Raw genomic sequence first — 41,512 nt, 5'->3', positions numbered from 1 at the left:
ATCATTGCTGATGGGTCGCTCACTCAAAAAACTGACAGGCCACTACTTTCGTAGCGCCTATTTCATTATTTCTTGTGAACATTTGATATATTTTAAGTATTACAGCAATCCGAAGATCGCTGCTGCACCTACATCAAATGCCCACACTTATCGACTGTTAATTGTTAAAGAACTGTATTCGGTACTGCTTTCGCGCTATCGACAAAGCGTTGTGTTTGTCAGCTGCGAAGAAGGAAGAGTATGAAGCGTTTCGGCCATTTCGTCAACCTTCTTTTTTACTACCCAGCCCCGGAAGGCTGTCCCTTTTGTGCCGCAAACCAGTGCGTCTCATCGGGGAGGCGAATCATATCAAAGACCGTCGAAGTTTGGCAAGCGCTTTTCCAGGAAAGCGTGCATGCCTTCTTTTTGTGCAGGCGTACCGAAGGCGGCCTGGAACAAGCGGCGCTCGTAGGCGACACCATCGGTCAAGGTCGTTTCAAACGCGCGGTTGACGCAATCCTTGATCATCATGGCCACCGAGGTCGGCATGGCGGCGATAGTCTTGGCGGCAGTCAGGGTTTCTTCCAGCAACTTATCGGCCGGCACGACGCGCGATACCAGGCCGATACGTTCCGCCTCGGCGGCATCGATGGTGCGCGCCGTCAACAGCAGATCCATGGCCTTGGCCTTGCCGATGGCGCGCGGCAAGCGCTGCGTGCCGCCCGCACCCGGCGTGACGCCGACCTTGATTTCCGGCTGGCCAAATTTGGCGCTGTCGGCGGCGATCAGGAAATCGCACATCATGGCCAGTTCGCAACCGCCACCGAGCGCATAGCCGGCCACCGCACCCACCACAGGTTTGCGCACGCGCAAGATATGTTCCCAGTTGCGGCTGATGTAGCCCTGGGTAAAGGTGTCCGGGTAGGTGTAATCGGCCATGGCGGCGATGTCGGCGCCGGCGGCAAACGCTTTTTCGCTGCCCGTGAGCACGATGCAGCCGATATTGTCATCCGCATCGAATTTCAGCAAGGCGTTGCCCAGCTCATTCATCATGTTGTCGTTCAAGGCATTCAAGGCCTTCGGGCGATTCAGGCGGATGACCGCCACTTTGTCCTGGATATCGATGATCAAGTCTTCGTATTGCATATAGTCTCCTCTGGATGAACACGGTGACAACGATTGTAGCGGCTAACGGCAGCGGCGCGGCAGGTGCGCTGCTATTATTGTGAGCCTGATCATTTTCATATCGAGCAAGATATTTTCTCCTCCCTCTTCCAGTACTGCGCCCATTACCTGCGCGGCGACGGCAGCGCCGCCAGCGTCGATTTCCGCCGCCTGTGGTTCAGCAACAGCCTCAATTGCTTCGGCGCCCAGATCACCTCACTGGCCCTGCCCCTGTGCGCGGTGCTGTTACTGCATGCGACGCCGGAACAGATGGGCGTGCTGGTTGCCTTGCAGGCGCTGCCGTTCGCCCTGTTCGGTTTGCCCGTCGGCGTGCTGCTGGACCGGCGCAGCAAGCACCCGATCATGCTGTTCAGCGAAAGCATGTCCGGCCTGGCCCTGGCCAGCGTGGCAGTGGCTTACTGGTGCGGCGTGCTGTCGATGCCGTGGTTATATATAGTAGGGTTCATCATCGGCACGGGCTTCGTCGTGGGCGGCGGTGCCGAGCAGGTGTTTCTGACTTTCCTCGTGGGCCGCGATGGCTTGATCGATGCGCAGTCGAAATTTGCCGCCACCGAATCGGCTTCGCGCCTGATCGGTCCCGGCCTGGCCGGCGTGCTGGTGCAGGTCTTGTCCGCGCCCGTCGCCATCCTGTGCACGGCGTGCGGTTATCTGATTTCCGTCTTCAATTTGCGTGCCATGAGCGTGCGCGACCCACGCCCGGCGCCATCCGACAAGCACGCCTTGCGCGACATCGCCGACGGCTTACTGTTCGTGTGGCGCGAGCCGCTGCTGCGCGCGCTGGCCTGGGGCGCCGGCATCTGGCACTTCCTGTTTTACGCCAGCATGGCCTTGACGGTGCTGTTCGCCACGCGCGATCTGGGCATGAGCCCTGGCGTGCTGGGCATGACGCAGATGCTGGGCGGCGCCGGCGTCTTGCTCAGCGCCTTCATCGTCAAGCCATTGACGAAGCGCTACGGCGCCGGCCGCACCATCCTGATCGGCCTGGCATCCACCTCCGTGTGCTTTGCCCTGACGCCAACGATTCCGGCAGCACTGTTCGGCAGCGCGGCCGCCAGCGCCGTGGCGTATGCCATATTGATGTTCTTTTTCGATTGCGGCGTGATGCTGTTCTTTATTCCCTACCTGGGCCTGCGCCAGAAGGTGACGCCCGACCCCATGCTGGGCCGCATGACGTCGACCATGCGCTTTCTGACGGTGGCGACGGCGCCGCTGGGCGCGCTGGCCGCCGGCTGGATCGCGGAACACTTTGGCGTGCGCAATGGCCTGGCCTGTATCGCGGCCGGCAGCATCCTGTTGACGGTGGCCATGGTGTGGGGCACGCCGCTGCGTAGCGTGCGCACCTGAAGCGATGAACGGGCATACACTGCCAAAAGATTGCCTTGGCGACACTATTCGCGCCAAAGCCTGCGAGGTTTGATTTATATCAAGGTTTTAATTGATGTAAATCCATAAGCTGTCTTACATCACTTGAGGAGCACGCCATGTTTAACACCATCTTATTTCCCACCGACGGCTCGCCGTTGTCCGACAAAGCCGCCGAGACCGCCCTCGCCTTCGCCCAACTGAACAAGGCCAAGCTGGTCGCCATCAGCGTGGTGCAGCCCTTCCCGTTCTCGCCGATGGCCGACGGCGGCATCGTGCTCGACGCCAGCCTGTATGAACAGCAGATGCAGGAAGCGTCACAACGCGCCATCGACAAGATCGGCGCAGCGGCAAGCGCTGCCGGCGTGTCTTTCGAAGGCGTGGTGGCCGTGTCGCCGAGCCCGCACGATGAAATCGTCAATGCGGCGCAAACCTACCATTGCGACATCATCCTGATGGCCTCGCATGGCCGCAAGGGCTTGAACAAGCTGTTCGTGGGCAGCGAAACGCAAAAAGTGCTGGCCCACACCCATTTACCCGTCATGGTCCTGCGCTAACCTTGCGCTAGCGCAATCCCCGCCCGGCGCCGCGAGAAACTCAGCGCGCCGGCGCCTGCTTCGGCAACAACACCCACACGGCGCCGCTCTGTTTCATGCGGCCCGCATTCTCGGCCGCTTCCGCGCCAAAGCCAAAGAAATAATCGACCCGGATCGGCCCGCGAATGGCGCCGCCCGTATCCTGCGCCATCACCAGGCGCTGCATGGGAATCTCGCTATTGGCTTGCGTGGTGGACAAGAACACGGGCGCGCCCAGCGGCAGGAAACGCGAATCGATGGCTACCGAGCGCTGCGGCGTCAGCGGCACGCCCAGCGCGCCCTTCGGCCCCACTTTCGGATCGGGCAAGCGCTCTTCCTTGAAGAAGACATAGCTCGGGTTGGCGTTGAACAATTCATCCTTGCGCGTGGGATGGCCCGCGATCCACGCCTTGATGCCTTGCGCGGACGCCTGGCTCAGGGTCAGCTCGCCCTTGTCGACCAGGTAGCGGCCGATCGATTTGTATGGATGGCCGTTTTGATCCGCATACGCCACGCGCACGGTTTCCTGCGTATCGGTCAGCTGTACGCGCCCGGAACCCTGCACTTGCAGGAAGAACGCCTCGACTTCGTCATCCACCCACAGCAATTCCTTGCCCGCGACGGACGTGGCGCGCTCGATGTCGGCGCGGGTTGCGTACGGTATCACCTTCTTGCCGACCAGCTTGCCCCGCAAGCGCATGTTTTTCAGTTCCGGATACACGCCGGACAAGTCCACCGAGACCAGATCGTCAGGCACCTTGTACAGCGGTGTCTGATATGGACCGCCGCGCTTGCGCGCGCCGTGCAGCAATGGCTCGTAATAACCGGTCACCAGTCCAGTATTGGCGCCATCGGCGGTGACGACTTGATTTGGCACAAAGAAAGTCTCGAAAAACAGGCGGATGGCCTTGTCGCTGTCGGCATTGACCTGGCGCGCAATCGTGCACGATTCCTTCCAGTCCGGACGTTTCACCAGCACGCCGCACGAAGCCATGAAGGCGGGCCAGGCGGCGCGCATGTCGTCGCGGGCCCAGCCTGGCAAGGCGGCAAACTTGGCGGGCACGAAGGTGGGCGCCGCCACATCCGTGGCATCCTTGGCATCGGCCGGCTTGGCAGGCACAGGCTTGACGACGGTCGGCGCAATGGCGGGCGCCTTGCCGCTGGAAGCCGCGGGCGGCGCGACGGGCGGCGTGGTGCAGGCGGACAAGACAAGCGCGACGGCGCCGATTGAAACAGGTAGACTACCGCGTGTAAACAGACGGCTGATAAATGGGCTGCGGGTAAATAACATAGGGATGCGTATGTGGATCTTGATGATAGAGGCGCTGGTGGCGTTCTTCTTGCTGGCATTTATAGTCTGGTGGACCATGTATTCGGGCAAAAAGCCCACACCGCCGGCGCGCAAGCAGCTCAGTGAAGAACAGGACGCCACCGAAAAACTGAAATAAGGGGGCAAGCCCCCCGGCGTTTCCTTAATGCAGGGTACGCGGCACCGACAGCACGAACTCGGGAATCGGCGCTTCGAACTGATGGCCGTCTTCGGCCACGCAGAAGTATTCGCCGTGCATCGAGCCTTGCGGCGTGCCCAGCATGGTGCCGCTCGTGTATTCGAATTGCTCGCCCGGCTGCAACAGCGGCTGGTGGCCGACGGCGCCCAGGCCGCGCACCTCTTCCACCTTGTTGTTCGCATCCGTGATGACCCAGTGGCGCGAAATCAGTTGCGCGCCAGCCGTGCCCGTGTTGACGACGCGGATCGTGTAGCTGAACACGTGCCGCCCCTGGTCCGGTGCCGATTGATCGGGCAGATATTGCGTTTTGACCGTTACCGTAAATTCATAAGTCGCCATCGTCATTCCTCTTCAGACATTGCCAGTCATATTGTGTGTCGCGCGCGACGCATTGGCCATCGCGCGATGCGTATTCTGTATTTCACCGTACTTCAATGAGGCATGGTAACGGCGTCAGGCGTAAAATAGCGCAAATCGCATTTTCTATCCTTTGGCTACTTCACCATGACAACATTCCGTATCGCTCCCAGCATCCTGTCCGCCGACTTTGCCCGCCTGGGCGAGGAAGTGCGCAACGTCGTTACCGCCGGCGCCGACATCATCCACTTCGACGTGATGGATAACCATTACGTGCCGAACCTGACCATCGGCCCGCTGGTGTGCGAAGCGATTCGCCCGCACGTGCAAGTGCCCATCGATGTGCATCTGATGGTCAAGCCTGTCGATCGCATTATCCCGGATTTCGCCAAGGCTGGCGCGAACATCATCACCTTTCACCCGGAAGCGTCGGATCACGTCGACCGTTCCTTGCAGTTGATCCGCGACAATGGCTGCAAATCGGGCCTGGTTTTCAACCCGGGCACGCCGCTGCACTACCTGGAACACGTGATGGACAAGATCGACATCATCCTGATCATGTCCGTCAACCCGGGCTTCGGCGGCCAGTCCTTCATTCCGCAAGCGCTGAAGAAAATCGCCGAAGCGCGCCGCATGATCGACGAGTCGGGCCGTGACATCATGCTGGAAGTCGATGGCGGCATCAAGATCGACAACATCGCCGCCGCTGCCGCCGCCGGCGCCGACACCTTTGTCGCCGGCTCGGCCATCTTCGGCAAGCCGGACTACAAGGCCGTCATCGACGCCATGCGCGCCGAGCTGGCCAAAACGGTGGGCAACTGATGCAGGCGGGCACGGTGAAAGACCACGTACTGGCTGGCGTGCGCGCCGCCATCATCGACCTCGATGGCACGATGCTCGACACCGTGCCCGATTTTCATGTCGCCATCAATGGCATGCGCGCAGAACTGGACCTGGCGCCCATCAGCGCCGACGCCATCAAGTTGATGGTGGGCAAGGGCTCGGAAAACCTGATCCGCACCGTGCTGGCGCTCGACTTCGATGACGCCGGCGTGGAACAGCGTTTCGAGCAGGCGATGGAGGGCTACCAGCGTCACTACCTGGCCATCAATGGCCAGTTCAGCACCCTGTATCCGGAGGTCGAAGCGGGACTGGCGGCGATGAAGGCGGCGGGCCTGCGCCTGGCCTGCGTCACCAACAAGCCGATCGCCTTCGCCCTGCCCCTGCTGAAACTGAAAAACCTGGACCAGTATTTCGAGATCGTCTATGGCGGCGATTCGCTGCCGCAGAAAAAACCGCACCCCATGCCGCTGCTGCAAGTGTGTGCGGACTTCGACTTGCCGCCATCCAAAGTGGTGGCCATCGGCGACTCCTCGAATGACGCGCAAGCGGCCAGGGCTGCGGCTTGCCCCGTACTGACGGTACCGTACGGCTACAATCACGGACACTCTATACACGATACCGATTCCGATGGTATAGTAAAGACACTGCTCGAAGCAGCCCGTTTTATTGGCATGCAAAACTAACCGGCATACTGACCAAACCCAACACCATATCGTGAACACGTTTCTCATCAAAAAACACAATGTCACCCAAACCGGCTCGATTGAGGCCTGGCTTTGGCGACGCTGGCAATCCTGGCAGGCTTAAGGGCCGAGCCGTTACGATTGCTGCCGGTTGTACACACGTCGTTTGCGCATATTGCGCACGTTGCGTGTCCCGGCAAGTTTTTTGATAACCCACCGCAGGGTTTGTGCACTATGCACACTCATACCCTGACGGCATGGAGAGAAACATGACCGAACTCGAATTCAAATCGCTGGGCCAGCAAGGCTACAACCGCATCCCCCTGATCGCGGAAGCGTTCGCCGACCTGGAAACCCCGCTCACCCTGTACCTGAAACTGGCACAGGCGCAACAAGGTGGCAAGAACACCTTCCTGCTCGAATCCGTCGTCGGCGGCGAACGCTTCGGCCGCTATTCCTTCATCGGCTTGCCCGCCACGACCGTGTTGCGCAGCTATGGCAAACGCACCGAAATCGTCAAGAACGGCAGCGTGATCGAAGAACACGAAGGCAATCCGCTCGACTTCATCGAACAATTCCAGTCGCGCTTCAAGGTGGCCCTGCGCCCCGGCATGCCGCGCTTCTGCGGCGGCCTGGCCGGCTACTTCGGCTACGACACCGTGCGCCACATCGAGAAAAAACTCGCCGGCGGCGCGCCGAAAGATGACTTGAAGCTGCCCGACATCCAGCTGATGGTGACGGAAGAACTGGCCGTCATCGACAACCTGTCCGGCAAGCTCTACCTGATCGTCTACGCCGACACCACGCAGCCAGAATCGTTTTCGAAAGCGCAGCAGCGCCTGAAGGACTTGCGCATGATGCTGCGCCGCGGTGTCGATGCGCCTGTCACCAGCGCTTCCGTACGCACGGAAACCATCCGCGACTTTTCCAAGGAAGATTACCTGAAGGCCGTCGCCAAGGCGCATGAATACGTGATGGCGGGCGACCTGATGCAGGTGCAGATCGGCCAGCGCATCCGCAAACCTTACGTCGATTCGCCGCTGACTCTGTACCGCGCCTTGCGTTCGCTCAACCCGTCGCCGTATATGTACTTCTATAATTTCGGTGACATGCAGATCATCGGCGCCTCGCCGGAAATTCTGGTGCGTAACGAAAAGACGGCGGACGGCGGCAAGAAAGTCACCTTGCGCCCGATCGCCGGCACCCGTCCGCGCGGCGCCACGCCAGAGCGCGACGCCGAATTGTCGGCCGAGCTGCTGGCCGACCCGAAAGAGATCGCCGAGCACGTGATGCTGATCGACTTGGCGCGCAACGACATCGGCCGTATCGCCGAGACGGGCAGCGTGCAAGTCACCGACCGCATGGTCATCGAAAAATACTCGCACGTGCAGCACATCGTTTCGAACGTGGAAGGCAAGCTGAAAGACGGCCTGTCGAACCTGGACGTGCTGCGCGCGACCTTCCCCGCCGGCACCCTGACGGGCGCGCCGAAAGTGCGCGCCATGGAAGTGATCGACGAACTGGAAATCACCAAGCGCGGCATCTATGGCGGCGCCTGCGGCTACCTGTCGTTTGGCGGCGAAATGGATGTGGCGATCGCCATCCGCACGGGCGTGGTCAAGGACGGCATGCTGTACGTGCAGGCCGCTGCCGGCATCGTGGCCGACTCCATCCCCGAAATGGAATGGCAGGAAACGGAAAACAAGGCGCGTGCCGTACTGCGCGCCGCCGAACAAGTGCAAGATGGCCTGGATGGAGGGTTTTAAGATGCTGCTGATGATCGACAACTACGACTCCTTCACCTACAACATCGTGCAGTATTTCGGCGAGTTGGGCGAAGACGTGCGGGTCTACCGCAACGATGAAATCACGATCGCACAGATCGAGGCGCTGAACCCGGACCGCATCTGCATCTCGCCCGGTCCGAAAGCGCCGGCACAGGCGGGCATTTCCGTGGAAGTGCTCAAGCACTTCGCCGGCAAGAAGCCGATACTGGGCGTGTGCCTGGGCCACCAGGCCATCGGCGAAGCGTTTGGCGGCAACGTCATCCGCGCCAAGCAAGTCATGCATGGCAAGACTTCCCTCATCGCGCATACGGGCGTGGGCGTTTTCAAGGACATCCCCAGCCCCTTCACAGTGATCCGCTACCACTCTTTGGCGATCGAACGCGCCTCGCTGCCTTCCTGCCTGGAAGTGACGGCGTGGACGGACGACGGCGAAATCATGGGCGTGCGCCACCGGGAATACGATATCGAGGGCGTGCAGTTCCACCCCGAATCGATCCTCTCGGAGCACGGCCACGCCCTGCTGAAGAACTTTCTCGAGCGCTGATTCTCCGCGCACGCCACGGCGTGCCATCAGTGTCCTCCTGCGCCATCATTGAAGAAGGAAGCATCATGCCGATCACACCACAAGAAGCCCTGCTGCGCTGCATCGAACACCGCGAAATCTTTCACGACGAAATGCTGTACCTGTTCCGCCAGATCATGTCCGGCGAAATGTCGCCCACCATGATCGCCGCCCTCACCATGGGCTTGCGCGTCAAAAAGGAAACCATCGGCGAAATCGCCGCGGCCGCGCAAGTGATGCGCGAGTTTTCCACCAAGGTGCCCATGGCCGACACCACCAACCTGCTCGACATCGTCGGCACGGGCGGTGACGGCGCGCACACGTTCAATATTTCCACCGCCTCGATGTTCGTGGCGGCGGCCGCCGGCGCGCGCGTGGCCAAGCATGGCGGGCGCAGCGTCTCTTCCTCGTCCGGCAGCGCCGACGTGCTGGACTCGCTGGGCGTCAACATCAACCTGCAGCCCGAGCAGATCGCCCAGTCGATCGCGCAAACGGGCATCGGCTTCATGTATGCGCCCAACCACCACGCGGCCATGAAACATGCGGCGCCCGTGCGCAAGGAACTGGGCGTGCGCACCATTTTCAATATCCTGGGCCCCTTGACCAATCCCGCCGGCGCGCCGAACATTTTGATGGGCGTATTCCACGCCGACCTGGTCGGCATCCAGGTGCGCGTGCTGCAGCGCCTGGGCGCGCAGCACGCCATCGTCGTGTATGGCCGCGACAACATGGATGAAGTGTCGCTGGGCGCGGCCACCATGGTCGGCGAACTGGTCAACGGCGAAATCCGCGAATATGAAATCCATCCCGAAGACTTCGGCATGTCGATGATCGCCAGCCGCAACCTGAAGGTGGCCGATTCCGTGGAATCGAAAGCCAAGATGATGGAAGCGCTGCGCGGCGAGCCCGGTGCGGCCGCCGACATCGTGGCCCTGAACGCGGGCACGGCGCTGTACGCGGCCGGCGTGGCCAGTTCGATCGAAGACGGCCTGGCGCGCGCGCGCACGGCCGTCAGTTCGGGCGCGGCCCTGGCGAAACTCGCTCAATTCGTGCAGGTCACGCAACAGCTGGGCACTCCGGCGCAAGCGTAAGCTGCCGCCCTCCTTTATAGAATAGCGACCATCATGTCCGACATACTCGATAAAATCCTGGCCGTGAAAGCCGATGAAGTGGCCAAGGCCAAGGCCCGCCGCAGCCTGGCAAGCCTGCGCGGCGACGTGGAAAGCGACGGCGCCCTGCGCGCCGGCCTGCGCGGCTTCGAAGCGAGCCTGCGCCAGCACATCGCCGCCGGCAAGCCCGGCATCATCGCCGAAGTGAAAAAGGCGTCGCCGTCGAAAGGGGTCATTCGCGCCGACTTCCTCCCTGCCGACATCGCCGCCAGCTATGCCGCGCATGGCGCGGCCTGCCTGTCCGTGCTGACGGATGAACAGTTCTTCCAGGGATCCGTGGCATACCTGCAGCAGGCGCGCGCCGCCTGCGCCATTCCCGTGCTGCGCAAGGATTTCATGGTCGACATGTACCAGATCTATGAAGCGCGCGCCATGGGTGCCGACTGCATCCTCCTGATCGTCGCTGCGCTCGACCATGGCCTGATGGCGGAGATGGAAGCGTGCGCCCACGAACTGGGCATGGGCGTGCTGATCGAAAGCCACGATGGCGACGAACTGACGGCGGCCCTGAAACTCAAGAGCGCATTGATCGGCATCAACAACCGCAACCTGCGCACCTTCGAAACGTCGCTCGACACGACCATCAAGCTGTTACCGCGCATCCCGCAAGACAAATTGATCATCACGGAATCGGGCATCCACGGCACGGCCGACGTGCAACGCATGCGCGATGCGCACATCCACAGCTTCCTCGTGGGCGAAGCGTTCATGCGCGCGCCCGACCCCGGCGTGGAGCTGGAACGCCTGTTCGGTTAAACCATGGTAGGCTGGTAGCATGAGATACGGAATTATCGTCCTTGCCGCCGCCAGCCTGCTGTCGGCCTGCCAGACTGCAGCCCCGCCGGCGGTGAGCACGCCCACGTCCACGCCCCCTCGCACGCCGGCCGCGATACAACTCGCGGCCAGCATCGACGCCTACAAGTCGCTGGTGGCGCAGCAGATCATGGCGGCCAACGCCGCCTACACGTTCAACGGGCGCCTGCCACCCATGCTGCCGGCCATCGTCGTGCTCGACCTGAGCGTGGGCCCTGACGGCGAGCTGAAAAGCGTGCACGTACACCGTTCGCGCGACAGCGAAGCATCGGCCGCGGCGCTGGCCGCCGTGCGGCGCGTGCCCACCCTCTTTCCGCCAGCGGCACACCTGATGCAGCGCCACGCCCGGACCTTCGATTTCTCCGAAACCTTCCTGTTCAACGAGCAGTACCAATTCCAGCTGCGGACCTTGTCCGGTCCACAGTAAACGCGGCGGTATCGAGTTCGATGCGGTCGCGTCCCCGTTCCTTGGCCAGGTACAGGGCCGCATCGGCGCGCGACAACAGCTGTTCCAGCCCTTCCACCACCGACGCCTGGCAAGCGACGCCGATGCTGACCGTACACGGCGGCAGCCCCGCATGACTGGGCTCGCGCAGCAAGGCGCGGATGCGTTCGGCCACGCCCAACGCATTATGCGCCGGCATGTCCGGCATCAGCACGACGAACTCCTCGCCGCCGAAACGCGCCACGCAATCCGATTCGCGCAAGGCGCCCTTGATAACGGTGGCCACGTGCGCCAGCACCCGGTCACCCACCGCGTGACCGTGGCGGTCATTGATCAATTTGAAGTAATCGAGGTCGATGCTGAGCAATGTCAACGGCAAGCGGCGGCGGCGCAGATTGTCTATCTCGCGCGCATAGGCGTCGCCAAAGCCGCGCCGGTTCAGCACCTGGGTCAGAGGATCGTGGGTCGAGCGGCGCTCCAGTATCTGCTGCAGGCGGCGCGTCGCCATCGTCATGAAGCCCACCGTCAGCAGCAGCGCCATGAAATTGGCGACCGCCAGATAGATGCCGGCCGGCGTGCCGGCCACCGTCAGGTTCACGCTGGCGCCGCCATGCAGCAAGGCAGACACGCCGCGCGCCAGCACCACGACGGCTTGCATCAGCATCAGCGCGGCAAAGAAAAAACTCGAGAAATGGCGCTCGCCATGGCGCCACACCAGTTGCACCTGGCGCGCATAAAACAGGAAGACCAGCAGGGAAAAGACCGCCACGCGCGCCGAAAAATCGGGCTGCGCCAGCAACCACCAGCTATTGCCGGCGATGGCCAGGGCAAGTATCAGCAGATAGGCGCGGCGGCTGGGCGCCAGGCCAAAGAATTTCTCCGTGCCCAGCATCGACAGGCCGATGCCGGCCACCAGCGCCGCATTGGCCGCGATCATGGACAATGCCGGCGGCAGCACTTCGCGGGTGCCGAACAGCAGGGACGCGCACACCAGCAACAGCAAGCCGGCCGCCCAATGCCCCAGGCCATGCACCTCGCGCCGGAAACTGCGGTACACCGAGAACATGACGATGCTCATCGCCCCGCACATCAGCGTGGTCATCAGCATAATCGTTCGAGGATCGAGGGTTTGCACGTTGGGCGCGATCTAAAAGAAGCGGTTCGGCAATTTTAGTTTAGTTAAAGAAAAATTAGTTCATTTGCAGTAAATATGATGGCAAGCCGCCAGTTTCACCGGATAAGTTGCATTTGGGAAATTGCTGCTTGAAATAAAAAACCGGCCAGTGACGGCCGGTTTTCTGTCTTACCGCATGAGCATCATGCCGCGCTAGGACGCTTCGGCCCCGTGGCTTTCTTCGGCGCCGGCAGCAGCGCCAGGCTGACGCCGGGCACGCGATCGCCTTGCAGCACGGCCGCGAACGTCATCAGCTCGTCGCGGCGGAAGGCGTGGATGGCCACCTTGGCGCCGACGGCGTAGCGGCCCAGCAAGGTGTCCAGGTTGGCCGGGTTACCCGTCACGCGCAAGCCATCGATGGCCACCAGCACGTCGCCCGCCGACAGGCCGGCCACGTGCGCCGCGCCGCCCTGGTGCACCTGCGCCAGCTTGGCATCGTTGCCGTCGCGGCCCAGGTTGACGTCCAGGCTGGCCTTTTCAGCCTTGCGCGCGTCGCTGTATTTCACGCCGAACGGCGCCAGCAGGCGCGCCAGCGGCACGTCGTCCGTGCCGCGGATGTAGCGCTCGAAGAACGGTTTCAGGCGCGTGCCGGCAATTTCATCGAACAGGGCTTCGACTTCGGCAGGCGTCACGCCGCGGCCTTTGCCTTCTCCCTTGCCCTTGTAGAAATCGCGGCCATAACGCTGCCACAACGCCTGCATCACGTCGTCCAGCGACTTTTCGCCATTCGTCTTCGTGCGCAGTGTCAGATCGAAGGCCAGTGCGATCAGCGAACCCTTGGTGTAGTAGCTGACGATGGCGTTCGGCGCGTTTTCATCCTGGCGGTAGTACTTGCCCCAGGCGTCGAAGCTGGAATCGGCCACGCTTTGCTTCGTGCGGCCGCTGCCGCGCAGCACGCTGTTGACGGTTTTCCCGAGCAGCTTGAAATAGGCCGCTTCATCGATCAGGCCCGCGCGCACCAGCATCAGGTCGTCGTAATAGCTGGTGAATCCCTCGAATAGCCACAGCAGCGGCGAATAGCTTTCCGCCTGCAGGTTGTACGGCGCAAAGGCGGCCGGCTTGATGCGCTTGACGTTCCAGGTATGGAAGTACTCATGGCTGCACAAGCCCAGGAATTTCAGGTAGCCGTCGCCGATTTCCGTGCTGGTCGACGCCGTCGTCGGCAGGTCGGCACGCGCGCAGATCAGCGCCGTCGAGGCGCGGTGTTCCAGGCCGCCGTATCCGTCGCCGACGGCCATGGTCATGAACACATAGCGGTCCATCGGCGCTTTCTTTGTCTTTGGCTCGAAGAAGGCGATCTGCGTTTCGCAGATGGCTTTCAGGTCGCGGCACAAACGGTCCAGGTCCAGGTTCGGCACCTTGCCCGTGACGACGATATCGTGCGGCACGCCATGCGCGGTGAAGGTGGCCAGCGCGAAGTCGCCCATCTCCACCGGGTGGTCGATCAGCTCATCGTAGTTGGCCGCCTGGTAGCTGCCGAAGCCATAGCGCTTCGCTTTCAATTCCGGCAGGGTGGTGGCGACTCTCCACGTCTTGCAGACCGCATCCTTCGGCTGCACGATGTGCACTTCGTGCGCATCGGATTCCTGGCCCAGCACGCGCAGGAACACGCTGGTGCCGTTGAAGAAGCCGTGGTTCTGGTCCAGGTGCGCGGCGCGCACGGACAAGTCCCAGGCGTAGACGTCGTATTCGACCGTCAAGGCGCCGGTGCACGGGGCGGCTTGCCACGAATGCTTGTCCAGCTTGGTCAGCGCCACGGCCTTGCCCTCGGACTCGGCGCGGATGCTGACGATATTGCGCGAAAATTCGCGGATCATGTAGCTGCCCGGAATCCAGGCCGGCAAGGCAAATACCTGGCCGATGGCGGCCGGCGACTTGACGGTCAACGTCACCTTGAACATGTGACCGGCCAGGTCGGCTGCGGCAATGCTGTAGATGATGCCGGCGGCCGGTGTGGTTTTCACTGCGGTTTTTGCCGCGGCTTTGCTTGTGGCTTTGCCGCTTGCCTTGGCTCCCGCCTTGGCGGTGATTTTTTGAATCGGTGCTTTCTTCATGTTTTCCTCGTGTCTGGCATGGATGTTCTACAATCGCCCAGGCGCGCCAGGCGCCGGCGACAAATCGTCAGGTGTATCAATATCGCGCAAGATGCCGCTGTCGTCCACTGCTACTTCGCACACGGCATGGCTGTTGACGATGCTGCGCGCGCCCTGGTCGCCATCGAGTGCCAGCAGCAGCGGCAAGTGAAAGGCGCTGAACGCGACAGGATTGCCGCGCCGTCCCCGGAACACGGGCACGGCGATGCGCGCGCCATCGCCGATGGCGTGCGACAAGGCGGCGATTGTAGCCGCTTCCACACTAGGCATGTCGCCCAGGGCGATCAGCCAGCCCGGCGCGCCGCGTACGTGACCGATGGCGCAGGTGAGCGAGGCGGCCATGCCCGTGTCGGCATCATGGCAGACGCGCACCTCGCAGCCCAGCGCACCGAGCTGGCGCGCGACCTCGGCATCGTCGGGGCGCACCACGGCCAGCACGCGCGGCAAGGCAGCCAGCATGTTCCTCGCCGCCGCCACCACCACCGGCAGACCCGCGTGCGGTCCTTCCGCCAATGGCTGCAATAATTTGTTCTGCACGCCGGAAGGGTCGAACCTGCGTCCCCTTCCGGCTGCCAGCAAGATGCCGACCGTGCTCAAAAAACCGCTACCGTCATGCGGCCGCCAAATCGAATGGCAGCTTGCGCAAGCGCTTGCCCGTCAGCGCGAACAGCGCGTTGGCGAAGGCGGGCGCCAGCGGCGGCACGCCCGGCTCGCCCATGCCCGTCGGCGCATCGCCAGACGGCACCAAGTGCACCTCGATTACCGGCATGTCGGGCATGCGCGGCACGGGGTAGTCGCCGAAGTTCTGCTGCTCCACCACGCCATCCTTGAGCGTGATGGCTGCGCCAGGAATCGTCATGCCCAGCGCCATCAGCGCGGCGCCCTGCACTTGCGCCTCGATCGTCAGGGGATTGACGGCCAGGTTGCAATGCACGCCCGCCCATACCTGGTGCAGCTTGGGCGCGCCTTGCACCACCGACGCCGTCACCACGTAGGCAACCACGGAATTGAACGATTCGTGCATGGCCACGCCCCAGGCCTGCCCCTTCGGCAGCTTCTTCTTGCCGTAACCGGACTTGGCCACGGCCAGGTCCAGGGCGGCGATGTGGCGCGTATGCTTGGCGTCGATCAGCTGCTTGCGGTAGGCGACGGGATCCATCTTCGCCACGTGCGCCGCCTCATCGATCAGGGTTTCCATGACGAAGGCCGTGTGCGTCGAGCCGACGGAGCGCCACCACAGCACGGGCACGTTCGCCTTGGCCGTGTGCACGGACAGTTTCATCGGCAGGGTGTACGGCTCGCCCATGCCTTCGACCATGGTGCCGTCGACGCCATTTTTCACCATGAAGGCTTCGAACGGCGTGCCGGCCATGATGGACTGGCCCACGATGGTATGGTCCCAGGCGAGGATTTTCCCCTTGGCGTCGAGGCCGATCTGCGCGCGGTGCACGTGCGACGGCCGGTAGTAGCCGCCCTTGATGTCATCCTCGCGGCTCCACATCAGCTTTAACGGGCCGCCCTTGCCCGCCGCCCGATACGCCTTGGCGACGTTGACGGCTTCGACCACGTAGTCGGACGAGGGCACGGCGCGCCGGCCAAAGCCGCCGCCGGCCATCATCGTGTGCAGGGTCACCTGCTCCGGCTTCAGGCCGGAGGTCGCCGCGATGGCCGCCTGGTCGCCCGTCTGGAATTGCGAACCCACCCACATCGTGCATTTGTCTGCCTGCAGGTCGACGACGCAATTGAGCGGCTCCATCGGCGCATGCGCCAGGTAGGGAAATTCGTAGACGGCTTCGATCTTTTTCGGCGCCGAGGCCAGCTTGGCCATGTCGGCAGGTTTGGCGACCGTGCCCGGCGTTTTCGCCAGCGCCTTGAAGGCGGCCAGCTGCTTGTCGCTGCTGACCTTTTCCACGGCGCTCGTGTCCCATTCGATCACCAGCGCGTCGCGCCCCTGTTTGGCCGGCCAGTAGCCTTCGGCGATCACGGCCACGCCGCTGCCGCCACGGTCGGTTTTGACTTCCAGCACGTCCAGCACGCCCTTGATGGCTTTCGCCTTGCTGGCGTCGAATTTCGCCACTTTCGCGCCAAACACGGGCGGGCGCGCCACCATGGCCACTTTCGCGCCAGGAGGCTTGAAGTCGATGCCGAACTGCTGCTTGCCCGTGGATTTGGCGGCCGCGTCCAGGCGTTTCACGGGCTTGCCGATGATGGCAAAGTCGCGCGGGTCCTTCAGCTTGACGGTGACGGGCACCGGCTGGCGCATGGCCGCGTCGGCAAGTTCGCCAAACGTGGCCTTTTGTCCGCCGGGGCCATACAGCACGCCCTTGGCGGCGCGCACCTGGTCAGGGCTGACTTTCCATTGCGCGGCGGCGGCGCCCACCAGCATGGCGCGCGCCTTGGCGCCGATTTCGCGGTACTGCGTAAACGAATGGGCGATGCTGCCCGAACCGCCCGTCATCTGCATGCCGTAGGCGGCATCCTTGTACTGCTCGCCGGCAGGCGCCAGTGCGCCGTGCACCAGGCTCCAGTCGGCGTCGAGTTCCTCGGCGATCAGCATGGGCAAGCTCGTTTGCACGCCCTGGCCAAATTCCAGCCGGTTCACCTGCACCGTCACCGTGTTATCGGGGGCGATGTGCAGGAAAGCGTTTGGCGCGTACACGGGCTTGGCGGGTGCGGCATCGGCCGCCTGCGCCAGCTTGCCTGCGCCCGGCAGGAAAAAGCCCAGCATCAAGCCGCCGCCGGCCACTGCGCCGGCCTTCATGAAACCGCGCCGCGACACGCCATCCGCCACGGTAACAGGCGCCGATGCCAGCGCCGCGCCCAGGGTTACCCCGCCATGCTGCAATGCTTCCTGATTCAACCATTCGATACGCATGTCGCTCTCCTCAGGCCAGGGTCTTGGCCGCGTCCTTGATGGCCGCGCGGATCCGTTGATAGGTGCCGCAGCGGCAGATATTGCCGCTCATGGCGCCGTCGATGTCGGCATCGCTGGGCGCCTTGTTGGTGCGCAGCAGCGCCGTGGCACTCATCACCTGGCCGCTTTGACAGTAGCCGCATTGCGGCACGTCGTGCTGCACCCACGCCGCCTGCACGGCTTTGCCCACCTGGTCGTTTTCCATCGCTTCGATGGTGGTGATCTTTTGCGTGCCGACGGAGGAAATCGGCGTGATGCACGAGCGGATGGCCTGGCCGTCGAGGTGCACCGTGCAGGCGCCGCACAGCGCCATGCCGCAGCCGAACTTGGTGCCCGTCATGTTCAGGTTATCGCGCAGCGCCCACAGGATGGGCGTGGAAGGATCGGCATCGACCTGCGTGTCGCGTCCGTTGATATTCAGGGTAATCATCTGCTGCTTCTCCTTTTTTGAATTGTTATGGCGTCTACAAACAACACTTGATGATACGACAGCGGAAAAAAGTGCAAAAAAAAGCGCGCCTTGCGAGGGCGCGCCGTCCAGCCTTCCTGGCGACAGCCCGGATTACTTAATGGTCGAGAATTTCTGTTCCAGCGTTTTCGCATCGACTGCGCCCGGAATGCGGCTGCCGTCGGCAAAGAAGATGGCAGGCGTGCCCGACACGCGCAATTGCTGGCCCAGGGCCAGGATTTTTTCATGCGGATTGGCGCAGGTGGCGGCCACCGTGGCTGGTGCCTTGCCGTTCAACATCCAGTCATCCCATGCTTTGTTGCGGTCCGGCGCGCACCAGACATTGCGCGACTTGACGATGGAGTCCGGCGACAGGATGTTGTACATGAAGGTGTAGACGGTGACGTTGTCGATTTCCTTCAGCGCGTTCTGGCGGAAGCGCTTGCAATAGCCGCAGTTCGGATCTTCGAACACGGCGATCACGCGCTTGCCATTGCCCTTGACGGTCTTCATGGCGGAATCGAGCGGCAAGTCGGAGAATTTGATGCGGTTGACTTCGTCCAGGCGCACCTTGGTCAGGTCTTGCGACGTCTTGGCGTCGAAGACGTGGCCGACGAACAGGTATTGCGCGGCCTTGTCCGTGTAGAGGATGTCGCCGCCCGTGCGCACTTCGTACAGGCCGCCGTACGGCGTTTCCTTGACCGAATCGACCTTGGCGCCTTCGCCCAGGCGCGGCTCGATCAGCTTTTTGATGTTCGCTTCCGTTGGCGTTTCCGCGCCGGCGCACGACATCATCAGGCCCGAGGCCAGTACCAATGCGATTCTGCTCATTTTTATCACTATCACTTCTCCACTTGAAACGCCTGGCGGGACTCGCCTCTGGCCCGGCATCGTTATCTCTTTGACAAAACGATCGCCGCAGACCAGCTGCGGCGACCTTGAATTTTCACACCTGCCATTATCCGGCGATATCTTAAGATTGCCTGATATTTACTGATGTCCCAATGCGTGCGCGATCATTTTCCGCTTCAGGGCCGGTAATTTATCCAGCAAGTTTAATCCCAAATTGCGAACCACGCGCAACGGCTCCAGGTCGGCGCCAAATAATCGCGCCAGGCCATCGGTGGCCAGCTGCATCAACAGCACGTCTTCCTTGCGCGCGCGCGCATAGCGGGCCAGCACGCGCTCGTCGCCGATGCCGCGGTGCGCTTCGCGTTCGGCGATCGTCTTGACCAGCTGCGCCACGTCGGCAAAGCCCAGGTTCATGCCGTGGCCGGCCATCGGGTGGACCACATGGGCGGCGTCGCCCACCAGGGCCACGCGCGGCGCCACCATGGCGTGCGGGCGCATCAGGGTCAATGGGAAGGCGCGCACCAGCTCCGGCTGCAACGGCGTCAGCTTGCCCAGTTTGTCGTGGCAGTAGGCGGCCAGCCGCGCGGCCAGGGCATCGGCCGATTCGGCCATCAAGGTGTCGGCCAGCGCATCGGGCGCCGACCAGACCAGCGAGACGCGGTCGCCCGGCAGCGGCAGCAGCGCGACGATGCCGTCGCTGCCCGTGAACCACTGGTGGGCCGCGCCATGGTGCGGCTTTTCGCAGGCGAAGTTGCTGACCACGCCGCGCTGGCCATAGGAGCGGTAATCGAGGCCGATGTCGCACTGGCCCCGCACCCACGACTGGGCGCCATCCGCGCCCACTACCAATGCGCAAGTGATGGTGTCGCCGCCATCGAGATGCACGATGGCCGAGTCGTTCGTCCATTCCAGGCGGCTGGCGCGGCCCTGCACCACGCTGACGTTCGGCGCAAATTTCAGGGCGGCGTCCAGCGCCTGGCCCAGGTTGCGGTCTTCGATGATCCACGCCAGCGTGCCCACATGGGCGCCATATGCGTCGAAACCGAGTCCGCCCGCCTGCGCGCCGTCGCCGTTGACCAGCATGGCGTCGACCGGCGCCACCCTGTCGGCCTCCAGGGCGCCCCATACCTTCAGCGACGACAGCAGCTGGTGCGCCGTGTGATTGAGCGCATACACGCGCACATCCCAGCTGGCTTCGACCGGCTTGGCGGCCGAAGGGGATGTGGGCGCGGGCGGGCTCACCGGGGATAACAGGGTGACGCTTTGTCCTGCCTGGGCAAACGCCAGCGCCGTGGTTTTCGCGATGGCGCCATTGCCGACGATGCAAACGTCGCTGTGGCTATGCATGAAGCGCCGCATGGTAGGGGGAGTGGGACTGTTCATGGAACCATTATAGCGTTTGCCCCACCCTTTTCAGATAGTCCGGAAGTACAGGACGCGTGTCCCAGATCAAGCGATGCCATGAAAGACGGGCAGCACGTGGTCCGCGATCTCCTGCATCGTCTCGGCCAGCGGGCGGCGGTTCTGCCGCAGCTGCAAGCCGATGTGCCGCACGCCGGCGTCGCGCATGGCCGTCAACTCGGCGATCAGGCCCTCGCGCCCCGTGCGTGCGCCAAAACGGAAGCGCTGCAGCGGCAAGTTCGGGTCCTCGTCCAGGTCCAGGTGGATGAAGCTGACGTAGGGTTTATCTTCCCCGGCGACGGCGCGCCATTGCGCCGAGCGCCGCGCATGGTCGTCCGGCGTGCCCGGATAGGCGAGCCAGCCATCCATTTGCTCGCCTATCCACGCGGGCGACTGCTGCGCCAGCCCCGCCACCAGCAGCGGCAAGGGCGCGGACGGCTTGGGCAGCAGGCGGATGCCGGGCGGCAGATGCGTCTCGCCCCAGTCGCGCAGCATGGCCACCTGTTCGCGGAACGCGGCGCCGCGCTGCTCGAAGTCGCGGCCGAAGACGGGATATTCGACAGGACGGTCGCCGCTGGCCACGCCCAGCAGCAATCGCCCGCCGCTCAACTGGTCGACGCTGGCCGCCGCTTTTAACGTCAATACAGGCTCGCGCAGAGGCAGCACCACGGCGGCCGTGCCCAGCAAGATGTTCTCCGTGATGCCGGCCAGGTAGCCAAGATAGGTAAACACCTCGAAGACCTGGGCCGCGTCGCCGAAGGACGGGTCATACAAAGGCACGTCGCGCAGCCACAGGGCCCTGAAACCGAGGCGGTCGGCCAGCTTTGCCAGCGCCGCATGCAGTTGCAGGTCCGGTTCGCCCGGCACGCGGCCGGACGCCGCATTCGCCTGGCGCCCCGTGGACGACCAGTCATTATCGAGCGGCAGTTCCAGCCCGATGCTGAAACCGCCCTGCCCGAGCTTCGTCATGGCGCCCATATCAATCCCACTGCGGCGCCAGGCCGTCCGGGTTGGCCAGGCGTTCGCCACGCTCCAAGGTCGCCATCTGCGCCATCTCGTCCGGCGACAGGGTGATGCGCTGGAAATGCAGGTTCGCTTCCAGGTTGGCCCGTTTGGTGGACGACGGGATCACGGCAAAGCCCTGCTGCAGCGACCAGCTCAGGGCCACTTGCGCCGGCGTCACGCCATGTTTTACCGCGATGGCCATGATGACGGGATCGACGACCACCTTGCCGTACGCGAGCGGCATATAGGCCGTGATGTGGATGCCCTGGCTGCGCGCAAAGTCGATGACGGTGCGGTTTTGCAGGAAGGGGTGGATTTCGACCTGCTGCGTGGCGATTTCAGACGCGCCCACCGCAGCGATGGCTTGCCGCAGCTGCGCGTTGGTGAAATTCGATACGCCGATGGCTTTCGTCAGTCCCTGCGCCTTGGCGTCCGCCAGCGCCGCCATGTACTCGGCGACGGGAATGGCGTCCTGCGGCGACGGCCAGTGGATCAGGGTCAGGTCCAGCTGCTCCAGCTGCAGCTTGTGCAGGCTGTCCTTCAGGCTGGGAATGAGTTTATCGCGCTGCAGGTTCTCGATCCATATCTTGGTGGTGACGAACAGTTCGTCGCGCGGGACGGGGCTGGCGGCGATCGCCTGGCCCACTTCGGCTTCATTGCCGTAGATTTGCGCCGTGTCGATATGGCGGTAGCCGACGTCCAAGCCCGTGGTGACGGAATCGATGACGACCTGGCCCTGCAGGCGGAAGGTGCCCAGGCCGATTTCAGGGATGGCGGTGCGATTTGTGGTGGCGTTCATGCGGTAATCCTCTCAAGTCAATGTCGATGGCCACACTATGCGCCCATCCTTTATTGAGAAAAATACCGCTGATATCAAATCATATTTGACCCACAGGCAAGTAAGGCCATGCCCATGCAGGAAATCGGGGAAAAGTCGCAGCCGGCTCTTGCATTCCCGTTTTGGTCTGCTATAATTCGCCACCTTGGCCTGGTAGCTCAGTCGGTAGAGCAGAGGATTGAAAATCCTTGTGTCGGTGGTTCGATTCCGCCCCGGGCCACCAAGAATTCGTTTTACATTCAAAAACGCCACCTTCGGGTGGCGTTTTTGTTTATGGACTGTCTATACAACACGCAGGCCGTTTCCGGCCCGCAACCACTCCCCCGGCGCCGTCAGCGCCGGGCAAACATCCCTCTTACCACATCAAATCATCAGGAATCTGGAACGCCGCATACGGATCGTCCTCGTCCACTTCCGTGCTGGCCTGTTTCACGCGCACGACGATGGCGGGGTCGCGTTCGGCGATCTTGTCGGCGATGATGCGCGGCACCAGTTCCACGGCGCCGTTCAAGCAGATGATGACCAGGCGGCCCGCCACCAGGTGGGCTTGCACGGCGGCCGTCACGTAGATGCGCTCGATCTTGTTATTAAATGTAAAGTTGTACGGCACGTCGCCGTTGTTGCCCTTGCTCTGGCGATTCTTTTGCACCATTTGCGCGATCTGCGCCACGATGGCCTTCTGGTTGGCGGCCGCGTCGCGCTGGGCGTTCAGTTCGCGCGCCCGCTCGGCATTCTTGCGCTGGGTCTCGAGCGCGGCCAGGCGCACCTCGTCGACGCTTTGCGTGCCGCTCTTGCGCTCGTCCTTTTTCTGCTTGCTCTTGTCCTGGTTGGCCAGCTTGACCTTCTTCTTGTCGACCAGGCCGGCCTTTAAAAACTGCTCTTGCAACGAGACCATAACTACTCCGTATTGAGGGTGCGCCGGCCAAGGCAGCGGCATCGGCCGGTGGAAAGACGCTAGCATAGCAAAAAACAGGGGCGCTGCCGCCGCAAGATGGCTGCCCGGGCCAACTGGCGGGCGCCTTCTGCCTGCCAGTAACAAAAAGACACACTCGAGTGGAAATTTTGTTGATAAATGTCATATAGTTAGTTACGTTTTGCATATCGGCATTCTCTGCCGATTGCATCGCCCCCTTCCACCGACTGCGTCTACAAGGATTTGCCATGAAACAATTAATCGCCCTCTGCATCGCCGCCGCGTTTGCCAGCACCGCCTTTGCCGCCGCACCGGAAGCGGCGCCCGTCGCCAAGACGGCCCAACAATCGAAGATGACGACCTGCAATGCGGACGCCGCCGGCAAGAAAGGCGATGAACGCAAGACCTTCATGAAGGAATGCCTGAGCGCCAAGCCGGCACCGGCCATGACGCAGCAAAACAAGATGAAAGCGTGCAATGTCGACGCCAAGGACATGAAGGGCGATGCCCGCAAGGCCTTCATGAAGGAATGCCTGAGCGCGCCGAAGAAATAAGCGCCTCGCCTGTTTGCCCCACAACGCCAGCGTCGACGCTGGCGTTTTTTTTACGGCGATGCGTACGCCTGCATGAGGCGGTCAAGGAAACCGAACAGCTGGCCGTTCATGGCGTGCCAGTCGTGGCTGCGCAAGACCGCTGGCGGCTGCACGAAGCGGTGCGGCTCCAGCATGGCCAGTTCGGCTTCCGACGCGGCGATCAGCAATTCGACCACCTCCGGCGTGAACTCCATATGGCACTGGAAGCCGTACACCAGCTTGCCGTATTCGATGATCTGGCGGGGGCAACCTTCGCTACAGGCGATGACCGTCGCGCTGTCGGTCAGGCCCGGCATGTCGCTATGCCAATGTCCGGTTTCCAGCACCTCGCCGAAATGGGCAAACTTGTCGTTCGCCCGCCCTTCCGCCGTCAGCATGACGGGAAACTTGCCGATCTCCTTTTCAGGGCTGTGCGCCTGGCGTGCTCCCAGGGCTGCGCCTATCAGTTGCGCCCCCAGGCAGACGCCGACGACCGCCTTGCCCGCCGCCGCACATGCGGCGATCAGGGCCTGTTCGGCTGCGGCGTCGAAATGCGGGCATTCCTCGCGCGTCGTCGACGGCGACTGCGGCCCGCCCATGACGACCAGCAGGTCGATGTCCGCGATGGACGGTGGCAGCGGCTCATGGGCATGGACGCGGGAATACGTGGCCGCGTAGCCGCGCTCGCGCACCCATGTCTCGTAGGCGCCCGGCGCCTCGAACGCTTCATGCACGATGAAATGGACTTTCATGATGTTCCCTTTCTGTGGCGAGGAATTAAAAAACTATGGCCTTCCCAGCACCTGGGCCAGCACGCCGGCGAACGCCTCCGCGCCCGCTTCATCGATGGTCGACACGGTGATCCGCAATCCCTGCGCCGGCGCCTGCACGCCGAACGCTTCACCACCGCGCACCAGCCAGCCATGCCTGGCCAGCGCCAGCACGGCCGCCTGGCTGCTGCCCGGCAGCGGCAGCCACAGGTTCAAGCCATCGGCAGGACTGGCGCAGACCAGGCCTTGCGCCGCCAGCGCATCGGCCAGGATGCCGCGGCGGCGCGCATAGTCTGCGCGGGCCAGAGCCACCTGCGCCAGCACGTCGGGCGACGACAGGCAGGCGCTCACGGCATCCTGCAAGAGATGGCTGACCCAGTTCGTGCCGGGCGCCAGGCGCAGGCGCAGGCGGCGGGCGGTCTGCCCGTCGCTGGCGACGACGGCCAGGCGCAGGTCGGGGCCGAAGATCTTCGACACCGAACGGACCAGCGCCCAGCGCCGGGCGGCAGGGGGAATCACGTCCCGGTAGCCGGCGATGGACAGCAGCGAAAAATGGTCGTCAACGATGACCAGCACGTTCGGATAGGCGGCCAGCACCGCGCGCAGCTGAGCCGCGCGCGCCGCGCTCAGGCTGCAGCCGGTCGGATTGTGCGCGCGCGGCGTCAAAATGACGGCTTGCGCGCCTTGCGCCAGCGCCCGTTCCAGCGCTCCGGCCTGCATCCCCTCGGCATCGACCGCCACGCCAACGGCGTGCAGCCCCGCGATGCGCAAGGTGTTGATGCTGCTGACGAAGCAGGGGTCTTCCACGGCCACCTTGTCGCCCGCGACCAGGTACGCGCCCAGCAGGCGCTCGACCGCATCGACCGCCCCATTCGTCAGGGTGATGTCGTGCCCTTCCGGGCAATCGTCGGCCAGCCAGCGCCGCGCCAGGGCTTCCAGCGCCGGGTCCAGCGTGGCCTCGCCATACAGGCGCGGGCGGTAGGGCTTGCGCGCCAGGGCCGCGCCGACATCGGGCAGCCAGGCCAGGTTCGGATTGCCGCCGCCCAGGTCGGCCAGCGGCGAGCCGGGCAGCAGGCCTTCCTGCTCGCCGGGATCGCGCTGCGCGCGGATGGCCGTGCCCAGGCGCCCTTGCGTGACCGCGATCCCGGCCGTCACCAGGCGCTTGTACGCCAGCGACACGGTATTGCGGTTGACGCGCAAGGTCGCCGCCAGCTCGCGCACGGTCGGCAGCGCCTGGCCCGGCGGCAGTTCGCCCGCCTGCGTCAGCGCGCGGATGCTGTCGAACAGCTGCGCCGCGGTTTTCCCCGTCATCTTCATGATGGTCTCAGACATGATATATTTTGGCATAGGACAATCATACATCACTGCGGCGACTCCTGCCGCTCATAAGGCTGACACAAGGCTGACACATGAACAATGACACTCCCCTGCCCACTCCCACCATGCACGCGCAGCATGGGCGCTGGCCGCAAGCCGTTTCCGTGGACGACTTCCGCCGCAATCTGGCGGCGGTGCATGCGCGCATGGCGGCCGCATGCCAGCGGGTCGGGCGCGATCCGGCCGGCGTGCGCCTGTTGCCCGTTAGCAAGACCAAGCCCGAGGCGAGCCTGCGCCTGGCCTATGCCGCGGGTTGCCGCCTGCTGGGGGAAAACAAGCCGCAGGAAGCGGGCCGCAAGTGGGAAGCGATGGCGGACCTGGCCGACCTGCAATGGTCGGTGATCGGCCATTTGCAGACCAACAAGGCCAAGCTGGTGGCGCGCTTTGCCAGCGAGTTCCAGGCCCTCGACAGCCTGCGCGTGGCCGAGGCGCTGGAACGGCGCCTGCAGGCGGAAGGGCGCGGGCTCGACGTATTCGTGCAAGTGAACACCTCGGGAGAGGCCAGCAAGTACGGCTTGCCGCCGGACGAAGTGGCCGCCTTCCTGCGCCAGCTGCCCGCCTTCCCGGCGCTGCGGGTGCGCGGATTCATGACGTTGGCCCTGTTGTCGACGGAAGCGGTGCCCGTGCGCCGCTGCTTCGTGCTGCTGCGCGAACTGCGCGACCGGCTGCGCCAGGACGCCCCGCCTGGCATCAGCCTCGACGAGCTGTCGATGGGCATGTCCGGCGATTATGAAATCGCCATCGAAGAAGGCGCCACCGTCGTGCGGGTCGGCCAGGCCATCTTCGGCGCGCGGGACACGCCGGATAGCCACTACTGGCCCACGGCGCAGACGGAGTAGGCGGCCCGACGCGCCCCGCAGGTAGCCGCGCAGTCAACCATGCCGAATGATCAAGATGACATGCATAAAGATAGCGCGTAATATTTTTACCATACTGCTCAGCTCGGCAGCACAGCTCCTGGGGAAAGGACGGCAGCGTGGCCGCGTCAAACGATCTCGCGCACTGGCGCGGACAGATTTTTTCGCGCCTGCTGCAGGTAGTGTTGCTGCTTGGCATCATCACCGCCATTCCCAGCGCCTTGCTGGCGGCGCGCGAAGCTATCTGGTCCATAGTCGCCCTCGACGTGCTGGCCATCGGCTGGGTCGGTCTCATCTGGCATCTGCGCGCCATGCCCTACCGCTGGCGCGTGTGGCAATTCCTCATCGTCGCCTACCTGGTGGGCGTGGGCCTGCTGTTGAAAATCGGCCCCGTCAGCCAGATCTACATGATGCTCATGCCCGTGCTGGCGGCCCTGCTGCTGGGGATGCGGCCAGCCTTGTCGACCCTGGCCCTGACTTCGCTGACCATCTTTTTCCTCGGCTTGCATCCCGACGTCGCCCTGCACGTGCAGGGCGTGCCCGACTCCCCCGTGCTGCGCGCGCTGATCGTGGCCCTGAACTTCCTGTTCATCGCCGCCGTGCTGACCCTGTCCTGCGCCTTCCTGCTGCGCCACCTGGAACGCAGCAGCCAGGCCCTGTCGCAGCTGAACGCCGACCTGCGCTTGACGGCCACGGCGCTGGCCCGCCTGAACGACATGGTGATGCTCGCCGAAGTGACCGATGCCCCCGACGGCGCGGCGCCGGCCACGCGCATCATCTTCGTCAACGACGCCTTCGAGCGCAGCAGCGGCTATGCGCGCGCCGAGGTGCTGGGCCGCAGCCTGCTGTTCCAGCAGGGCCCCGCCACCGATGCGGGCGAACTGGCGCGCGTCGCCGCCGCCATGGCCAACGCCCAGCCGGCCAGGGCGGAATTGCTCAATTACAACAAGGCCGGCAAGGCGTACTGGGTCGAAGCGGAACTGGCGCCGTTCACGGATGCGGACGGCAAGCAGACGCACTGGGTGGCCGTCGAGCGCGAAATCGACGAGCGCAAGAAATCGGAAGCGGACATCCACCGCCTGGCCTTCTACGACGTGCTGACGGGCCTGCCCAACCGGCGCCTGCTGATGGACCGCATCGGCCACCTGCTGGCCGCCGCGCCGCGAGGAAATACCATCAGCGCGCTGATGTTCATCGACCTCGACCACTTCAAGCACATCAACGACGCGCGCGGCCACGCCACCGGCGACGCGCTGCTGCGCCTGGCCGGCGAACGGCTGGCGCAGCTGATGCGCAAGGCCGACACGGTGGCGCGCATCGGCGGCGATGAATTCGTCGTGCTGCTGGCGCACCTGGCCGAAGACCTCGACAGCGCCGCCCGCGCGGCGGCCCAGGTGGCCGAGAAAATCCGCGCCGCCATCGCGCGCGACTTCGATATCGACGGGCAGTCCTATCATTGCAGCGCCAGCATCGGCGTGACCCTGCTGCCGAAAGCGGGCCAGCAGGCGCACGACCTGCTACGCGAAGCGGACATCGCCATGTACCGCGCCAAGGCGGAAGGACGCAACGGCATCGCCTTCTTTGAAGCGGCCATGCAGGCGGGCGTGGAACGCCGCCTGACCCTGGAACGGGCGCTGGCGCGCGCCCTCGATGCCCATGCACTGTGCATGCACGTACAGCCGCAGGTCGACCGCCATGGCCGGGTGACGGGCGCCGAATTGCTGATGCGCTGGCCGCAGGCGGACGGCAGCCATATCGCGCCCGGCATCTTCATTCCCATCGCCGAGGAATCGGGGCTGATCGTCAGGCTCGGGCACTGGGCCTTGCGCGAGGCGTGCCGCGCCGCCGCCATGCTGGCGCGGGCCGGGCAGCCCGTCGCCCTGTCCGTGAATGTCAGTCCGGCCCAGTTTCGCCAGCCCGATTTCGCCGCCCGCGTGCAGGCGGCGCTGGCCGAACACGGCACGCCGGCCGGCGCCCTGATCCTGGAACTGACGGAAGGCCTGCTGATCGACCAGCGCGATGCCTCGCTGGCGCGCATGCGCGAACTGGCGGCCCTCGGCATCCGCTTTTCCATCGACGATTTCGGTACCGGCTATTCCAGCCTCGCCTACCTGACCTCGATGCCGCTGTACGAACTCAAAATCGACAAGCGCTTCATCGACGACACGCCGCACGATGCGCGCGACACGGCCATCGTGCAAGCGATACTGGCCATGGCGCGCCACCTGGGCTTGCGCGTGGTGGCCGAAGGCGTGGAAACGCAGGAGCAGGCCGACTTCCTGGTCACCCACGATTGCGACGGCTTGCAAGGCTACCTGTATGCGCGGCCCATGCCGCTGAACGACTTTCCCGCCTGGCTGGCCCGGTATCAGGCTTAGCTTTCCGACATTTCCTGCACGAAACTCCTCCGCTAGAATACCGGCCTCATAGCCTGTACCTTCACCATCCCCTTTGATTAAAGTGATCCCCGATGCGTCTGGTTCTTCCCCTGCTGCCGCTCCTGCTGCTCTCTCTGCTCCCCGCCGCCCATGCGGCCCCATCCACCGCGCCCACGCCCATCACCCTGGACCAGGCCATGGCCGATCCCGACTGGATCGGCACGCCCGTCGAAGCGGCATGGTGGGGCTGGAATGGCCAGCTCTACTACAAGCAGAAACGCCTCGGCTCGCCCCTGCGCGACACCTATCAATTACCGGGCGCGAACGCCAAATTCAATAGCGGCAAGAAGGTCGACGACGCGCAGCTGGCCAATCTCGACGGCCAGCAGATGGTCGTCAACCGCTCCGGCACGCGCGCCATCCTGCTGCGCAACGGCGACTTGTTCGAGCGCGACCTGAAAAGCGGCGCCTTGACGCAAATTACGCGCGGCGTCTCGGCCATCAGCGACCCGCAATATTCCGCCGACGGCGCCGCCGTGCAATACCGCAGCGGCACCGACTGGTTCAGCTGGAGCCGCGCGGAGCGCCTGAGCGCCCCCGTCGCCCTGCTGCGCGCCGCCAAGGACCCGGACGCCACACCGGAAGCGGACGCCCTGCGCGACCTGCAGCTGCGCCTGATCGTCAACCTGGCGCGCCAGAAGGAAGACCGCGACGCGAGCCGCGAACGCCGCCATGAAGAGCGCCGCCTGGACGCCACGCGCGCACCGGAACCGATCTACCTGGGCGACAAAGTCACCATTTCCGGCAGCGCCCTGTCGCCGGACGGCCGCTGGCTGCTGTTCGTCACGCAAGACAAGGCGGCCGAGAAGGGCAAGCTGGGCAAACTGGCCCGCTACGTGACGGAAACGGGCTACCCGGACGTCGATGACGAGCGCACGCGCGTGGGCCGCAACATGCCGATCGCGCAAAGCCTGAAGCTGGCCGACCTGCGCACGGGCACCGTGCGCGAGATCGGTTTCGACAGCCTGCCCGGCATCGCCAGCGACCCGCTGGCCAGTCTGCGCGCCGAACAGAAGCTGCCGCCCCTGAAAGGCAACCGCGCCGTGCGCATCGACGCCCAGCGCGACGGCATCGCCTGGACCGATGACGGCAGCAAGGTGGCCGTGCGCATCCGCGCCGTCGACAACAAGGATGGCTGGCTCGCCAACGTCGACCTGGCCAACGCCGCCCTCGTGCCCGTGCACCGCATCAGCGACACGGCCTGGGTCAACCGCCGCGCCGACGAATTCGGCTGGCTGCCCGACAACACCACCCTGTGGTATCTGTCCGAGGAAAGCGGCTACGCCCACCTGTACACGAAGACGGGCGCGGCCCCGGCGCGCGCGCTGACCAGCGGCCAGTGGGAAGTGAGCGCCGTCGAATGGAGCCGCGACGGCAAAACCGCGTATTTCATGTGCAACCGGCAGGCGCCAGGCACGTATGAAGTGTGTGCCAGCACGGCCAAGGAGGGCGGCGCGCGCGAAGTGACGAATTTGAAAGGCGTGGAAAACTTCGGCCTGTCGCCCGATAACGGCAAGCTGCTGCTGCGCTATTCCACCAGCTATATGCCAGCCCAGCTGGCGACGATTTCCGTTGCCGGCGGCAAGGCCAATATCCTGACGGATACGCGCAGCGACGCCTTCAAGGCGCGCAGCTGGGTCATGCCGGAACTGGTGCAAGTGCCGTCCACGCATGGCGCGGCGCCGATCTGGGCCAAGCTGTACCGCCCGGCCCAGCTGGAAGCGGGCAAGAAATATCCCATCGTCATGTTCGCGCACGGCGCCGGCTACCTGCAGAACGTGACCGAGCGCTATCCCGTCTACTTCCGCGAACAGATGTTCCACAACCTGCTGGTGGAGCAGGGTTACATCGTGCTCGACGTCGATTACCGCGCCTCGCTCGGCTACGGCAGCGCCTGGCGCACGGCCATCTACCGCCAGATGGGCCATCCGGAACTGGAAGATTTCATCGACGGCGCCAACTGGCTGGCAGCCCGGCACCAGGGCGACATCAAGAACGTGGGCATCTATGGCGGCAGCTATGGCGGCTTCATGAGCCTGATGGCCCTGATGCGTGCGCCGGAAATCTTCAAATCCGGCGCCGCGCTGCGTCCCGTGACGGACTGGACCACCTACAACCACGAGTACACGGCGAATATCCTGAACACGCCGGACGTCGATCCTCAAGCGTATAAAATCTCGTCGCCGATCGAATACGCCGACAAACTGACGGGCAATCTCTTGATCGCCCACGGCATGATCGACGACAACGTGTTCTATCAGGATTCCGTACGCCTGTCGCAGCGCTTGATCGAGCTCAAAAAGGATAACTGGGAAATGGCCAGCTACCCGATGGAGCGCCACGGCTTCGTGCAGCCGGAAGCGTGGTATGACGAGTACCGCCGCATCTATCAGTTGTTCCAGAGAACATTGAAATAAACCCCGATGCCCGCTTGATGCGGGCATTTTTCATGGACTCATTCAGTCAAACGGCACGGGCCGCGGCGTCGTGTCCGACGATGGCGGCAGGATCGGCAGCACGATATGCGGCTGCTTGCCCGTCAGGGTTTTCAGGAAGGCCACCAGCTTGCCATTTTCATCGGGCGTGAAGGTGCGGCCCAGCTGCAAGCGGCCCATCACGTCGACGGCTTGCGTCAGGGTTGCCGCCTCGCCATCGTGGAAGTAGGGATACGTCAGCTCCACGTTGCGCAGGGTCGGCACCTTGAAATTGAAGCGGTCCGCATCCTTGCCCGTCACGGCCGAGCGTCCCTCCGCCGTCATCGCCGTCTTGTACGGCTCGACGACGCCCATCTTCTGGAAGGTGTTGCCGCCCACGGCGGGACCGTTATGACAGGCGATGCAGCCGCTCGATTTGAACAGCTGGTAGCCGGCCAGCTCGTCTTTCGTCAGCGCGCTCTTCTTGCCCGACAGCCATTGGTCGAAGCGGGAACCGGGCGTCACCAGCACTTCTTCAAAGGCGGCGATGGCGCGCGTGACTTGCTCGATGGTCAGCTTATCCTGGCCAAACACTTGCCTGAACTCCGCGCGGTAGGCGGGAATCGAGGCCAGCACGTCGATGGCAAGCTCGTGCGTAAAAGCCATCTCGCCGGGATTGGCGATGGGACCGCCCGCCTGCTCCTGCAAATCCTTGGCGCGGCCATCCCAGAATTGCGCCACGTTCATGCTGGAATTGAGCACGGTAGGCGAATTGATGGGTCCGCGCTGCCAGTTGTGGCCGATCGACGTCTTGATATTGTCCGTGCCGCCCATGCTCAGGTTATGGCAGCTATTGCAGGAAATAAAGCCCGAACGCGACAGGCGTGGATCGAAAAACAGTTTCTTGCCCAGCTCGACCATGGCCGGATTGGCCACCTTGGCGGCGGTGATCGGCTGGATCGGTTCCTTGTCGGCGGCATGCAGCACGTTGCCGAAAGTCAGGCTGGCGATGAAGAGGAAGGGGGATAAGGTGCGGCGCATAGTCTAACTCCTGGAAACATTCCCGAATCGGCGGCGCGCGCCGGCGCGGGAATGCAGCGCACCGGCCCGGTTGCCACCCGTACATCGCTGATTGGATGTTGATTTATATTAACTTTGACTAGTTAATAAGGAAAATGACCGGGATCAAGGTTCTGCCCAAGTGCGAATCGCGCTTGCCATTTACGCAAGCGTGGCACATGATGAGCGCATGCAAACGCCAACCTACTCCGCCCTGCTGCGCGCCGCGTGCGCCAGCTTCCTGCTGCTGGCCGCCAGCGCCTGCGGCAGCGCCCCCACGCAAGATGATGCGCCGCCCGCCCCCGGCAATGCCGGCTTGCTGGCGCAGATCCAGGCGGAAGTGGGCGCCGCCGCTTGCGATTCCACCCAGCAATGCCAGACCATCGCCATCGGCGCCAAGGCTTGCGGCGGCCCCGAGCGTTATCTGGCGTGGTCCAGCAAAAGCAATGACGGCAAAAAACTCAAGGCACTGGCCCAGGCGCAAGCCGAGGCAAGCCGCAAACAGCAGCAGGCGGACGGCATGATGTCGACCTGCTCAATCATCACGGACCCGGGCGCCACTTGCCAGGCAGGGCGCTGCGTGCTGCAAAAGAGCGGCCTGGGCGGCAGCTCGGCCATGTAAAAAAGCCGCTGATTCAGCGACTTATGAGGCTCTATAACAGTTCAGTCAGGACTGCAATTGCAAGGTCTTGACGATCTTGCTTTCCACCTTCTCGCCCGCGCCCGACATGGCATTCTTGCTTTCCTTGCGCAGGAGCAATAAATGGTCGCCGCTGACGCCATACTGGCGCGTCTCGTCCGTCTTTTGCGTAAAGCTGATGACGACAAAGGCGCGCCCGCTCACATCCACGTGGAAATGGCTGGCCAGCGGCGTGCCGTCCGCCGCGATCCACACATCGAGGCCGCCTTCGAACTTCTTCACATACTTGCGGTCTTTCTCAGGCACCTTGTCGAGCGACAAGGTAAAGCTGAGCAGGCGCGCCGGCTTGCCCTTGTAGCTATCCATTTTTTCGCCGCTGAACACGGCTTCCTCGATTTCGCGCGACAGGGCATCCGCCGCCGACACCATGGAGCGCAGCTCCGTCGCCTTCATTTCCCCCAGCGCAAAGCCGATCGGCGCCTTGGCCTTCGGATCCTTCACCTTGGCGCGCTGCTCGGCCTCCACTTTCGCCAGCACCTCCTTACTGTACAGCACTTGCAAGCCCGACGGCCCGCCCTCGACCGCCACCGTGGCCTGGCCGCTATCCTCTTCCGCCGCCTTGCCCTCGCCTTCGCGGCGCCAGGTTTTCGATTCGACCTGCGCCTTGATCGGCATCTGCCCCTGCAAGCGCGCCAGCGCCGCGTTCAACTCGGCCAACCCGTCGGCCCGCGCCGCGCCGCACAACAAACCGAACAAACCCGCCACCGCCAGGCCTTGCACTCCAATACGTCGCTGCATCGCCACATCCCTTTCGGTCATACAAGGATGCCAAAACACCATGTTTTGGCCATCTGTTGCATTTGAACACAGCCAGCTCTGGTCAGGTGGAAAGTCTTTCTGCTATAATTCGCCGCCTTGGCCTGGTAGCTCAGTCGGTAGAGCAGAGGATTGAAAATCCTTGTGTCGGTGGTTCGATTCCGCCCCGGGCCACCAAGAATAAAATAACGCCACCTTCGGGTGGCGTTTTCTTTTGTCCGGCACCGCCGTTCCCCCTCTGGCAAAACCATACGCGTGACTTTTTTCTGTCGCCGCCGAACCCATTGTGCGAGAATGCCCCTCCCCCCTGGATGGTGCGCATGATGATCAGACTCGCCGCAATCACAACTGGAATGACACTGCTGCTGGCAGCTTGCAAGCCCGCGGCCACGGCGCCCGCGCATGACATTCCTGCGGCAATGCGCCAGACCGCGACCACCCTGCTGCAGTCGAAACTGCTGCACGCGACCTCGATAGCCGTCGTTTATCGCGGCCAGGAGTTCATCCTGCATCAAGGCGAGCTGGAGACCGGCAAGGCCAATCCGCCGAACGATACAACGCTGTATGAAATCGGCTCAGTCAGCAAAACCTTTGCCGGCCTGCTGCTGGCGAACGCGGTGCTCGATGGGAAGGCGGCGCTCGACGATCCCATACAAAAATACCTGCCCGCCGCCTACCCGAACCTGCAGTCGCAGGGGCAGCCCGTGCGCTTGCGCCATCTGATCACGCACACCAGCAATATGCCGGGCATGCTGCCATTGCAGGTGAACACCGTATTGCAGGATTTCACGGCACACGCCACGCCGGCAAAGCTCAACGCAGCCTATGCCAACTACGGACAACCCCAATTCTGGCAGGACTTGCATACAGTCAACATCAACGGTCCGCTGGGCAAGGACTACGCCTATTCCAGCGCCGGCACCGAACTCGTTGCGCACGCGCTCGAAACCATCTACGGCATGCCCTATGAAGTGCTGCTCACGCAATTTCTCGCGCGCGAAGCCGGCATGCACGATACCAGGCTGAAAATCGCAGCCCAGGATGCCGGCCGGCTGGCGCCCGGCTACCACAGCGACAATCCCGTCATCACGACACCGATGCCGCAACTGCCCTGGGGGGCCGCCGGCAACCTGAAGTCGACCATGCCGGATATGGCGAAGTACCTGCGCCTGCAATTGGGCAACCATCCCGCCGTCGTTGAATCGCACAAGCCGCTGCTACGCTTTCAGGATGACTTCAGCATTGCCTATTTCTGGAACATCGGCACGAATCGCCAACTGGGCACGCATTACGTCCACCATGGCGGCGTGCCGCGTGCGCAAGGCTACGCCTACATCGTTCCCAAATATCAGCTCGGGGTCTACATCATCACCAACCAGAGCGGCGACGCCACCGCCGGCGCCATGGAAAGCGCGCTGGCGCATATCTTCGACACCGTGGCATCCATGGAAAGCGCGCAGTAGGCCGGGCCTGGTTTGGCAAACCCATGTGCCGCTGCTTCGATTCCGCCCGGGGCCAGCAAGCATTCAGCAAGCCATGACAAAAAAACCAACCTTCAGCCTGGCTTTTTTCATCGGCACTGTCACGCTGCCGGGCTTCGCCCCTATGCGCAGTACCGCACAGTAACATCGGCCGCATCGGCCTACTCTGTTGTCATGACACAGGGAGATATCGCATGCTGACGATCATACTGATGCTGGCCCTGCTGGGCCTGGCTTTACTGTTTGCGCCCGGCCCCGTGCGCCGCGCCTTGCTTGCGCCGCACCTGCTCGCGCTGTTCAAGCGCATCTTGCCGACCATGTCCGAGACGGAACGCGACGCGCTCGAGGCGGGCACTACCTGGTGGGATGCGGACCTGTTTTCCGGCCGGCCCGACTGGCCCAAGCTGCTGGCGTATGGCCGCGCCATGCTCACCGCCGAGGAGCGCCACTTTCTCGAGCACGACGTCGAGCGGCTGTGCGAACTGGTCAACGACTGGGAAACGCAGCAGCAACTCGACTTGCCACCGCAAGCCTGGGACTACATGAAAAGCCAGGGTTTCCTCGGCATGATCATCCCGAAACAATACGGCGGCAAGCAATTCTCCGCCTACATGCATTCGCAAGTGGTGATGAAGCTGTCGAGCCGCTGTTCTGCCCTGGCCGTGACCGTGATGGTGCCCAATTCGCTGGGGCCGGCCGAACTGCTGTTGCACTACGGCACCGAAGAACAGAAGGATTACTACCTGCCGCGCCTGGCCGCCGGCACGGAGATTCCCTGCTTTGCCCTGACCAGCCCGTATGCCGGTTCCGACGCGGCCGCCATTCCCGACCTGGGCGTCGTGTGCATGGGCATGCATGAAGGGCGCGCCACTGTCGGTTTCCGTCTTACGTGGAACAAGCGCTACATCACCCTGGCGCCCGTGGCAACCTTGCTGGGCCTGGCATTCCAGACCAGCGATCCCGACCATTTACTCTCCGACAACGATGCGCCCGGCATCACTTGCGCGCTGATCCCCGCCAGCCACGACGGCGTGGTGATCGGCCGCCGCCACCATCCCTTGAACGCCGCGTTCCAGAACGGTCCCACGTCCGGTCAAGATGTCTTCATCCCCATCGACTGGGTCATCGGCGGCCAGGCGCAAGTGGGGAAAGGATGGCGCATGCTGATGGAGTGCCTGGCCGCCGGCCGCGCTATCTCTCTGCCCTCGTCCAGCGTCGGCATGGGCAAGATGGCCGTGCGCGGCACCGGCGCATATGCGGCCGTGCGGCGCCAGTTCAACATGCCCATCGGCAAGTTCGAAGGGGTGCAGGAAGCGCTGGCCCGCATGGGCGCCAACCTGTACCTGATGGATGCGGCCCGCACCCTGGCCGCGCACGCCGTCGACCTGGGCGAAAAGCCGGCCGTCATTTCCGCCATCGTCAAATACCACGTCACGGAGCGGGGCCGCGCGCTCGTCAACGATGGCATGGACATTCTCGGCGGCAAGGGCATCTGCGTGGGACCGAACAATTTCCTCGCCAGCGCCTACCAGCAAATCCCCATCGCCATCACCGTCGAAGGTGCCAACATCCTCACGCGCAGCCTGATCATCTTTGGCCAGGGCGCCATCCGCGCGCATCCGTATGTGCTCAAGGAAATGGCCGCCGTCAGCGAAAGCGACGGCCGCAAGGCCGTGCGCGATTTCGATGCAGCCTTCTTTGGCCACGTGGGCTTTGTCCTGGGCAACCTGGCACGGGGGCTGTGGTACGGCCTGGGCGGCGCGCGCCTGGCAGCCGTGCCCGACGACGGCGCCGCGGAACTGGCGCCCTATTACCGCGCCCTGACGCGGCTGTCGACAGCGTTCGCCGTCATGACGGATATGTCGATGTTCGTGCTCGGTGGCGAACTCAAGCGCCGGGAACGGCTGTCCGCCCGCCTCGGCGACGTGCTGGCGCAGCTGTACCTGGCGTCGTCCGTGCTGAAGCGCTACGAGGACGATGGCCGTTTCGCCGCCGACCTGCCCTACGTGCACTGGTCGCTGCAAGATGCGCTGGTCAAGGCCCAGCAAGGCTTGACGGGCGTGCTCGATAATTTCCCCGCGCGCGGGCTGGCCGTGCTGCTGCGCACCCTGCTGTTTCCGTTTGGCCTGCCAAACCGTCCGCCATCCGACGAACTGGGCAGTGAAGTGGCGCTGGCCCTGCAAACGCCGGGCGCCGACCGCGAACGGCTGCTGGCCGACGGCCATGTCGCCAGCGACGCCGCCAATCCCGTGGCCTGCGCCGAGCGGGCGCTGGCCTTGCTGCCCGACGTGCTGCACATCGAAAAACGCCTGAAAGACACGCCCGCAGGCGCGGCCCTGCGGCACTTGCCGCAAAGCCTGTCCGCCATGCAACAGTGGCTGGCCGCAGCCAAGGCGGCAGGCGCCGTCAGCTGCCAGGAGCACAATACCTTGCTGGAATATGCGCGCCTGGCCGATGGCGTGATCCAGGTCGACGATTTTCCGGCCGAGGCGGCGCAGCCAGCACACTTGCCGGTACACGAGGCCGATACCGGCAGCCGCGCCGCCTAGGCGAATTTGCGACCTATACTGAATGGAGCGGGCGCAGTGCCCGCTCTTTGCAGAAAGGAGTCGATCATGACGCGCAAATTCATCGATTGCCGGGAGTTTCCAAGCGACACACATTGCTCGGTGGCCATCTCGGCCGACAGCGAGGAAGAACTATTGGGCATTGCTGTGGAACATGCAGTCTCGGTACACCACCACCACGACACGCCGGAACTGCGCCAGCAGCTGCGTCAACTGTTCAAGGACGGCATGCCGCCCGAACATCTGCCCATGACGGGACAGGCCGGCAGCAGCGGGGCCTCGCACGCGCACTAGCCTGCCAGGGCTTGCACCGGTTTCTGCAAGCGCAAGCCCAGCACGAGCGGCACCAGCGCCGCGTACACGACGATCACGGACAGCCAGACGGCGCCGGGCCAGTGCGCCCTGACGCCAAAATAGATACTGGAAAACACCAGCGGACACAGCACGGACGCCAGGCTCACGGCCGAGGCCAGCACGCCCTGGAACTGGCCTTGCCGGTCCTCGGCAACTTGCCGCGTCGCCAGCGACTGCAAGGCCGGCGCGCCGATGCCGCCCAGGGCGAACACGGGCATGATGGCGAAGATCATCCAGCTGCGCGTGGCAAACGCCATGACGAGCAGCGCGACGCAGGCGCAAGCCACGCCCGTCAGGATGGTGGCGCGTTCGCCCAGCAGTTTCACGGCCGGGCCCGGCAAGAAAGCCTGGGCCAGCGCCTGGCACACGCCAAAGGCGCCCAGCGACAGGCCGATCCACAGTCCGTTCCATGCGAACGCATCGTGTCCCCACAAGGCCCAGCACACGCCATACACTTCCCCGGCCGCGCTGAAGGTAAAGAAGATGACGGTGATCGGCAGCAAGCTTTTCTCCGAGAAAACCCAGCGCAAGGGGCGCAAGGGATGCAATGCCGCCAGGTCGATTTTTTCGCGTGTCGGCGTTCGTGATTCGGGCAAGCTCAACCACGCCAGCAACAGATTGCCCGCATTCAAGACGGCTGCCGCCATGAACGGCAGGCGCAGCCCGTAATCGCCCAGCGCGCCGCCCAGCACGGGGCCGATGATGAAGCCTGCGCCGAACATGGCGTTGAGCAAGCCGAAGCGGCGCGCCCGCTGGTTCTCGGCCGAAATATCGGTGAGGTAGGCGGTGGCCACGGAAACGTTGGCACTCGTCAACCCAGCGATGGCGCACCCCAGCAACAGCATCCACAGGCTGGGCGCGAAGGCGAGGAACAGGTAATTGACGGCCGCGCCCGCCAGCGACAGCAGCAGCACGGGACGCCGGCCCAGGCGGTCGCTCAACGCGCCCAGTACCGGCGCAAAGATGAACTGCATCAACGCGTACAGGGCCGTCATGATGCCGATATACGGCGCCACGTTATCGGCATGCGTGACGTCCCGCAGCAGCGCCGGCAGGATGGGGAAGACCAGGCCGATGCCGACGGCGTCCAGCACGACAGTGGCGAAAATGACGGGCAGCGCCGCCACGGGAAGGAATTTCTTCATATACTCAATCTAAATATGTACTCAGTACATAAATAGTATTCCCCATCTTGCCGCACCATCAAGCGTTATCTGTACTCAGTACACTTCGTGTATGATCGGGGCAACATGACGATTCCTGCCGACCTCCGCTCCCGCAAACGCCTTGCCACCAGGCAAGCCATCTCGAATGCCGCCACGCGATTGTTCTTCGTGCACGGCTTCGAGCAAGTGACGGTGGACGAAATCGCGGCTGCCGCCAGCGTGGGACGCATGACGGTGTTCAACCATTTCCCCCGCAAGGAAGACATGTTCTTCGACCGCGAGGAAGAGGGACGCGAACTGCTGCGCGCCGCCCTGCGCCAGCGCGATCCCGCCATCGCTCCCATCGAAACCCTGCGCCTGCTGGCGCACCGCCTGGCGGCCGAGGACAGTCCCTATCTCACGTTTTCCGCCGCCGGCCAGGGCTTCATTGCCACCATCGAGGCCAGCGCTACCTTGAAGGCGCGGGCGCGGGCGATCCGCGACGAGCTGGCGCACGTGGTGGCGCTGGCGCTGACCGACGCCACGGGGCGCGATGCAAGCGATCCCCTCGCCCGCCTGGCGGCCAGCCTGCTGCTGGCCACCTGGAGCACCGCCCTCATCGAAGCGCATCGTGCCTTCGCGCAACATGGCGACGCGCAACTGGCCAAGGCCGGCTTCCTGTCCCTGGTGGACCGGGGACACACGGGTTTGAACGCCGCCATGGCAGGCACGCCCTACGCCTGAAGCGGCAGCCCCGTCGTTCAGGTAGCCCAGCGTCTGTCGCAGCGCAAGCCCTCGCACTTCCTTGTTTCATTTGCCAGCACCTGGGCTTGCGTACCGTCTGGTGCCTTCCTATCATGAAACCACGCGCTGGCAAACGATGCATGCAGGCCGGCACGCGGAGACAGTCCTCCTGCTTCCCGTCACCATACCCATAACCGCATGCAGCCGCTGGGAGGTACACGATGAATACCTTGACGAACGGCCAGCTCAATGAGTTGCAAGCCTCATTGAGAGGGCAACTGTTACAAACGAACGACGCCGGCTACGACAGCGCGCGCGCCGTCTGGAATGCGATGATCGACCGGCATCCGGCCCTCATCGCGCGCTGCGCGGGCACGGCCGACGTGCGCACGGCGCTGGCATATGCGCGCGACCACGGCCTGCCCCTGGCCGTGCGGGGCGGCGGCCACAATATCGCCGGCAGCGCCTTGTGCAACGATGGCCTGGTGATCGACCTGTCCGGCATGCGCTCGGTGCATATCGATCCGCAACAACGCCGCGCCCACGTCGAAGGCGGGGCCACCTTGCACGACTTCGACCACGAGGCGCAGGCGTTCGGCCTGGCCACGCCGCTGGGCATCAATTCCACCACGGGCGTGGCAGGACTGGCCCTGGGCGGCGGCTTTGGCTGGCTCAGCCGCACGCTGGGCCTGGCGGCCGACAACCTGCTGGCGGCCGACGTCGTCACGGCCGACGGCCAATTCCTGCATGCGAGCGCGATGGAGCAGCCCGACCTGTTCTGGGCCTTGCGTGGCGGCGGCGGCAACTTCGGCGTGGTCACGCGCTTCGAGTTCCAGCTGCATCCGGTGGGGCCGCAAGTGACGGCCGGCCTCATCGTGTTTCCCTACGCGCAAGCCAAGGCGGTGCTGACGAAATACCGCGATTTCGTCGACGGCATGCCCGATGCATTGACCGTCTGGGCCGTCTTGCGCAAGGCGCCGCCGCTGCCCTTCCTGCCGCCGGAAGTGCACGGCCAGGACGTGCTGGTCCTGCCCGTTTTTTCACCCGTGCAATCTGCCGCCATGCAGGAAGCGATCGAGCGCATCGGCAGCTTCGGCCAGCCGCTGGGCATGCACCTGGGCAGCATGCCGTACACGGCCTGGCAACAGGCGTTCGATGCGCTGCTCACGCCGGGCGCGCGCAATTACTGGAAGTCGCACAACTTCACGCAGCTCAGCGACGCGGCCATCGATACCGTCATCCGCCATGCCGGCAAGCTGCCGACGCCGCAATGCGAAATCTTCCTCGGCCTGCTGGGCGCGCAGGCGAGCCGGCCGGCGCCGCAGGATACGGCTTATCCGCACCGCGACGCCCTGTACGTGATGAACGTGCA

The 41,512-nt window shown here is 63.8% G+C and carries 39 protein-coding genes and 2 tRNA genes (1 of these 41 running past the window's edge); 23 read left to right on the top strand and 18 right to left on the bottom strand.

The genetic code is table 11. From position 1 onward, the window contains the following. On the top strand, positions 1-244 hold a 244-nt coding region (locus O3301_RS14815; protein ID WP_305056731.1), incomplete at its 5' end, for a hypothetical protein. Between the two features lie 104 nt (positions 245-348). Here the strand turns inward: O3301_RS14815 and O3301_RS14810 are convergent. Next, the gene (locus O3301_RS14810; protein ID WP_305056730.1) at positions 349-1,125 is read right to left on the bottom strand and encodes an enoyl-CoA hydratase; all 777 of its coding nucleotides are present in this window, start codon (positions 1,123-1,125) and stop codon (positions 349-351) included. A 63-nt stretch (positions 1,126-1,188) separates the two neighbouring features. On the opposite strand from O3301_RS14810, the gene O3301_RS14805 reads away from it, so the two are divergent. Both O3301_RS14805 and O3301_RS14800 read left to right on the top strand, forming a co-directional pair. Then, positions 1,189-2,508, top strand: a complete 1,320-nt coding sequence (locus O3301_RS14805) for an MFS transporter (RefSeq protein WP_305056729.1) — start codon at positions 1,189-1,191, stop codon at positions 2,506-2,508. A gap of 137 nt (positions 2,509-2,645) precedes the next feature. After that, positions 2,646-3,083, top strand: a complete 438-nt coding sequence (locus tag O3301_RS14800) for a universal stress protein (RefSeq protein ID WP_099665562.1) — start codon at positions 2,646-2,648, stop codon at positions 3,081-3,083. Positions 3,084-3,123: 40 nt separating this feature from the next. On the opposite strand, the gene O3301_RS14795 is transcribed toward O3301_RS14800, so the two are convergent. Further along, on the bottom strand, positions 3,124-4,308 hold the full coding sequence (locus tag O3301_RS14795; RefSeq protein WP_369812195.1) for a murein transglycosylase A: 1,185 nt from the start codon (positions 4,306-4,308) through the stop codon (positions 3,124-3,126). Between the two features lie 94 nt (positions 4,309-4,402). Between O3301_RS14795 and O3301_RS14790 the strand changes: the two genes are divergently transcribed. After that, positions 4,403-4,549 carry a hypothetical protein gene (locus O3301_RS14790; RefSeq protein ID WP_305050247.1) on the top strand — a complete coding sequence of 49 codons (147 nt, stop codon included), beginning with the start codon at positions 4,403-4,405 and terminating at the stop codon, positions 4,547-4,549. Between the two features lie 24 nt (positions 4,550-4,573). Here O3301_RS14790 and apaG read toward each other — a convergent pair whose 3' ends face one another. Further along, the gene (apaG, locus tag O3301_RS14785; protein WP_034785627.1) at positions 4,574-4,948 is read right to left on the bottom strand and encodes a Co2+/Mg2+ efflux protein ApaG; all 375 of its coding nucleotides are present in this window, start codon (positions 4,946-4,948) and stop codon (positions 4,574-4,576) included. A 165-nt stretch (positions 4,949-5,113) separates the two neighbouring features. On the opposite strand from apaG, the gene rpe reads away from it, so the two are divergent. The 7 genes from rpe (at position 5,114) to O3301_RS14750 (ending at position 11,250) form a co-directional block, all read left to right on the top strand. Beyond that, positions 5,114-5,788 carry a ribulose-phosphate 3-epimerase gene (gene rpe / locus O3301_RS14780; protein WP_077399332.1) on the top strand — a complete coding sequence of 225 codons (675 nt, stop codon included), beginning with the start codon at positions 5,114-5,116 and terminating at the stop codon, positions 5,786-5,788. Beyond that, a complete protein-coding gene (locus O3301_RS14775) occupies positions 5,788-6,492 on the top strand; it encodes a phosphoglycolate phosphatase (protein ID WP_289919228.1) in 705 nt (234 codons plus the stop codon). The genes rpe and O3301_RS14775 overlap by 1 nt, the downstream gene beginning before the upstream one ends. Positions 6,493-6,761: 269 nt before the next feature. Next, positions 6,762-8,258 (top strand): anthranilate synthase component I, encoded by a 1,497-nt coding sequence (gene trpE / locus O3301_RS14770; RefSeq protein WP_289912250.1) that lies wholly within the window; start codon positions 6,762-6,764, stop codon positions 8,256-8,258. Position 8,259: 1 nt separating this feature from the next. Further along, complete coding sequence (locus tag O3301_RS14765) at positions 8,260-8,823, top strand: aminodeoxychorismate/anthranilate synthase component II (RefSeq protein ID WP_305053962.1); 564 nt, start codon at positions 8,260-8,262, stop codon at positions 8,821-8,823. A 65-nt stretch (positions 8,824-8,888) separates the two neighbouring features. Continuing rightward, on the top strand, positions 8,889-9,932 hold the full coding sequence (gene trpD, locus O3301_RS14760; protein WP_289899385.1) for an anthranilate phosphoribosyltransferase: 1,044 nt from the start codon (positions 8,889-8,891) through the stop codon (positions 9,930-9,932). A 33-nt stretch (positions 9,933-9,965) separates the two neighbouring features. Continuing rightward, positions 9,966-10,766 carry an indole-3-glycerol phosphate synthase TrpC gene (trpC, locus tag O3301_RS14755; protein WP_305056728.1) on the top strand — a complete coding sequence of 267 codons (801 nt, stop codon included), beginning with the start codon at positions 9,966-9,968 and terminating at the stop codon, positions 10,764-10,766. A 19-nt stretch (positions 10,767-10,785) separates the two neighbouring features. Next, on the top strand, positions 10,786-11,250 hold the full coding sequence (locus tag O3301_RS14750) for a hypothetical protein (protein ID WP_305056727.1): 465 nt from the start codon (positions 10,786-10,788) through the stop codon (positions 11,248-11,250). Here the strand turns inward: O3301_RS14750 and O3301_RS14745 are convergent. The 9 genes from O3301_RS14745 to dkgB form a co-directional block, all read right to left on the bottom strand. Then, on the bottom strand, positions 11,201-12,370 hold the full coding sequence (locus O3301_RS14745) for a GGDEF domain-containing protein (RefSeq protein ID WP_305056726.1): 1,170 nt from the start codon (positions 12,368-12,370) through the stop codon (positions 11,201-11,203). The two genes, O3301_RS14750 and O3301_RS14745, sit on opposite strands and share 50 nt — an antisense overlap. A 215-nt stretch (positions 12,371-12,585) precedes the next feature. After that, positions 12,586-14,496, bottom strand: coding sequence for a M61 family metallopeptidase (locus O3301_RS14740; RefSeq protein WP_305056725.1), 1,911 nt, complete (start codon positions 14,494-14,496; stop codon positions 12,586-12,588). Positions 14,497-14,523: 27 nt separating this feature from the next. Continuing rightward, the gene (locus O3301_RS14735) at positions 14,524-15,132 is read right to left on the bottom strand and encodes a nucleotidyltransferase family protein (protein ID WP_305053956.1); all 609 of its coding nucleotides are present in this window, start codon (positions 15,130-15,132) and stop codon (positions 14,524-14,526) included. 13 nt (positions 15,133-15,145) lie between these two features. Next, positions 15,146-17,410, bottom strand: a complete 2,265-nt coding sequence (locus tag O3301_RS14730) for a xanthine dehydrogenase family protein molybdopterin-binding subunit (RefSeq protein WP_305056724.1) — start codon at positions 17,408-17,410, stop codon at positions 15,146-15,148. Positions 17,411-17,420: 10 nt separating this feature from the next. Beyond that, complete coding sequence (locus tag O3301_RS14725; RefSeq protein WP_289912256.1) at positions 17,421-17,879, bottom strand: (2Fe-2S)-binding protein; 459 nt, start codon at positions 17,877-17,879, stop codon at positions 17,421-17,423. Between the two features lie 132 nt (positions 17,880-18,011). After that, on the bottom strand, positions 18,012-18,728 hold the full coding sequence (locus O3301_RS14720) for a DsbC family protein (RefSeq protein ID WP_034785648.1): 717 nt from the start codon (positions 18,726-18,728) through the stop codon (positions 18,012-18,014). 159 nt (positions 18,729-18,887) lie between these two features. Beyond that, positions 18,888-20,132 carry an FAD-dependent monooxygenase gene (locus O3301_RS14715; RefSeq protein ID WP_305056723.1) on the bottom strand — a complete coding sequence of 415 codons (1,245 nt, stop codon included), beginning with the start codon at positions 20,130-20,132 and terminating at the stop codon, positions 18,888-18,890. A 66-nt stretch (positions 20,133-20,198) separates the two neighbouring features. Then, positions 20,199-21,128, bottom strand: coding sequence for an LLM class oxidoreductase (locus O3301_RS14710; RefSeq protein WP_305056722.1), 930 nt, complete (start codon positions 21,126-21,128; stop codon positions 20,199-20,201). A 1-nt stretch (position 21,129) separates the two neighbouring features. Continuing rightward, positions 21,130-21,954 carry a 2,5-didehydrogluconate reductase DkgB gene (gene dkgB, locus O3301_RS14705; RefSeq protein WP_305056721.1) on the bottom strand — a complete coding sequence of 275 codons (825 nt, stop codon included), beginning with the start codon at positions 21,952-21,954 and terminating at the stop codon, positions 21,130-21,132. 186 nt (positions 21,955-22,140) lie between these two features. Between dkgB and O3301_RS14700 the strand changes: the two genes are divergently transcribed. Continuing rightward, positions 22,141-22,216, top strand: a tRNA-Phe gene (locus tag O3301_RS14700). A 132-nt stretch (positions 22,217-22,348) separates the two neighbouring features. Here O3301_RS14700 and O3301_RS14695 read toward each other — a convergent pair. Continuing rightward, positions 22,349-22,888 (bottom strand): DUF2058 domain-containing protein, encoded by a 540-nt coding sequence (locus tag O3301_RS14695; RefSeq protein ID WP_077399286.1) that lies wholly within the window; start codon positions 22,886-22,888, stop codon positions 22,349-22,351. A gap of 266 nt (positions 22,889-23,154) precedes the next feature. Here O3301_RS14695 and O3301_RS14690 point away from each other — a divergent pair, with 266 nt between their 5' ends. Continuing rightward, the gene (locus O3301_RS14690) at positions 23,155-23,460 is read left to right on the top strand and encodes a PsiF family protein (RefSeq protein WP_046682222.1); all 306 of its coding nucleotides are present in this window, start codon (positions 23,155-23,157) and stop codon (positions 23,458-23,460) included. Between the two features lie 50 nt (positions 23,461-23,510). Here the strand turns inward: O3301_RS14690 and O3301_RS14685 are convergent, their stop codons facing one another. Together O3301_RS14685 and ptsJ are read right to left on the bottom strand one after the other, a co-directional pair. Beyond that, positions 23,511-24,230, bottom strand: coding sequence for a hypothetical protein (locus O3301_RS14685; RefSeq protein ID WP_289905618.1), 720 nt, complete (start codon positions 24,228-24,230; stop codon positions 23,511-23,513). Positions 24,231-24,263: 33 nt separating this feature from the next. Further along, complete coding sequence (ptsJ, locus tag O3301_RS14680) at positions 24,264-25,565, bottom strand: transcriptional regulator PtsJ (protein WP_305056738.1); 1,302 nt, start codon at positions 25,563-25,565, stop codon at positions 24,264-24,266. Between the two features lie 92 nt (positions 25,566-25,657). Here ptsJ and O3301_RS14675 point away from each other — a divergent pair, with 92 nt between their 5' ends. The 3 genes from O3301_RS14675 (at position 25,658) to O3301_RS14665 (ending at position 31,337) form a co-directional block, all read left to right on the top strand. Beyond that, positions 25,658-26,464, top strand: coding sequence for a YggS family pyridoxal phosphate-dependent enzyme (locus O3301_RS14675; protein ID WP_305056720.1), 807 nt, complete (start codon positions 25,658-25,660; stop codon positions 26,462-26,464). A 137-nt stretch (positions 26,465-26,601) separates the two neighbouring features. Continuing rightward, positions 26,602-28,860, top strand: coding sequence for a bifunctional diguanylate cyclase/phosphodiesterase (locus O3301_RS14670; RefSeq protein WP_305056719.1), 2,259 nt, complete (start codon positions 26,602-26,604; stop codon positions 28,858-28,860). Positions 28,861-28,952: 92 nt separating this feature from the next. After that, positions 28,953-31,337 (top strand): S9 family peptidase, encoded by a 2,385-nt coding sequence (locus O3301_RS14665; RefSeq protein ID WP_305056718.1) that lies wholly within the window; start codon positions 28,953-28,955, stop codon positions 31,335-31,337. A 42-nt stretch (positions 31,338-31,379) separates the two neighbouring features. Here the strand turns inward: O3301_RS14665 and O3301_RS14660 are convergent, their stop codons facing one another. Then, positions 31,380-32,375, bottom strand: a complete 996-nt coding sequence (locus O3301_RS14660) for a cytochrome-c peroxidase (RefSeq protein WP_099665580.1) — start codon at positions 32,373-32,375, stop codon at positions 31,380-31,382. A 208-nt stretch (positions 32,376-32,583) separates the two neighbouring features. Here O3301_RS14660 and O3301_RS14655 point away from each other — a divergent pair, with 208 nt between their 5' ends. Beyond that, positions 32,584-33,015, top strand: a complete 432-nt coding sequence (locus tag O3301_RS14655; protein WP_099665581.1) for a hypothetical protein — start codon at positions 32,584-32,586, stop codon at positions 33,013-33,015. A 45-nt stretch (positions 33,016-33,060) separates the two neighbouring features. Here O3301_RS14655 and O3301_RS14650 read toward each other — a convergent pair whose 3' ends face one another. Further along, a complete protein-coding gene (locus O3301_RS14650; protein WP_305056717.1) occupies positions 33,061-33,831 on the bottom strand; it encodes a hypothetical protein in 771 nt (256 codons plus the stop codon). 119 nt (positions 33,832-33,950) lie between these two features. On the opposite strand from O3301_RS14650, the gene O3301_RS14645 reads away from it, so the two are divergent. From O3301_RS14645 to O3301_RS14630, 4 genes are all read left to right on the top strand, one after another. Next, positions 33,951-34,026, top strand: a tRNA-Phe gene (locus tag O3301_RS14645). A 134-nt stretch (positions 34,027-34,160) separates the two neighbouring features. Continuing rightward, entirely contained in the window at positions 34,161-35,312 is a 1,152-nt protein-coding gene (locus O3301_RS14640) for a serine hydrolase (protein WP_305056716.1), read from the top strand. A gap of 212 nt (positions 35,313-35,524) precedes the next feature. Then, entirely contained in the window at positions 35,525-37,879 is a 2,355-nt protein-coding gene (locus O3301_RS14635) for an acyl-CoA dehydrogenase (RefSeq protein ID WP_305056715.1), read from the top strand. 66 nt (positions 37,880-37,945) lie between these two features. Next, complete coding sequence (locus O3301_RS14630) at positions 37,946-38,191, top strand: DUF1059 domain-containing protein (RefSeq protein ID WP_099665586.1); 246 nt, start codon at positions 37,946-37,948, stop codon at positions 38,189-38,191. Here the strand turns inward: O3301_RS14630 and O3301_RS14625 are convergent. Then, positions 38,188-39,396, bottom strand: a complete 1,209-nt coding sequence (locus O3301_RS14625) for a TCR/Tet family MFS transporter (RefSeq protein ID WP_305056714.1) — start codon at positions 39,394-39,396, stop codon at positions 38,188-38,190. The genes O3301_RS14630 and O3301_RS14625 overlap by 4 nt on opposite strands. Before the next feature lie 105 nt (positions 39,397-39,501). Here O3301_RS14625 and O3301_RS14620 point away from each other — a divergent pair, with 105 nt between their 5' ends. Together O3301_RS14620 and O3301_RS14615 are read left to right on the top strand one after the other, a co-directional pair. Beyond that, positions 39,502-40,140: a TetR/AcrR family transcriptional regulator gene (locus O3301_RS14620; RefSeq protein WP_305056713.1), complete on the top strand. Its 639-nt coding sequence runs from the start codon at positions 39,502-39,504 to the stop codon at positions 40,138-40,140. Positions 40,141-40,361: 221 nt separating this feature from the next. After that, positions 40,362-41,512 carry the 5' portion of an FAD-binding oxidoreductase gene (locus O3301_RS14615; RefSeq protein ID WP_305056712.1) on the top strand. It continues 238 nt past the right edge of the window, so only the first 1,151 of its 1,389 coding nucleotides appear in the window; it begins with the start codon at positions 40,362-40,364; the stop codon falls past the right edge of the window.

The organism is Janthinobacterium sp. SUN211 (genome assembly GCF_030587315.1).
GTDB lineage: Bacteria > Pseudomonadota > Gammaproteobacteria > Burkholderiales > Burkholderiaceae_D > Janthinobacterium > Janthinobacterium kumbetense.
This window is presented reverse-complemented; position numbering and strand designations above follow the sequence as displayed.

What these genes read in the sequence shown, in the direction of transcription:
- O3301_RS14725 (WP_289912256.1), bottom strand. Translation starts at nt 17,879, where the DNA reads ATGATTACCCTGAATATCAACGGACGCGACACGCAGGTCGATGCCGAT.
- O3301_RS14640 (WP_305056716.1), top strand. Translation starts at nt 34,161, where the DNA reads ATGGTGCGCATGATGATCAGACTCGCCGCAATCACAACTGGAATGACA.
- O3301_RS14660 (WP_099665580.1), bottom strand. Translation starts at nt 32,375, where the DNA reads ATGCGCCGCACCTTATCCCCCTTCCTCTTCATCGCCAGCCTGACTTTC.
- trpE (WP_289912250.1), top strand. Translation starts at nt 6,762, where the DNA reads ATGACCGAACTCGAATTCAAATCGCTGGGCCAGCAAGGCTACAACCGC.
- O3301_RS14620 (WP_305056713.1), top strand. Translation starts at nt 39,502, where the DNA reads ATGACGATTCCTGCCGACCTCCGCTCCCGCAAACGCCTTGCCACCAGG.
- O3301_RS14745 (WP_305056726.1), bottom strand. Translation starts at nt 12,370, where the DNA reads ATGACCACGCTGATGTGCGGGGCGATGAGCATCGTCATGTTCTCGGTG.
- O3301_RS14800 (WP_099665562.1), top strand. Translation starts at nt 2,646, where the DNA reads ATGTTTAACACCATCTTATTTCCCACCGACGGCTCGCCGTTGTCCGAC.
- trpD (WP_289899385.1), top strand. Translation starts at nt 8,889, where the DNA reads ATGCCGATCACACCACAAGAAGCCCTGCTGCGCTGCATCGAACACCGC.
- O3301_RS14790 (WP_305050247.1), top strand. Translation starts at nt 4,403, where the DNA reads ATGTGGATCTTGATGATAGAGGCGCTGGTGGCGTTCTTCTTGCTGGCA.
- O3301_RS14765 (WP_305053962.1), top strand. Translation starts at nt 8,260, where the DNA reads ATGCTGCTGATGATCGACAACTACGACTCCTTCACCTACAACATCGTG.
- O3301_RS14695 (WP_077399286.1), bottom strand. Translation starts at nt 22,888, where the DNA reads ATGGTCTCGTTGCAAGAGCAGTTTTTAAAGGCCGGCCTGGTCGACAAG.
- O3301_RS14685 (WP_289905618.1), bottom strand. Translation starts at nt 24,230, where the DNA reads ATGAAAGTCCATTTCATCGTGCATGAAGCGTTCGAGGCGCCGGGCGCC.
- O3301_RS14635 (WP_305056715.1), top strand. Translation starts at nt 35,525, where the DNA reads ATGCTGACGATCATACTGATGCTGGCCCTGCTGGGCCTGGCTTTACTG.
- rpe (WP_077399332.1), top strand. Translation starts at nt 5,114, where the DNA reads ATGACAACATTCCGTATCGCTCCCAGCATCCTGTCCGCCGACTTTGCC.
- O3301_RS14655 (WP_099665581.1), top strand. Translation starts at nt 32,584, where the DNA reads ATGCAAACGCCAACCTACTCCGCCCTGCTGCGCGCCGCGTGCGCCAGC.
- O3301_RS14690 (WP_046682222.1), top strand. Translation starts at nt 23,155, where the DNA reads ATGAAACAATTAATCGCCCTCTGCATCGCCGCCGCGTTTGCCAGCACC.
- trpC (WP_305056728.1), top strand. Translation starts at nt 9,966, where the DNA reads ATGTCCGACATACTCGATAAAATCCTGGCCGTGAAAGCCGATGAAGTG.
- ptsJ (WP_305056738.1), bottom strand. Translation starts at nt 25,565, where the DNA reads ATGAAGATGACGGGGAAAACCGCGGCGCAGCTGTTCGACAGCATCCGC.
- O3301_RS14625 (WP_305056714.1), bottom strand. Translation starts at nt 39,396, where the DNA reads ATGAAGAAATTCCTTCCCGTGGCGGCGCTGCCCGTCATTTTCGCCACT.
- O3301_RS14665 (WP_305056718.1), top strand. Translation starts at nt 28,953, where the DNA reads ATGCGTCTGGTTCTTCCCCTGCTGCCGCTCCTGCTGCTCTCTCTGCTC.
- dkgB (WP_305056721.1), bottom strand. Translation starts at nt 21,954, where the DNA reads ATGAACGCCACCACAAATCGCACCGCCATCCCTGAAATCGGCCTGGGC.
- O3301_RS14650 (WP_305056717.1), bottom strand. Translation starts at nt 33,831, where the DNA reads ATGCAGCGACGTATTGGAGTGCAAGGCCTGGCGGTGGCGGGTTTGTTC.
- O3301_RS14630 (WP_099665586.1), top strand. Translation starts at nt 37,946, where the DNA reads ATGACGCGCAAATTCATCGATTGCCGGGAGTTTCCAAGCGACACACAT.
- O3301_RS14750 (WP_305056727.1), top strand. Translation starts at nt 10,786, where the DNA reads ATGAGATACGGAATTATCGTCCTTGCCGCCGCCAGCCTGCTGTCGGCC.
- O3301_RS14730 (WP_305056724.1), bottom strand. Translation starts at nt 17,410, where the DNA reads ATGCGTATCGAATGGTTGAATCAGGAAGCATTGCAGCATGGCGGGGTA.
- O3301_RS14675 (WP_305056720.1), top strand. Translation starts at nt 25,658, where the DNA reads ATGAACAATGACACTCCCCTGCCCACTCCCACCATGCACGCGCAGCAT.
- apaG (WP_034785627.1), bottom strand. Translation starts at nt 4,948, where the DNA reads ATGGCGACTTATGAATTTACGGTAACGGTCAAAACGCAATATCTGCCC.
- O3301_RS14720 (WP_034785648.1), bottom strand. Translation starts at nt 18,728, where the DNA reads ATGAGCAGAATCGCATTGGTACTGGCCTCGGGCCTGATGATGTCGTGC.
- O3301_RS14810 (WP_305056730.1), bottom strand. Translation starts at nt 1,125, where the DNA reads ATGCAATACGAAGACTTGATCATCGATATCCAGGACAAAGTGGCGGTC.
- O3301_RS14740 (WP_305056725.1), bottom strand. Translation starts at nt 14,496, where the DNA reads ATGAAGAAAGCACCGATTCAAAAAATCACCGCCAAGGCGGGAGCCAAG.
- O3301_RS14715 (WP_305056723.1), bottom strand. Translation starts at nt 20,132, where the DNA reads ATGAACAGTCCCACTCCCCCTACCATGCGGCGCTTCATGCATAGCCAC.
- O3301_RS14775 (WP_289919228.1), top strand. Translation starts at nt 5,788, where the DNA reads ATGCAGGCGGGCACGGTGAAAGACCACGTACTGGCTGGCGTGCGCGCC.
- O3301_RS14710 (WP_305056722.1), bottom strand. Translation starts at nt 21,128, where the DNA reads ATGGGCGCCATGACGAAGCTCGGGCAGGGCGGTTTCAGCATCGGGCTG.